This window comes from Pseudomonas pseudonitroreducens (genome assembly GCF_021603645.1).
GTDB lineage: Bacteria > Pseudomonadota > Gammaproteobacteria > Pseudomonadales > Pseudomonadaceae > Pseudomonas > Pseudomonas pseudonitroreducens.
Genome location: NZ_BQHJ01000008.1, coordinates 57,672 through 113,891, shown reverse-complemented (window position 1 = coordinate 113,891; position 56,220 = coordinate 57,672). Strand labels below are relative to the sequence as shown.

Sequence of the window (56,220 nt, the reverse complement as noted above, 5' to 3'; positions counted from 1 at the left end):
AAACCCTGTCGCCCAAGGATGCCCGCGCGGTGCTGACCGGCGCCCAGGCCTCGGTGAAAGTCGACCTCTCCGGCACCCAGGTCAGCGAGAAGACCATCCAGACCGAGGTCGGCCCGGTGAAACTGACCATCGTTCGCCCGGCTGGGGTGAAGGGCACGCTGCCGGCATTCATGTACTTCCACGGCGGTGGCTGGGTGCTCGGTGACTACCCGACCCACGCCCGCCTGATCCGCGACCTGGTGGTGAACTCCGGCGCGGTGGCGGTCTACGTCGACTACACCCCATCCCCCGAGGCGCATTACCCGGTGGCGATCAACCAGGCCTACGCCGCGACGCAGTGGGTCGCCGAGCACGGCAAGGAAATCTACGTCGACGGCAAGCGCCTGGCCGTGGCCGGCAACAGCGTCGGCGGCAACATGGCGGCGGTGGTCGCCCTGATGGCCAAGGACAAGGGCACGCCCAAGCTGCGCTTCCAGGCGCTGCTGTGGCCGGTGACCGATGCCAGCTTCGAGACCGGCTCGTACAACCAGTTCGCCCAGGGGCACTTCCTCACCAAGCCGATGATGCAGTGGTTCTGGGACAGCTACACCACCGACCCGAAGCAGCGCGCCGAGATCTACGCTTCCCCGTTGCGTGCCAGCACCGACCAGCTCAAGGGCCTGCCGCCGACGTTGATCCAGACCGCCGAGTCCGACGTGCTGCGTGACGAAGGCGAAGCCTACGCTCGCAAGCTGGATGCCGCCGGTGTGGCTGTCACGTCTGTGCGCTACAACGGAATGATCCATGACTACGGCCTGCTCAACGTGGTCAGCCAGGTGCCGGCGGTACAGGCCGCCATGCGCCAGGCCGGCGAAGAGCTGAAGGTCCATCTGAAATAAGCCGTCTGTCGCATCAGCCGCTTGCCTCCCTCGCCACAGGGGGAGGCCACTTTTCCGGAGGGAACCTCAATGAGCCAGAGCACCCAGCAAGAATCCGTCACCCTGATCATCCGCCACCGCGCGCGGCCCGAGAGCGTCGCCGCCTACGAAGCCATCCTGCGCGAACTGACCCGCGCCGCCAGCGAGTTCCCCGGCCACCTGGGCGTCGACGTGATGCGCCAGGGCGACCATTTCACCTCGGTCCTGCGCTTCGCCAGCGCCAATGAACTGCAGGCCTGGCTCGACTCGCCGCAACGCCGCGAACTGATCGAGCGTGCCGACCCGCACCTGATCGACGGTGAGCAGAAGGAGCTGCACCGTGCCCACGAGTTCTGGTTCACCGCCCCGGACAACCCGCAGAAGCAGCCGCCGCGCTGGAAGCAGGCGGCCGTCTCCTACCTGGTGATCCTGCCGCTGGTCATGCTGGTGCCGCAGCTCTGGCGCCCGCTGTTCACGCAAGTCCCGCTGCTGGGCGGCTTCGTGCCGGCCAACATGCTCATCGTCGCCACCATCGTCCTGCTGGTGGTCTACGTTTTCATGCCACGGGCCACGCGCCTGTTCTCCGCCTGGCTCAACGCCCGCTGATCGAAAGAGGAACATAGCCATGTACGCCGACCTGATCCTGACCAACGGCCACTTCCACACCGTCGACCGCGAGAAACCCGAGGCCACCGCCGTGGCCATCGCCGACGGCAAGTTCATCGCCGTGGGCACCGAGGCGGAGGCCATGGCCTTGCGCGCCGGCGCCACCCGCGTCATCGACCTCAAGGGACGCACCGCGATCCCCGGCCTCAACGACTCGCACCTGCACCTGATCCGCGGCGGGCTGAACTACAACCTCGAACTGCGCTGGGAGGGCGTGCCGTCCCTGGCTGACGCCCTGCGCCTGCTCAAGGAGCAGGCCCTGCGCACGCCATCGCCGCAGTGGGTGCGCGTGGTCGGCGGCTGGAACGAGTTCCAGTTCGCCGAGAAGCGCATGCCGACCATCGAAGAGCTGAACCAGGCGGCGCCGGACACCCCGGTATTCGTCCTGCACCTGTACGACCGCGCGCTGCTCAACCGCGCCGCGCTGCGCGTCGTCGGCTACACCAAGGACACCCCGAACCCGCCCGGCGGCGAGATCGTCCGCGATAGCAAGGGCGAGCCCACCGGCATGCTGGTGGCCCGGCCGAACGCGATGATCCTCTACGCGACCCTGGCGAAGGGGCCGAAGCTGCCCTTCGAGTACCAGGTCAACTCCACCCGCCAGTTCATGCGCGAACTGAACCGCCTGGGCGTGACCAGCGCCATCGATGCCGGCGGCGGCTTCCAGAACTACCCGGACGACTACCAGGTGATCGAACAGCTGGAGAAGGAAAACCAGCTCACCGTGCGCATCGCCTACAACCTGTTCACCCAGAAACCCAAGGAAGAGCTGGCCGATTTCAAGAACTGGACCAGCAGTGTGAAGTACGGGCAGGGCAGCGACTTCCTGCGGCACAACGGCGCCGGCGAGATGCTGGTGTTCTCCGCCGCCGACTTCGAGGACTTCCTTGAACCGCGTCCGGACCTGCCCGGCAGCATGGAAGCCGAGCTGGAACCGGTGGTACGCCACCTGGTCGAGCAGCGCTGGCCATTCCGCCTGCATGCCACCTACGACGAATCCATCTCGCGGATGCTCGACGTGTTCGAGAAGGTCAACCTGGACATCCCGTTCAACGGCCTGCACTGGTTCTTCGACCACTGCGAGACCATCTCGCCGAAGAACATCGAGCGGGTGAGGGCGCTGGGCGGCGGCATCGCCATCCAGGACCGCATGGCCTTCCAGGGTGAATACTTCGTCGACCGCTACGGCAAGCAGGCCGCCGAAGCGACCCCGCCGATCCAGCGCATGCTGGCCGAGGGCGTCCCCGTCGGCGCTGGCACCGATGCCACCCGTGTGTCCAGCTACAACCCCTGGACCTCGCTGTACTGGATGGTCAGCGGCAAGACCGTCGGCGGCATGGAGCTGTATCCCGAGGGGCTGTCTCGCGCCACCGCGCTGCAGCTGTACACCCACGGCAGCGCCTGGTTCTCCAATGAGCAGGGCAAGAAAGGCATGATCAAGGTCGGGCAGATGGCCGACGTGGCCGTGCTCTCGGCGGATTACTTCAGCGTGCCGGAGGAAGAGATCAAGGCCATCGAATCCGTACTCACCGTGGTGGACGGCCGCGTGGTATTCGGCAGTGGCGACTTCGAGCGCCAGGCGCCGACGGCGATCCCGGTACTGCCGGACTGGTCGCCGGTGGCCAAGGTCCCCGGCCACTGGCGCCCGCAGGGCCCGCTACAGCAGGCCGTGCACCAGTGCGCCGGCTCCTGCGGCGTGCATGGCCACAGCCACGAGCGCGCCCGCCAGTCGAGCGTGCCGGTGAGTGACTTCCAGGGCTTCTGGGGTGCCTTCGGCTGTTCGTGCTTCGCGTTCTGATGAGCTAACGGTCCGGTCCGCAAGGGCCGGATGCCGATCGCGGACGGAGTCCGCTCCTACGTAACGGGAAACACCGACATTGATCCCGCGCGTAGGAGCGGACTCCGTCCGCGATGTCTTCGAGCTTGCTCCATTCCCGCTAGAACCCCACCAACTGCCCCACCGCCTGCGCCTGCGGATCATCGCTGCGGCTGACCAGCGCATAGTTGTAGCCACCCTGGCTCCAGTAACGTGCCAGCAGGTCGCCATCGGTACGCTGCCCCTGCGGCAACATCTCGTGGCGCGGGCCCGGCGGGCGGATGAAGAAGGTCAGCCGGCGGCCCTGGCCATCCTCGTAGATCACCAGCGCTGCCGCTCCCTGTTCGGTGGCGAGCAGTCGCGCGCCCACTGTCTTCAAGCCAACCTGTTCCAGCGCAGGCGGTGGCGGGGCGTCTTTCAGGTAGCGTGCCAGCCAGCCGTGCAGGTCGCCGCCATCGCGCAGGTCCAGGCCATTCTGGCCGGCGTCGGCAAACAGCCGGTAAGCCTGCACCGCGTCCTGCATCGGCAGCATGCCACGCAGCATCGCGTCGCCACGCATCTGCCAGCCGCCCATGCCGCCGACACCCAGCGCAACCAGCAAGGCCGCCGCCGTAGCAAGGCGCGAACGCCGCCGCTGCTGGAGCTGCCGGCGAATCCGCGCCGGGTCCAGTTGCTCGGGCAGCGCCCCGCGCGCCTGGCCGGCAAAGGCTGCGCGCAGCTGCTGGGCATCCTGCCGCCAGCCTTCAACGCGGCGAGCGTCTTCCGGGTGCGCAGCCAGCCAGGCTTCCACCCACTGGCGGTGCGCCGGATCGAGCTGGTCGTCGAGGTAGGCGTGCAGGTCCTGTTCCTGGGGCGTGCCGTCGGGAATGCGTTCGTTCATTTGAGTACCCGCAAAGAAGGAGTCGCCGGCTGTCCTTCGCTCAGTGCGCGCAGCGCCGTGCGGGCGCGCGACAGGCGGGACATGACGGTGCCCATGGGAATGTCCAGTGCCTCGGCTACTTCGCGGTAGCTCAGGCCTTCCACGCTGACCAGCGTCAGCAGCGCGCGCTGCTCGGCGGGCAGGCGTTCGAAAGCCTCCAGCGTCGAGCGTGCGCTGACGATGTCCTCGGGTGATGCGCTGACCGCGCTGTCCGCGCCGAACAGGCTGAGCAGGCGCGCATAGCGTTTCGCCCGGCGCTGCCCGTCGATGAAGTGCCGGTAGAGGATCGAGAACAGCCAGGCGCGCAGGTCGCCGTCGTCGCGGCGGCCGGTCCAGGCTGACAGCGCCTTTTCCAGGGTGGCCTGGACCAGGTCGTCGGCACTGCTCGCGCTGCGCGTCAGCGACAGGGCGAAGCGCCGCAAGCGGGGCAACAGTTCGCGCAGTGAATGGTCGTCCAGTGAGTGCATCGGGGCGCCGGAAGTGGGTGGGTTCGAGCGAGAAAGACGACTGTGACGGCGATCTATTCCCGCCCTGCGAAAAAATAATTCTTTCGCCGATGACGGGAATAACCCGGTGCACGGTGCGTCGTACCGGCTCAACGCATTCAGCCTAAGCCCGAGGAGCTGGAAATGACAGAAACACCCACACCCAACGTGCCCCTGCGCCTGGCCGCCATCGGCGCCGTGGTGCTCGGCGTGGCCGCCGTCTTCGCCTACGTCGCCGGCTGGCTCGACCCGCAGCGCCTCACCCCGGACAAGGTCATCAACACCCTGGAGCACAACGGCGGCGTCTACCCCGGTTACCGACGCAACCACGCCAAGGGCCTGTGCGTGATCGGCCACTTCGACAGCAACGGCGGGCTGGCCGATCTGTCCCGCGCCAGCCTGTTCTCGGTCGGCCGCGTGCCGGTGGTGGGGCGCCTGGCGATTCCCGGCGGCAACCCCAAGGCCAGCGACGGTGCGGCCCCGATCCGCAGCCTGGCGCTGCGCTTCCTGCCCAAGGATGGCCAGGAATGGCGCACCGGCATGAACGCCATGCCGGTCTTCGTTGTCCGCGACGTCGCCAGCTTCTTTGCCCTGCAGCAGGCCACCGCGCCGCAACCGGGTACCGGCAAGCCCGACCCGGAAAAGGCCGGCGCCTTTTTCAAGGCTCACCCGGAAACCCAGCCGTTCCTGCAATGGGTGAAATCCTCCACGCCATCCTCCAGCTACGCCAACAGCGCCTACTACGGCCTCAACGCCTTCTTCCTGGTGAACAAGGACGGCAAGCAGCAGCCCGTGCGCTGGTCCGTGCAGCCTGAAGCGCCGGTCGAACCGCTGGCCGCCGACAAGCGCGGCGACGCCGACTTCCTCGCCGCCGAACTGGCCCAGCGCATCGCCGCCGGCCCGCTGCGCTGGCGCCTGCAGTTCACCCTCGGCGAACCGGGCGACAGCACCAGCGACGCCACCCAGGCCTGGCCTGCCGGCCGCCGCACGGTGGATGCCGGCGAACTGGTGATCGAACGCCTGCAGCCGGAAATCGGCGGCGACTGCCGCGACGTCAACTACGACCCGCTGATCCTCCCCGACGGCATCCGCGCCTCCGACGACCCGCTGCTCAGCGCGCGCTCGGCCGCCTACTCGGAATCCTTCAACCGCCGCACCCGTGAGCAGGCCCAGGAGACCCACTGATGAAACCGACCTACTTCCCGCTCTCCCTGCGCGTGCTGCACTGGCTCATGGCCGTGCTGGTGCTCGCCATGCTGCTGATCGGCCTGGGCATGGTCGCCAGCGTTTCGCCGCGCCACGCTGCCCTGGTCGCCATCCACAAACCCCTGGGTGCTGCGCTGCTGGTACTGGTGCTGCTACGCATCCTGGTGCGCCTGACCCAGCGCATCCCCGCGCTGCCCAGCGACATGCCCGGCTGGCAACGCAGCGCCGCCCATCTCTCGCACCTCGTGCTGTACGGCCTGCTGCTGGCCCAGCCACTGGTGGGCTGGACCATGCAATCGGCCGGCGGCTACCCCGTCGTACTCTGGGGCGGCTTTGAACTACCGGCGCTGGTCGCGCCCTCGGTGCAGCTCCACGCCATCCTGCGCAGCGCTCACAGCGTTATCGCCTACGCCTTGCTGGCGACCATCCTCCTGCACCTCGCCGCCGCGCTGTTCCACGGACTCATCCGCCGCGACGAAGTACTCCCGAGCATGACTGGCGCTCCCATGCCGCGTACCACTTCCTCGGGAGAACGACCATGAAGCGATTGCTCGCCGTGGCTTGCCTCTTCACCTCCTGCGCGGCCCTCGCCGCGCAGGACGCACCACCCGTTGAGGACTATCACTTCGGCCAGAAGCTCGATATCAAACACGTGGTGCAGGCACCGGACCTGGGTTTCTGCGGGATTCGCGAGGTGGAGATGACCTACGAGGACAGCGCCGGCCAGCGGCATACGCTGCGCTATCCGGTGTGGGGGCAGGGGTGTGGGAATGAGAATTGAATTAGGCAGATATCAATGAGATTTTTGACGGGAGCTAAGGTGGGGGAATTTGATAGCGTAGTTTCTTTGGTTGATTGTGGATCAGAAATAAGAAGGTGAGGATTAAGTTTGAAAATTATAGATATTGTTCATGATTATCCTAAGGGTGATGCTGGACTACGGAGTGGGTTGTGCCGAGTTAGATCTTTTTTAGGCGAGGGTGGGCTTGTTGTTTTGCTCACTGAGTTGGATGGTAAGAATGATGGATTCTCAATTACCAACGCTGTTGAAAGAATCATTGTCTCTCTGCAAAGGCTAGGATTGGTTCTCGGTGATGCGGTTTATTTGGAACATTACGAGAGAGATAGTCCGGAAAAAGATACGTACCATGTGGTTAATATTTCCTCATCCGGTGCTCCTGGTTGGGAGGAGATTGATAGAAGCAAAGTTTTGTCTCTTATTGGTTGTCACGAGGATGATCTTGATGAGAGAAGTTTAGATAATCTGCGGGTCATTGCTCAAGCAGATAGAATTCGTTATTCGAGGAATCCATTCGCAGATTCCTATCATCAGGATCGGCCAAGTGTAATCAAGAGGAAGTTAGAGATAGCTGATGTGGCGGTGTCTAGGTCAGAGATGAGCTGTTTGATTGAAGCCGGTGCAGGGGAACGTGAGATACAATCGGTTTTGAAGCGCGATCTCTCCTTGTTTGGAGAGATTTATGCGCAGCCAAATGATGAGTACATCTGCTTCTCAGAGTTTCCCTTGGGGGACGGATTTGTAGATTTTGCTGTGTTCACTGGAAGATCGCGTCTAGATGTGATTCTTATTGAAATAAAGTCGGCAGAGTTCAAGTTGGTCAACTCTGATGGTTATGGTGAGTTTAATCACAAAATAAATCAGGCGGCTGGACAGCTTCGGGCCCGTTTGGGGGCTGTATATCGAGATTATGCAGGTTTTCGGCATAAGGTTCACTCTGTTCGGCAGCGTGCTGAGTGTGGTGAGAGTATTCATGGTTCGTTTTTAGGGCCGCGCTACGAGCTCCATGTGGATCCAGAAAAAGACGTAAATATTCGAGCTGTGCTAATTGGCGGTCGAACAAACAGTGATCGGGAGGAAAGTGCGAAGAGGCATGATTTCGAGCAGAGTTTTACCCCCTCTATTAGGGTCGAGTCTTGGGACACTTGGCTGCGTAGGCTACAGCGGCAGTGACGTCTGTTGGATCAGGACGCTTGATGAACCATGGGCGAGTCTTGCTAGCGAACTATTTCTATTTCCACCGATCATGGGCTGGTAGTTCGGTGGTAGTTCTCTTTCTTGGCCTCGCGTTCCTCATCGTGTCCCCAAACGGCGTGACGATCAGGCTCCACAGCGACGAATACTTCGCATCGTCATGCTCCCCGGCGCCGAACTGGATTGGTTCCGGCGCGCGCTGGGTGACGTAGAGCGTGCCGAACAGCCAGTCCCACAGCGACAGGTTGATGCCGAAGTTCCTGTTGAAGTGCCGAGGCGCGTCGCTGTGGTGGATCTGGTGCTGGGCGGGGCTGTTGATCACGTGCTCGACCAGCGGCCCGAACGACAGCCATACATGGCTGTGGCGCAGGTTGGTCGCCAGCACGTTGAACAGCAGGATCAGGTAGGTCACGCCGAACAGCGTATAGGCGCTGATCTCTCCGCCGCAGAGGTACCAGAAAGCGCCAGCATAGGCGCCCAGGGCGAAGGCTCCGGCCAACTGCGCTGCGAGCTTCTCGACGAAGTGCACGCGGCTCGCCGTGATCGGCGTCAGCACCGCCGCCGAGTGATGCACCTTGTGGAACGCCCACAGCCAGCGCGAGTGGAAGGCGCGGTGCACCCAGTAGTTCTTGAAGTCGCTGACCAGGAACACGCCCAGCCCGCAGAGCAGCGAGAGGCCGAGGTTCTCGCCCACCTGTGGCCGCGCGCCCCACAGGTTGGTGAAGAAGGCGATGTAGTCGCCCGAGCGCAGGATGTAGGGATCGACCAGCCCGATGATGGGCAGCAGCAACACCACATTGAGGATGCCGCGCACCAGGTAGTAGCGGTAATCCAGCAGCGCCGAACGATGGAAATTAACCCGCGCGCCGCCGATGAACTGCCAGAACGACGTCGATTGCGTCAGCCCGCGCTGCCGGCGGAAGCGGAACAGGGCGTAGGCGATGGCGTACGAGCACAGCAGGAACACCACGCCGACGCGGCCACTGAGGTCGAAGAGGCCGGCGACCTGGTTGGTAACGGGATCGACCACCAGCTCGGTGAGGTGACGATGGATATGAGAGAGGTCAGGCATGGGCGCTGGCGCCGGAAGTCAGGTGAACAGACTTGAACGTCGAGTGACCGGCCATGGCGCTGAGGAGCTGGCGACTCATGGGGCGTCACGTGTTCGCTCAGCATGGGACCTGGGGGAGGACGCTGTCAAAGTTCAGCGGCGCCGGGGCAGGGCAATTCGACAGGGGGTCGTCAGCAGCCCGATGTGCGGAGGCGATCGGACTGGCCTGAAGTGGCCTGCTGAACGGGAGAGCCCATCGATAAGCTGGGCAGGCGCTCGCATGGCGCACCAAGCCAGGGCGTAACCTTGAGGGCGTCGGCCAAGGGCCGACATCCGCGAAGCTGCAGGTTCCGCGCGACGGGCAGGGTGCAGAGGTTTGCCGGTCAGCAATGAGCGGCGTGGTTGATGGCTCAGGCTGCTGTGGCCAATGGCTGCTGTTGTCGATCCAGCATTTCCTGGAGTTCAGCCACTGAGTCCAGGACTCTCTGCGCCCAGCGCTCATCGTCCGGACGCACGACAACGACGCGGAAACCGTGGTCATGGCCTTCGCTCTTCACGCCTTCGGAATCATCGACATGCAGGTCGATATCGAATGCCGGCGGAAGTTTCGAGGGGGAGTTCGCCAGCCCGCGCTCGGTCAGGGCCTGGTTGTGCCGAACGCTGTTGACCACGCCGTCGACGTGGATGCCGTACAGCAACAGCCAGCGCCTGATATAGGACGGTGTGCGGCCGGAGGACGTGTAGACCCAGATGCTGCAGCCCTGGCGGCGTAGTTCCCGGGTCAGGGAGCGGGTGCCGATACGCAGCGGTTCGCCAAGCCAGCGATGAATGAACAGCGGGAGCCTGCTGGGTTCGACGTCGCTGTGGTGGGGGAGGCAGGCCAGGGTGTCATCGATATCGAACGAAATCCGTATGCGCGGGCGTCCGAACCGGTAAGGCGCAAGGGAACCCTTCATGGCGTCCCACAGCTGATCCTTGATGGCCAGGCAGGTTGCGAGCATGGGCTGGGTGGTCATCAGGCACCTCCCTGATGGGCGGAGGCGTGTTTTTCGCCAAGGAAGAATCGCTGCGAATCCGCTGCCTGATCTTCGAGGAAGGCTGCGTACTTTTTCTTGATCTTGGGCAATTCGAAAAGCGCCTTTACGCCATGCTTGGCAGAGTTGCGGATGACCGATGACGGGTTGTAGTAACCCTTGGCGTTGTCCAGGGTCAGCACGAACGGCGGCAGCCCGGCACGTAGCAGCAGATAGCTGACGATGAGCGAGCCGCTGCGATGGTTACCTTCGATGAACAACTGCGGTTTGCTCAGAATCCGCACATAGACCCCGGCCGCGCGCTTCCACACTGATTCGCTGTGATACGCGCAGTACCAGTTGAACAGGTCCTTGATGCCGCCTTCGACGTTGTTGAAGAAGTGCGCCTCGGTGGCCGCCAGGTGCGGCGCGAACTCCAGCCGACGGGCAGGGTCCCGGCCGCACAGCACGGTGGCGTTGATCTCCAGCATCAGGTTGACCTGCTGCAGATCGAACAGGTCGACGCCCCGTGCGACGTAGTCGTCGATCAGGGCGTAACCCTCCAGCACGTTGTGCAGCACTTCATCGGTGAACGGATCACGCGGCTCGGTAAAGCACTGGCTGAGCTCGCCGAAACGGCCTTGCACCTCACGCAGCGCACGTTCAATCGCTCGCAGATCAAGACGGCGCGTGGCAGGCATGGGCGACCCTGAAGAGGAGGTGAGAGGCTTCATACGACTGCTGACTCGACTCAGCTGAACTTGCCGCTGATGTAGTCCTCGGTCATTTTTTCCCGTGGGCTTTCGAAGATCTGCTTCGTCGCGCCCATTTCGACCAGGTAGCCCGTGCGCGTGCCCTGGGAAATGTCCACCGAGAAGAACGCCGTGGTGTCAGCGACACGGATGGCCTGCTGCATGTTGTGGGTGACCAGCGCGATGGTGTAGTCCTTCTTCAGCTCGACCATCAGCTCCTCGACACGGCGGGTAGCGATCGGGTCGAGTGCCGAGCACGGCTCGTCCAGCAACAGGACTTCCGGTTCGGTGGCAATGGCGCGAGCGATGCACAGGCGTTGCTGCTGGCCACCGGAGAGCGACAGGCCGCTCACCTTCAGCTTGTCCTTCACTTCATCCCACAGCGCGGCGCCCTGCAGGGCATGCTTGACCCGGTCGCCGATGTCGCCCTTGTAGCGATTGAGGCGCAGGCCAAACGCGACGTTGTCGAAGATGCTCATCGAAAACGGGTTCGGCTGCTGGAACACCATGCCGATGTAGCGGCGCACCACGACAGGGTCCACACCCTTGCCGTAGACGTCCTGCCCGAGGAAATGCACATGGCCCTCGAAGCGGAAGCCGCGCACCAGATCGTTCATCCGGTTCAGGCTGCGCAGCACGGTGCTCTTGCCGCAGCCGGAAGGGCCGATGAAACCGGTGATCTTGTTCTTTTCGATCGGCACGTGGCTGTCACGTACCGCCATGAAGTTGCCGTAGAAAATCTTGTCCAGTTTGCAGTCCATGACCACCTGGGTCTCGGCGCCAACCGGGGCGACTTTCTGTGCAGTAGCTGTGTTCACGATTCGGATGCTCCGTATCTCAAAACTTGGGCTTGCCAAAAATGCGACTGATGACGTTCACGATCAGCACGATCATCACCAGCACCAGCGATGCGGCCCACGCGAGCTCGAGCTGGTTGTCGAAGGGCATGCCGGAGAAGTTGTAGATCAGTACGGAAAGCGAGGCCGTGGGGTTCATCACTGCCAGGCTGCCGTCGTGGTAGATCCAGTAGTTGCTGAACAACGCGGTGAACAGCAACGGCGCGGTCTCGCCAGCGGCGCGCGCCACGGCCAGCATGACGCCGGTGAGGATTGCCGGCAGGCCGGTAGGCAGCACGATCTTCCAGATCACCTGGGCGCGGGTGCAGCCCATGCCGTAGGCGGCATCCTTCATGATCTTGGGCACCATCTTCATCGACTCTTCGGCCGTGAGCACGACGATCGGCAGCATCAGCACGGCCAGTGCCACGCCTCCCGCCGGTGCCGAGTAGGTGCCGGTGGTCATCACGACCAGGGCGTAGGCGAAGACCCCGGCCAGGATGGAGGGCAGGCCGGTGAGCGTCTTGGCGGCAAAGCGCGCGGCGCTCGCCAGTTTGCTGTCCGGGCCCAGTTCAGCCAGGAAGACGGCTGCCATGATGCCAATCGGAACGGCAATGGCAGCGGCGATACCGACCATGACGAAGGTGCCGGCCAGCGCGTTGCCGAAGCCGCCGCCCGTCTCGAAGCCGGTCGGTGGCAGTTCGGTGAAGACCTCCAGGCTCAGGCGCGCACCACCGCGGGTGATCAGCATGTAGAGCACGGAGATCAGCGGCACGCTGGCCAGCAGGGCGCCCAGCCACACCAGCGTGGTCAGCACCAGGCTGCGCAGGGCACGGCCCTCGAGCTTGCGCTGCAGGCTCGGCAGGGCGGATGCGGTGGGAGTGAGGCTGGTCATTACTTGGTCCCCCGCTGGGCGTAAAGCATGATCATGGAGCCGAGTACGTTGACGATCAGGGTGATGAACATCAGCACCAGTGCGGCGTACATCAGCACTTCAACCTCGTTCGGCCCGGCTTCGGGGAAGTTCAGCGCCAGCAAGGCTGCCAGCGTGTTGGCCGGTGCAAACAGCGACAGGGAAATGGTGTTCGCGTTGCCGACCAGCATGGCCAGGGCCATGGTTTCACCCAGTGCGCGGCCCAGGCCCAGGACCAGGGAGCCGAAGATGCCGGTGGCAGCAGAGGGCACCATCACCTTGAGGATCGCTTCCCAATGGGTGGTCCCCATGCCGTAGGCGGCCTGCTTGGTCTTCATCGGCACGCTGGCAAGAGCGTCCTGCGAGACCGCGGCAATGGTGGGCAGAATCATGATGGCAAGCACCAGAGAGGCGGGCAGCAACCCCGGCCCGCTCAACGATGTGCCGAAAAAGGGTATCCAGCCGAGCTCGCTGTTCAACCACGCCGTCAGCGGGCGAATGGCCGGGATCACCACGTAGATTCCCCACAGGCCATAAACGACGCTGGGGATGGCGGCGAGCAGTTCGACGATGGTACGGAACACCGCCGCCAGCCTGGCGGGGAGGAAATCCTGGGTCAGGAAGATCGCCATGCTGACGCCGAACAGGCCTGCGATCAGCAGCGCGATCAGTGCGCTGTAGAGCGTGCCCCAGATGGCCGGCAAAATGCCGTACTTGCCCTGGTTGACGTCCCAGACCGAACCCAGGAGAACGTCCAGGCCATGTTTCTCCATGCCCGGAAAGGCCTTGCGGCCGACTTCGAACACGAGGGCAACGACCAGCACCAGAATCAGGACCACACCCAGGCGTGCAATGGCACGGAAGGTCCGGTCAACCAGGAAATCCTTCGCGGATGGCGGTTGGCAGGCAGAGTCCGGATTTACCGGTACGACAAAAGGTTGGGTCATGGGGGAGTTCCGGAACAGGTGGAAATCTCATCCGGCGCGGCTGACAGCCCACGCCGGATGAAGACTCGCAGGCGTTACTGGATGTTGGCGGAAGCTTTGCGAACCTGATCGACGACTGCTTGCGGCAGCGGGATGTAGCCCATCGAATCAGCGATCTTCTGCCCTTCGGTCAGGCCGTACTCGACCATTTCACGCATGGCCTTGGCCTTGGCCGGGCTCTCGTTGTGCTTGCGGAAGATCATCCAGGTGTAGGAGGTGATCGGGTAGGACTGGGCACCGTCCGGATCGGGCAGCCAGGCCACCAGGTTCTCCGGGAACTTCACGGCAGCCAGCGCCGCAGCACCGCTTTCTGCGTTCGGTACGACGTACTGACCGGCCTTGTTCTGCAGCTCGGCGAAGTCGACCTTGGCCAGCTTGGCGAAGCCGTACTCGATGTAGCCGATGGCGCCAGGGGTCTGGCGAACGGTAGCGGTCACGCCATCGTTCTTCGGCGACTTGATGAATTTGTCGCTGGCCGGCCAGTTGACGGTGTTGCCTTCACCCAGGGCAGTCTTGAACTCCGGGTTGATGGTCGACATATGCTTGGTGAACACAGCGGTGGTGCCGCTGGAATCCGCACGCACGACAACGGTGATCGGCAGGGCCGGCAGCTTCAGCTCAGGGTTGGCCGCGACGATCTGCGGGTCGTTCCACTGAGTGATCTTGCCCAGGAAGATGTTGGAGTAAACGTCGCGCGGCAGTTTCAGCCCTTTGGGGCTGCCCGGCAGGTTGTACGCCAGGACGATTTCGCCGGCGGTCATCGGCAGCAGTTGCACGCCTTCGGCAACCTTGGCGATGTCTTCGTCCTTCATGGCCGAGTCACTGGCCGCGAAATCCACGGTCTTGTTGAGGAAATCCTGTACGCCCGCACCGCTGCCCTTGGACTGGTAATCCACGGTGACGCCAGCGGTTTTCTTGCTGAAGTCCTTGAACCAGGTCAGGTAGATCGGAGCGGGGAAGCTGGCGCCCGAGCCGGTCAGGCGGACGCTTTCGTCGGCAAAGGCGACGGAAGTGGCACACATGGACAGCGTAACGGCGATCGCAGCAGATTTCACAAAGCTTTTCATCGAGGGCAATCCTTTTGATATCGGGCTGCCATACTGTGATCGGGTCCTGTGAAATTTTTATGACAGCGCGGTGGCAAACGCTCTGGCTCGCCGGCTTGACTGGCCTGTCTCCGGGCTTCTGTGACGCGCGTCAGGCGGAATTGCAGCTGCTGCCCACCGTGGCTGGCGGCCATTTCAGGGCAGGGGCGGAGGTTCAGGGCGGGGGATCGCGCCCTTATTCGATGAGCGCGCTGAGCAATAAATAGTTACGGTCACTTGGCAGTGCCAGGGGATGCAGATGCGTCGGTTGCCGCCAATGAACGGTCAGGGTGAGGCCATTCGCCAGGGGCCGCTATCGGCCATTAGCGGACATTGAGCAGCCCTGCCCGATTCAGCCCAAGGCCCCACGCTTTTCCACGAGGAAGTCGATCAGCGCCCGAACCTTGGCCGGCATCTGGGCGCGCGTTGGGGCATAAAGGTAGAAGCCGGGGAAGGACTGGCACCAGGGCTGCAACACGCGCACCAGTTCTCCGGATGCGAGTTGCTTGCGGACGCAGACGTCCAGGTACTTGATCAGCCCGACGCCCTGGACGGCGGCCTTGAGCATGCTCTCGTCGTCGTTGAAGACGACGCTGCCCCTTGGCTCGAACACCTGAGTGATTGTCTCATCCTCCGGCGACGTGAAAGCCCAGCGATCCAGCGTCCCACTGCTGGTGAAGCGGTAGGCGAGGCAATTGTGCTGGACCAGATCGGCCGGTGTCTGCGGGATGCCATGGCGCTTGAAATACGCCGGTGATCCGACGATCGCCATCTCGATTCGCGGTGTGATCGGCACGGCCACCATGTGCTCGTCCAGGCTCTCGCCCAGCCGAATCCCGACATCGGCTCCGTCGGCAATGATGTTGGCGAAGCCATCGTTGAGCACTAGTTCCAGCCGCAATCCGGGATAGCGGGAAAGGAATTCCCCCAGGTGAGGCTCCAGCAGTGTTCGTGCGGCGATGCGAGAGGAGTTGACTCGAATCAGACCCGTTGGCGCAGACGTCACCTCACTGAGCTCGGCAACGGCTGTGTCGATCATCTTCAACGCGGGCGCTACCGCCTCGAACAGGCGCCGCCCCTCCTCAGTCAGCGACATGTCCCGTGTCGTGCGATGCAACAACCGGACGTTGAGCTGCTGCTCAAGGCCTTTGAGGTGCTGTGAGAGTGCCGCCCGGGAAATTTCCATCTCCGTCGCGGCCTTGGTGAAACTGCGATGGCGGGCGATGTGGACAAACCAGGCCAGGCCGGGAAGCAGCGCAGGATTGATCGACATATTGTTTAGCCTTGCTTACGAGTCATGTCGATTTTGGCACGTTTTTCCAAAACAAAACTGGGCCTAGCATGAATCCATCGAGCAACGCCTTGTTGCTCACTCCCAGGAGCCAGGCTCATGCAACACATCCGCATTCAAACCCTCGATGGTCATGGCATCACACTCGCCGCTGATCTCCATCTGCCTGCCGGTTTCGACCAGAACAAACAGTACCCCACCATCGTCGTTGCCCACCCGGGCGGTGGCGTCAAGGAGCAGGCTTCCGGCCTGTATGCCCGCAAGCTGGCCGAACAAGGCTTCCTGGCAATCGCCTTCGATGCATCCTTCCAGGGTGAAAGCACCGGCTTGCCGCGCCAGCTGGAGAACCCCTACATCCGCACCGAAGACATCAGCGCCGTAATCGACTACCTGACGACTCTTGCGTACGTCGACGCCAACCGAATCGGCGCGATGGGTATCTGCGCAGGCGCCGGCTACACCGCCAATGCCGCGATCAATGACCGCCGCATCAAGGCTGTCGGTACGGTCAGCGCCGTGAACATCGGCCAGATGTTCCGCAACGGCTGGGAGAACACCGTCAAGGATGCCGAGGCCCTGCCGTACATCGAGCACGGCTCCCAGGCCCGCACCCAGGATGCACAAGGCAAGGAGCTGGCCACCCTGCCCCTGGCTCCGATGCGTGAAGAAGATGCCCCCAACGAAGAACTGCGCGAAGCCTGGGAGTACTACCACACCCCGCGCTGCGAACACCCCAATGCACCGGGCTTCATGACCGCCCGCAGCCTGCCGCAGATCATCACCTACGACGCCTACCACAAGGCCGAAGCCTTCCTGACCCAACCGTTGCAGATCGTCGCGGGCACCCGGGCCGGCAGCAAATGGATGAGCGATGACCTGCTCGCCCGCGCGGCCTCCGGCGACAAGCACCTGCACCTGATTGAGGGCGCCAACCACATGTCGCTCTATGACAAGCAACCCTATGTCGACGAAGCCGTGTCGGTGTTGGCCGGATTCTTCCAGAGCCGCCTATAAGCCATTCCCTTGTTCGGAGCACGCAGCATGACCTCCATCAAGCAAGTCACCTACCGCAACCTGGGCTGGGACTCGGCCGCCGACCTGTACCTGCCGCCGGGTTTCGATGAGAGCAGGAAATACCCCGCGATTGTCAGCACCCATCCCATTGGCAGCTGCAAGGAGCAGACATCAGGCAACATCTACGGCCAGCAACTGGCCGAACAGGGCTTCGTCGTACTCGCCTTCGACGCCAGCTTCCAGGGCGCCAGCGGTGGCGAACCGCGCTTCATCGAAGACCCGGCCATCCGCGTTTCCGACATCCGCTTGGCTATCGATTTCCTGGTCGCCCAGCCCTACGTGGATGCGCAACGCATCGGCGCCATCGGCATCTGCGGTGGCGGTGCCTACACCATCAACGCAGCGATCACTGACCACCGCATCAAAGCTCTCGTCTCGATTACCGGCGTCAACTTCGGACGGCTGATCCGCGAGGGTTTCAGCCAGTTCGATCCCCTCGGCGCCCTGAAAGCGATGGCGGCCCAGCGCACCGCAGAAGCCCAGGGTGCGGCACGCCATGTGATCGACTACCTCCCGGAGTCGGTGGAAGCCGGGAAACAGGCCGGCCTGACCGACATCGACGTGCTGGAGGCCACCGAGTACTACAAATCCGCACGCGGCCAGCAACCCAATGGTGCCACCAGTGGCCTGTTCTCCTTCAACAGTGCAGCGATGGCCTGGGATGCATTCGCCCATGCCGAAACGCTGCTGACCCAACCGCTGCTGGTGGTGATCGGCGACAAGCCCGGCGCCTTTGGCGCCTACCGCGACGGCTGGGAGATTTATGGCCGGGCGGCGTCCGCAGCCAAGCAGATTTTCGTCGCCGAAGGCTGGTCGCACTACGACCTCTACGACAAGCCGGAGCCGGTGGCCCTGGCCATGGCTCAGGTCGCGCCCTTCTTCAAGGAATACCTGTAGCCCGCACAAATCGCAGACACGGAGCGCCTCATGAAAAATGTACTCATCCTCGGCGCTACTGGGCAGATCGCCTCGTGGGTCGTACGAGGGCTTGGGCAACTGAGCGGAGTGCAGCAGACCTTACTGCTGCGCGACCCCAGGAAGCTTTCCGGAGCGGAGCCTGATAATGCTCGAGTGGTTATCGGCAACGTTCTGGATCAGGAACTGCTGCGCGAGGTCATGGATGGCCAGGACATCGTCTACGCGAACCTCAGCGGCGACGATCTGGAAGAGCAGGCACGCAGCGTGATCGATGCCATGCAGACCAGTAAGGTCAAGCGCCTGATCTTTGTCCTTTCACTGGGCATCTACGACGAAATCCCCGGCAAGTTTGGCCAGTGGAATCACGAAGTCATCGGCGAGCCGCTCAAGTACTACCGGCGCGCCGCCGATGCCATCGAAGCCTCAGGGCTGGATTTCACCATCCTGCGCCCAGCGTGGCTGACCGACGAGGACGAAGTGGACTACGAAACCACCGGCAAGGGTGAGCCATTCAAGGGCACGGTGGTGTCGCGCAGGAGCGTGGGTGACCTGATCATTCATCTGATCCGAAACCCCGGCCTGCATATTGGCGCGAATCTGGGCGTGAATAAACCCGGGAGCGATGGCGACAAGCCCTACTTCATGTAGTCCCTGACGGGAGCGTTCCCGCCAGCCAAGTGGTGGGGACGACATGGAGCCCGGATGGCGTCCTACCTGAACGTCCGATTTGGGTCGGTAGCTGCCTCTTAGCAACATGCCGGATGGATGGCCTGGCTTGACCTCTTCCAGCCTTCCCCATAACCTCCCGTCGCCCCTGTGAAAGCGACAGGGGTACGGGTTTGGCGACCCGAAATCCACAGCGCGACCGCGCCTACAGCGCTGCGACGTATTCCTACGTTCGTAGTGTCTTGCTATGGCAGGCCGCGCAGGGAGACCTTCGGGTCTGCCGGTCCTGTGGTTCCGGTTCGCCAACCTTGCGCGGTTCTGCCACCCCTACCGTTTGGCGACGGGGGAGTGGCCTTTCTGGATTAACCACAAAGGTCTCAACTCCATGGACGACATCTACGTTCCCACCGTTTTCCACCGCTACAACCGCTCCCTGCGCGGCGTATTGATCGACAACCAGCCCTGGTTGGTCGCCCGCGAGCTGGGCTATCTGATCCGCGAGCGGGTCGAGTCTTATGTTCTTCGTCTGGATGAGGATCTGTTTCGCGAAGCGCGTCTGGTGACGGGCGGCGGCGAGGAGGTCGTGTGGCTGGTGAATGACTTTGGTGCCTTCCATGTGCTGCAGCGGTTTCGCGATCCGGAGCATCGGGAGCTACGCATGTGGCTAACCGGCCATGTGCTGCCGACTCTTAGAGATCAGGGCAGCGTGGCTGCGGGGCTGCCAACTCGGATGCAGGCGAAGGGTGAGGGGCGCCCGTTGGCGGTGCTGGATTGGCAGGGGGAGTTGTGGGTGCCGATGGGGGAGGTGCCGCGGTTGATGCGCGGGGAAAGGCGCGGGAGATGGTGGCGGAGGGAGTAGGGAGCGGGGATGTTGGAAAGCGCCTGTCGGCGCTGTTCGCGGGCATGGCACGCTCCTACAAGAGCAAGAGCCCCTCACCCTAACCCTCTCCCGCAAGCGGGAGAGGGGACCGTTCAGCGTCAGGGCAAGCCTTGGCGTTAGCCGGTGGGCATGTCCCAGCTAGCCGTCACGCAGCCGGCGGGGTGCCTTCGGCGTTGGCGACCACGGCGTCGATCTGGATCGCCGCGCCCTTGGGCAGGGCCGAGACGCCGACGGTACGGCGCGCGGGAGTGCCACCCGGGAAGAAGGTCGCGTACACCTCGTCCACCGCCGCGATGTCGTCGAGGTTGGTGAGGAAGAGGTTGACCTTCACTACGTCGGCCAGCGCATGGTCGATGCTTTCGACGATGGCCTTGAGGTGCCTGAAGCACTGCGCGGCCTGTTCCTTCACGCCACCGGCCACCAGCTCACCGGTCTTCACATCCAGCGGCAGCTGGGCGGAGATGTGGTTGTAGTGGGAGAAGGCGACGGTCTGGGTGGAGTAGGGGCAGCGCGGTGCGGCGTCGGTGTTGTGCGCCTTGATGACGATGCCGTGGCGGTCTTCCACCGCTTGCGGCGGAGTGCCGTCGCCATGGGAGACCACGGCTTCGATCTGCACCAGGGCATCCAGCGGCAGGGCTTTCGCCGCTACCACGGTGCGCGCCGGGAAGTAGCCGACGGCGCGGGCGATGGCGGAGTCGGGGAAGAAGGTGGTGTAGACCTGGTTCACCGCTTCCATGTCGGCGAGGTTCTTGACGAAGACGGTGATGCGCACGATGTCGTCGAAGGGCACGTCGATGCCTTCGAGGATGTTCTTGATGTTGCGCAGACACTGCGCGGTCTGTTCCTTGACGCCGCCGGCGACCAGTTTGCCGGTGCGCGGGTCGATGGGCAGTTGCGCGGAGAGGTTGTTGTAGTGGGAGAAGGCGACCGACTGGGTGGACAGCGGGCTCAGCGGCGCGCTCTCGGTGCTGCCCTCGACCTTGATCAGGTCGCCAGCCTGCGGTGCGTTGGGGATGGTGCCCTCGCCGCAGGTGATGAGGGCCTCGATCTGCACCTGGGCGCCCAGCGGCAGCGCTGCCACGCCGACGGTGGTGAGGGTCGGGAGGTAGTTGGGGAAGAAGCCTGCGTGGACTTTACCGACGGTTTCGGCGTCGGCGATGTTGGTCAGGAAGACCGAGATGCGCACGCTGTCATCGAGCGTGTGGCCGATGCTTTCCACCACGGCCTTGAGGTTCCTGTAGCACTGCTCGGCCTGCTCCTTGACGCCGCCGGCGACCAGTTTGCCGCTGGCCGGGTCGATGGGCAGTTGTGCCGACAGGTTGTTGTAGTGGGAGAAAGCGACGGTTTGCGAATAAGGGCCGGTGCCCTGGGGGGCCTTGTCGGTATTTCTCGCCAGTACTGCGTTGTAGCCACTCATGAGGGTGCTCCCTGGTTTGCTGGGAATCCGTGGGTTTCGTGGCAAAGGCTCAGTCTGGTTCGTTATCGGTCGTTGCCACTGTTGATTCAGACGACGGACATCGAACTCGTCGAGAGGCGCGCAGACTATCGAGTCTCCAGGGTGGACCCCTTTGACTTAAGGCAAGCGTAGTGGGGTCTTCTTACCGGGTTGTTTCAATTGGCGATGGACGTTAGTCGGGATTGTTTGCACGCGGGGTGCGATGGGCAGGAGTGAGTACTTCCGTGGAAGCCCGGTGTCAGAGCTTTTCCCTCACCCCAGCCCTCTCCCATGGGGAGAGGGGGAGGCTGTGCCGGCTGACGATGCGTTTTCATCCTGCACGAGCAGGGCGCGGAGCCAGGTTCAGGGTGACGGACTCTTGGCGCTCAACTCAGAAGATGTAGTCGGTGGTCAGGAAGCTCGAGTCGCGGTCGCGGATGATCTGGCTGATCAGTTCCTTGTTGGCGTCGGTGAAGCGCGTGGCCACCAGCGTGCGGATGGAGAAGGTGCGCAGGGCGTCGTGGACGGAGAGGGTGCCTTCGGCGGAGTTCTTGCGGCCGTTGAAGGGGTAGCTGTCCGGGCCGCGCTGGCACTGGGCGTTGATGTTGATACGGCCGACCTGGTTGACGAAGGCATCCACCAGCGGGCCGACCTGCGCCGGGTCGTTGCCGAACAGGCTGAGTTGCTGGCCATAGTCGGACTGCAGGACGTAGTCGATCACTTGCTTCAGGTCGCGGTAGGGCACCACGGGCACCAGCGGGCCGAACTGTTCCTCGTTGTACAGGCGCATGTCGGCACGCACCGGGCTGAGCAGGGCGGGGTAGAAGAAGCTTTCGCGGCTCTCGCCGCCGCCTTGGTTGATGACCTTGGCGCCCTTGGCCAGGGCGTCTTCCAGCAAACCCTTGAGGTAATCGACCTTGCCTGGTTCGGGCAGCGGCGTCAGTGCCACGCCGGGCTCCCAGGGCATGCCGGGCTTGAGTTCGGCGAGCTTGGCGCTGAACTTGTCGAGGAAGCTGTCCAGCACGTCTTCGTGGACGAAGAGGATCTTCAGTGCGGTGCAGCGCTGGCCGTTGAAGGAGAGGGCGCCGGTGATGGCTTCGCTGACGGCGTTGTCGAGGTCGACACTGGGCAGGACGATGCCGGGGTTCTTCGCATCCAGCCCCAGTGCGGCGCGCAGGCGGTGCGGGCGTGGATGCAGTTTCTTCAGGTCGGCGGCGCCGGAGTGGGTGCCGATGAAGGCGAAGACGTCGACCTTGCCGCTGGCCATCAGCGCGCTGACGGTCTCGCGGCCGCGCCCGTAGATAACGTTGATCACCCCCGGCGGGAAGCTGTCGCGGAAGGCTTCGAGTAGCGGGCGGATCAGCAGAACGCCGAACTTGGCGGGCTTGAAGACCACGGTGTTGCCCATGATCAGCGCCGGGATCAGGGTGGTGAAGGTCTCGTTCAGCGGGTAGTTGTACGGGCCCATGCACAACGCCACGCCCAGCGGTACGCGGCGAATCTGCCCGAGGGTGCCCTGTTCCAGTTCGAAGCGGCTGGAACGGCGGTCCAGCGCCTTGAGCGCCTCGATGGTGTCGACGATGTAGTCGCAGGTGCGGTCGAATTCCTTTTCCGAATCCTTGAGGTTCTTGCCGATCTCCCACATCAGCAACTTGATCACGGCGCTGCGCTGCTCGCGCATGCGGGCGAGGAAGCGCTCGACATGGGCGATGCGCTCGGCCACGCGCAGGTTGGGCCATTCGCCCTGGCCGTTGTCGTAGGCGGCCACGGCGGCATCCAGCGCGGCGAGGGCGGCGTCGGCGTCGAGCAGCGGCGTACTGCCGAGGATGACCTGTTCGTCACCCTGGTCGGTGGCGAGGAACACCGGGCTGCGCACCGGGGCGAGCGGACCGTCCCAGCGGCGCATCTCGCCGTTGACCAGGTATTCGCGTTGCTCGACGGGCGCGTCGGGGCGCCAGGTGTCGGGGATGTCCGTGAGGCGGGGGAACAGATGGTCGAGCTTGTGGGTAGCGGGCATGACTCATCCCTCGGGGAAAGGTGGGCGACTGGTCTGTTTTAGAGCGTAGCTACGGATTAGTAAATCGATTCAGCTCCGAGAGTACAGGCGGCGCCTGTGTAGGGCGAATAGCCGCTCGCGGTTATCCGCCTTCGGGCTCGGCGCAGGGGATTGGCGGATAACGCGTGCCGCGTTATGCGCCCTACGGGTGTTTAGCCGGTTGCGGGGGCTGCAGGAGTTCCTGCTGCTCGGCGTAGCGGGCGCGGATGTCGAAATCGCGGGGCCAGGTGGGTTGGGCGGGGGCTTTCGGAGTTGCGGAGGAAGTCACGGGCGATACCTCGTTGCAGGAATCCGGTTGGCGGGCGATTCGGGGCTCGCTGGGTGTTTTGGCGTGGGGGTTGATGGGTATCGCTGCGCTCCACGCCATCCTACGGGTGCCCGAGTGGGCCTCGTGCGTAGGATGGGTGGAGCGCAGCGATACCCATCGATCAATGCCTCAGACAAACAACGACAGCAGCAGGATGAAGCCCAGGCCGACCACCGAGAGGATGGTTTCCATGGCGGTCCAGGTCTTGAAGGTCTCCATCACGCTCATGTTGAAGTACTGCTTCACCAGCCAGAAGCCGGCGTCGTTGACGTGGGACAGGATCAGCGAGCCGGCGCCGGTGGCCAGTACCAGCAGTTCGCGGTTGACGCCGGGGATCAGGTCGATCACCGGCACCACGATGCCTGCGCCGGTGATGGTGGCGACGGTGGCGGAGCCGGTGGCGATGCGGATTACCGCGGCGACCAGCCAGGCCAGGAGGATCGGCGAAATCTGCGCGTGCACTGCCATGTGGCCGATCACGTCGCCTACGCCGCTGGCCACCAGCATCTGTTTGAAGCCGCCGCCGGCACCGATGATCATGACGATGGCGGCGGTGGGCGCGAGGCTCTGGTCGAGCAGCTTGAGGATCTTCTTCGAGTCGAAGCCGCGGGCATGGCCGAAGGTGTAGAGCGACAGCAGCAGGGCCAGCAGCAGGGCGGTGATCGGGTGGCCGATCATGTCCAGCCAGGCACGCACCACGTGGCCGTCGGCGAGCATCACGTCGGCGAAGGTTTTCAGCAGCATCAGGAACACCGGCAGCAGCACGGTGAACAGGGTGACGCCGAAGCTGGGCAGGTTGCTGGTGTCCGGCTCGTGGGCAATCTGTGCGACCAGTTCTTCATTGGGCTGGCCGGGGATCATCTTCGAAATCCACGCGCCGAAGATCGGGCCGGCGATGGCGGCGGTAGGCAGGGCGACCAGCAGGCCATAGAAGATGGTCTTGCCGATATCGGCGCCGAACACGCCGATGGCCAGCAGCGGGCCCGGGTGCGGCGGCACCAGGCCATGCACCGCGGAGAGGCCGGCGAGCAGCGGGATGCCGATCTTGATCAGCGACACGCCGCTGCGCCGGGCGACGATGAACACTAGCGGCACCAGCAGGATGAAGCCGATCTCGAAGAACAGCGGGATGCCCACCAGGAAGGCGGCGAACATCATCGCCCAGTGCACGCGCTGCTTGCCGAAGGCCTGGATCAGCGTGCGGGCGATCTGATCGGCGCCGCCGGATTCGGCCATCATCTTGCCGAGCATGGTGCCCAACGCGAGGATGATGCCGACGAAGCCGAGCACGCCGCCGAAGCCGTCCTGGAAGGATTTGACGATGGTCGCCACGGGCATGCCGGAGGTCAGGCCGAGGAAGCCGGCAGCGATGATCAGGGCGACGAAGGGATGGATCTTGAAGCGGGTGATCAGCAGGATCAGGCCGATGATGGTGACCACCGCATCCAGCAGCAGATAAGTCTCGTGGGACATGCCGAGCATGGGGCTCTCCTGTTGTTGTCGTTGTGTGCCGGAGCGGCTCTTCTCTTTGATGCAGAGAGTTTGGTGAATTGAGATAGCGCTATCTTTGGCGGGCAGGCGCTATCAAGGTCGGTCGCTGGAATGCTGTCGCCACCACAGGTGCGCGGCTTCGGCCAGGTCGTCGACCGGGCGGGTGGCATCCAGGTGCAGGGTCAGCGGTTCGCTCAGCGGCGGTTCGAGGGCGGCGAACTGGCTGTCGATCAGGCTGGCCGGCATGAAGTGCCCGGGACGCGTGGCGACGCGCTCGGCGGCGGCGTCACGGGTCAGCTCCAGGAACACCACGCCCAGGCCGGGCACCGCGCGGCGCAGGCGTTCGCGGTAGATCAGCTTGAGCGCGGAGCAGGTCAGCACCGGGCGCTGGCCGGCAGCGATAGCCTTCTGCAGCTCGGCGGCGAGGGTGTCGAGCCAACCGGCGCGGTCCTCGTCGGTGAGCGGGATGCCGGCGCTCATCTTCTCGATGTTGGCAGCGGGGTGGAAGGAATCGCCTTCGATGGCGAACGCGCCGTTGCGCAGGCAGAGCGCCTCGCCGACGCTGGATTTGCCGCATCCGGAGACGCCCATGATGAGGACGGCATCGATGGAGGGGGTCATGGAGAGCCTCATTGCTGAGACAGCGCTATCTTTGTTGGGCGTAACGAAAAGCATCGGGCTGCCTCCGTATTCTTGTCATTCTAGTCGGTCTGTCTCGGCGCTCTCGACAGGGGTGATCTGTCGGCGGGCAAGGGACCGGTTGAGCCGGCCTCAGGCAATTGCCCTGGTCGCGAGACAGCGCTACCTTAGTGCCTCGATTTTTGTTTGGCAATACGCCCGATGACCGTCAAGAAGAACGACAAGAAGAACGACAAAAGCTCCCGAACCACCGGCCGACCGACACTGGATGAAGTGGCGCGCCGCGCCGGAGTAAGCCCGATTACCGCTTCGCGGGCCCTGCGTGGGGTGAGCACGGTGGCCGAGGAGCTGGCGGAAAAGGTCCGACAGGCGGCCAGCGAACTGGGCTACGTGGCCAACCCGGCCGCTCGCGCGCTGGCCTCCAAGCAGAGCCACAACATCGTGGTGCTGGTGCCGTCGCTGGCGAACCAGTTGTTCATCGAAACCCTCGAAGCCATTCACGCGGTGATGCACCCGCGCGGGCTCGAAGTGCTGATCGGCAACTACCACTATTCCCGTGACGAAGAAGAGAACCTGCTGCGCAACTACCTTGCCTATCAACCGCGCGGCCTGTTGCTGACCGGCTTCGACCGCACCGAGAGCGCACGGCGGATGATCGAGGCGAGCGGCGTGCCGAGCGTCTACATGATGGACCTCGACCCTGGCGCCGGGCTGCACTGCGTGGGCTTTTCGCAGATTCGTGCGGGGGAGGCGGCGGCGCAGCACCTGCTCAAGAGCGGTCGCAAACGCCTGGCCTACATCGGCGCGCAACTGGACCAGCGCACCCTCCTGCGCGGCGAAGGTTACCGCCGCGCGTTGCAGCAGGCCGGCTGCTACGACCCTGCGCTGGAAATCCTCACGCCGCGCCCGTCTTCGGTGGGCCTGGGCGGGGAGTTGTTCCGCCAGTTGCTGGCCAGCCAGCCGCAGGTGGAGGGCATCTTCTTCGGCAACGATGACCTGGCTCACGGCGCCTTGCTGGAAGCCATGCGCCACGGCATCCGCATCCCCGAACAGGTGGCGGTGCTGGGCTTCAACGACCTGCCCAGCTCGGAATTCATGGTGCCGCGCCTGTCCAGCATCCGCACCCCGCGCAAGGCCATCGGCACCCACGCAGCGGAACGCCTGCTCGACCTGATCAACGACAAGCCAGTGAGCGAGCCGGTGATGGACCTGGGCTTCGAGTTGATGGTGCGGGAGAGTAGTTGAACCAGAGATTCACCCTGGCTATTGGGTAGAATCGGCGCAAGATCACGTCCGTATATCAAGGAAAGATAATGGAGGCGGGTAACTCTCTGGCGAAGGTGGTACTTCTAGTTCTGCTGCCCGCAGTGGTTCACTTCGTGGGCATTGGCCTGCAGAACAACGTGAACCAGGGCTATGTGGACCAGTGGTTCATTGGAAACTACTTTTTCATGGCCGCTCCGCACCTTCTGATGGCGGTCCTCGCCGCGGTATCGGTATTGCGCAGGAACACGCTGGTTCAGATCCTGATTGGTCTGAACGTCGTCCTCATTGCATTTACTTGCTACATCCACGGCTTCGTTTCCCCTCGGGAGACGGGGCTGGCCTGGGTGCTGTATTACCCGCTTTGCGCCCTGTTCCTTCTGGCATACGGGGCAATCAGATATGTGGTTGGCCGCCGCAAGGCATAGCGCAGGTTCTTTGTAGGAGCGAGCTTGCTCGCGAACAGACTCCCCGGCGGCACAGGCGTCCAGCGGTTCGCGAGCAAGCTCGCTCCTACAATAAGCAGGTTCCCGCAGATATCTCGCGCATAAAAAAGCCCGCTGGAGCGGCGGGCTGAATGCGGAGGCAAAACAAGTCGGCGGGCAAGCCGCCGGAGCAATCACTCAATACGCATCGCTCATTCCATCGGTGATGGTGATGCCCTGCTTGCGCATTTCCTGGATCAACCCGGCGCGGGTGCCGGGCAGGTTCATCAGGGCCTGGTAGCGCGTGGCCTTGACCTCTTCGGCGGTGTACGGCTTGAACTCGGCGGGCATGCTGTCGCCAGCCATGCCGTCCTTGCGCAGCAGCCAGTTGAGCAGGTCGGCCAGTTGCGCGTCGTTCAACGCAGACTGCGACATGCCCGGCACGCGCACGAGGAATTGCCGGCCACCGTCCACCTTCAGGAAGTTGCCGACGAAGCCGTGCAGGCGCGGCGTGTCGTTGGCCTTGCTGCCGCTGCCTTCGGTGAGATGGCAGCCGGCGCACTGCAACTGGTAGTTGGTGGCCGGGGTGTAGCTGAGCTGGGAGATCGGCTTCTGCACCGCCTCGTTGCCGGGCGCCGGGCGCTGGTGCGGATCGGGGATCGCGCGGGCCTGGGCCAGCGGAGCGACCAGGCTGCAGAGCAGGGCGCCGACAACGAGACTACGCATGGGACTTCTCCGGACTCAGACCGCGACGCCGCGGATGATGGTGACGGTGCAGTTGTAGATGCGCGATTCCGCGCCCAGGCACCAGTTGACGTCGTTGTTGTTGAACGGACGGTACAGCGGTTCCTCGCTCTCGTTGCGGGTACAGGCGCACTGGGAGCAGCTGTGCTTACCGCAGCAGTCGTTATAGGAAATGATGTAGTCCTTGCCGTCTGCCGGGTTGCGGCAGGTGCCGATCCAGGTCACCTGGGATGCATCGGTACCGGGCGGGCAGGAGGTGGTGGTGCCGCCGCAGCAGGAGCAGAGGAAGCCGTCGATGGAGCAATAGCGCCAGTAGTCGCAGCTGTTCGGATCACCCGGATCGCCAGCCTTCGGCGCCTCGGCGGCGAGGGCCTTGGAGGTGCGGTCGATCGGCAGGATGATCGGCAGCGCCGCGCCGGCTACCAGCAGCGAGCCGAAGCGGCCCAGCAGCTTGCGCCGCGAGGTGACGTTGGCCACCTGGCGGGAGGAGCGCTCGAACAGGTTGTCGAGGAATTTCATTCTTGTTCTCTCCGTGATCAGTGGCTGTGGCCGTGGCTGGCGTCGTGGGTGTGCACGCCGTTGTGGCTGTGGCCATTCATGTACTGCTGCAGGGTGGCGCTGCCCAGGTGCTCGACCTCGAACAGGCTGTCCAGGTGCTCGCGGGAGTTCACCAGGCCCTTGGCGCGCAGCACGCCCTTGCTGTCGATCAGCGCGGCGTAGGGCAGCTTGCCGATCTGGTAGGTCATGCCGACTTCCGGGCCGACCACGTAGGCGGCTTTTTCCAGGCCGTGCTCGGCGATCAGCGCCTGCTGGGCGGCCATGTCGCCGTCGCTGACGTAGATCACTTCCAGTTCGCCGGCCTTGTCCTTGGCGATGGATTTGATCGCTGGCAGCAGCGATTTGCAGATCGGGCAGGTCGGCGAGAGGAAGAACAGCAGCTGGCCGCGCTCGCCTTCATAGCCGAAGTTGACCGGGCGACCGTGGCGGTCGGCGGCGGTGACTTTCGGCGCGGGCTCGTTGACGGCCACGCCCTTGTCGACCATCAGCGCGCCGGCCGGTGCGATGCGGCCATGCAGGACGCCGATCTGGCGCACCAGCGCCATCACGGTGAAGGCGAGGGCGATGAGCAGCACCCAGAGAAGAATGTTGGAAACGATCAGGCCTTCCATTTGTTCACCTTCCGATGAGTTTGAGCAGACGGGGATGGTTCGCCAGCAGGCTGTCGGCCGCGGCGTACAGGAGCAGGGTGACGGCGCTGGCCGCGAGGATCACGAAGGCGTCGAACACGCCCAGTTCGCGAGCTTGCGGAGCGCTGGCGGCGAGCAGGGCGAGCGCGGCGATGATCGCGTTGCGCAGCAGCAGCACCGGGCGCAGCGGTTGCATCTGGCCGGGGCCGGAGCAGCCGCAGTCGATGTCGCGGCGGCCGCGCCAGAGGTTGATGCCGATGGCGCCGGCGTAGAACAGGATCAGCGCCGTAGCGGCCAGGGCCGCCACATGACGGCTCGCCGGCACCAGCAGGGCGAAGGCGATGACGCCCTCGACCACCGGCAGCGCGCGGGCCGCCGGGCCGACCAGCGCGGCCGGCAGCAGGCCGTAGTCTTCGACCTGGCGGGCGAAGCGCATCGGCGCGCGCAGCTTGTGGCTGGCGGCGCTGGCGAGCAGCACCGCAACGGCCACGGCACTGGCGATGATCAGGATCGGATCGGAAAACATATCCGTACCTCTCGGGGATGACTTGCTAAAAAGGCTTAGTGGCTCAGGACCAGGATCGGCGTCTTGGCGATCTTGTCCATGGCGCCGTTGTACTTGCCGGTCTTCAGGTCGAAGATCTGCAGGCCGCCTTCGATGTCGGTGCCCAGCAGCAGCGGCTTGTCGTCGGTGGTGGCGTGCAGGCTCCACACCGGCTTGGGCGCTTCCAGGGTGCCGATCTTCTTCTGCGTCTTCAGGTCGTAGACCCAGATGAACGGGCTCGGGTCTTCCCATTTGCCGGCGCTGTGCTCTTCATGCATCAGCACGTACATGCGGTTCAGCTTGGGTGCCACGGCCATCAGCTGCCAGCCGCCGGTGCCCCAGCCTTTCTTGCGTTCTTCATCGGTGGTCAGCGACCAGCTCGGCAGCATCTTCGGCTTGTCGCCGGAAACGTCGACCGGCTTGACCATGCCGTCGGTGGTCACGAAGAAGTAGGTCTCGCCCACGGCCAGGCCGCGTTCGTTGAGCTTTTCCTTGTTCGGGTCGAAGAACGGCGTCTGGCTGCGGCCGGTTTCCTTGCCGTCGTCGCCGATCCTGGTGATCTGCAGCTGGCCGTCACCGCACAGCGAGGCGAAGGCGCGCTTGCCCACCGGGTAGTTGAGCACGCAGCCGCTGATGGCGATTTCGCTGGCGACCTTTTTCTCCTGCGTGTCGACCACGGTGACCGAGGTGGACGGAGTGAAGTTGTAGATGTAGACGAAGCGGTCGTCGGAGCTGGTGCCCAGGGCGTACTTCTGGGTCAGGATCGAGGCGCGCTTGGCCGGGATTTCCACTTCCCACTTCGGACGCAGGTTCGAGGTGTCCCAGGCGGTCAGCACATCGGTGCGCACGCCGCGGGTGCCGCGGGAGTAGAAGGTGTCGGCGGAGTACAGGGTCTTCTCGTCGTGGCTCAGGGTGGACGGAGCGACGAAGCCGGTGCTGACCATGCCGAGCATCTTCTTCTGCTCGGGGTCGACCACGGTGACGCGGCCGGCGATGAAGTTCTCGAACTCCACGTCGACGATGTAGGCGCGGTGCGGCGAGGGCGGGAACGGCAAGACGGTCTCACCGATGCTCTCGGTCGGCAGCTCGGCCTGGGCTGCGCCCATCGCGAGGCACGTGCTCAGCGCGAGGACCGATGGAGCGAGGAACCTGGCGACGCTCATTGGCGGGTACTCCCTTTTTCTTGTTGGCGGGCAATCTGTTGTTATCAGGCCGTCTGCGTGAGGCGGACAGCGGACGGAACATTGATGAGAGTCTGCCTGCGTCGGTGCTCGCCGGACTTGTTGTCCGTGCCATTTCCTTGTCTGGGGGTGACAGGGTGTCGCAGGGAGAAAGTGCAGCCCGCAAGCGGCGAACACGGCGGGAATTCTGCCGAACGGCAGTGATCGATGTCAGGCGTTTCGTCTTTTTTGGTGCGAAAAAGCTGCATCGTGCCCCGAAAATCCGCACAATGCACATTTGAGCTATCTTGAAACGCCGTTACACCCACCGGAAGTGTGCATTGTGAACAGTTCACAATGTTCGACATGCTCAAAATTTCCGCGTCGTTCCTGATTGGCTTTTCCGGCCCGCTATTTGCGTTGGCCGGGAGTCCTCAACCAATCCTCGCGGAGACCCCCCTCGATGAGTTCCCCCAGTGAGTTCCCCCTGAGCGCGACGCCCAGGGAAGGGCGCAAAGGCCTGCTGCCCATCGCCATGGTCCTGTTCAGCTTCACCTTCTTCACCGGCACCATGTTCGCCGGCGGCAAGATCGGCATGGCCTTCGACTTCGTAGACATGCTCTGGGTCGCCTTCATCGGCAACGTGCTGCTCGCCATCTACGCTGCCGCCCTGGGCCTGATCGCCTCGCGCAGCGGCCTTAACACCGTGCTGATGGGCCGGTTCTGCTTCGGTGAACGCGGCAGCAAGCTCTCCGACTTCCTCCTCGGCTTCGCCGAACTGGGCTGGTACGCCTGGGGCACCGCCACCGTGGCCATCGTGCTGGTGAAGATGCTGAGCCTGCCCGAGTGGCTGAATATTCCGCTGATGGTGGTATTCGGCCTGCTGTTCTCGATCACCGCGATCATCGGCTTCAAGGGCCTGGACATCATGTCCCGCGTGTCGGTGCCGCTGATGTTCATCCTGCTGGTGGCCTCGATGGTCATCGCCACCAACCACGCCGGCGGCTGGAGCGGCCTGCTGGCGAAGGAACCGAGCCAGACGCTGACCTTCTCCGCTGCCGTGACCATGGTCTTTGGCACCTTCGCCAGCGGCGCGACCCAGGCCACCAACTGGACGCGCATGGCCCGCAGCGGGCGCATCGCGGTGATCGCCAGCGTGGTTGCGTTCCTCATCGGCAACGGCCTGATGATCGTCGCCGGCGCCTGGTGCGCCATCGTCTACCAGAACGCCGACATCGTCGAAGTGATGGTGCTGCAGGGCCTGTCCTTCGCCGCGGTGATCATGCTCTGCCTGAACCTGTGGACCATCCAGGGCCCGACCATCTACAACGTCTCCGCCGCCGCCTGCCACCTGGTACGCAGCGAGCGTCGCCGCAGCATGACCCTGCTGGCTGCCGGTATCGGCATCATCCTCGCCATTGGCGGCATGTACGAATGGCTGATCCCGTTCCTGGTGCTGCTGGGCTCGATCATCCCGCCGCTGGGCGGCGTGATCATGGCCGACTACTGGTACCGCAACCGCGGCGAATACCCGGCGCTGGTGGGCACTCATATCCCGGCGTTCAACGTTTCCGGCCTGGTGTCCTACGCGGTCGGCGCCGGTCTGGCCTACGCCTCGCCGTGGATCGCGCCGCTGGTGGGCATCGCCGCCTCGGCCATCTGCTACATCGTCCTCACCGAAGTCACCCGCGCCCGCGCGCCGGTGGCCGAGCCGCGCGCTTGAGCCTGAGCGTCGAGGAAATCCTCCGCCTGCCGGGGCTGGAAAGCCTCGCGCTGCGGGCCGGCGCACGCAATGTGCATCGCAGCGTGCGCTGGTCCTATGTGGCGGAGAACGTCGGCATCGCCGACTGGGTGATGGGCGGTGAGCTGGTGTTCGTCACCGGCATCAACCACAGCCGTGACGAAGCCAACCTGCTGCAACTGGTGCGCGAAGGCGTCGCCAGCGGCATCGCCGGCATCGTCATCCTGACCGGTGACGAGTTCATCCAGCGCATTCCCGAGTCCGTGGTGCATCTGGCCGAGGTGGAAGGGCTGCCGCTGATCGAGCAGCCCTACGCGCTGAAGATGGTCATCGTCACCCACCTGATCGGCACGGCGCTGGTGCAGATGACCCAGGTGAAGACCTCGCGCCGGGACATCCTCGGCCAGCTGCTGAGCGGCGACTTCCCCAGCCTGGAAATCGTCCGCCGCCGTGCGCAACACCTGGATTTGCCGCTGGAAGTGCCGCGCCGACTGGTAGCGCTGCGGCTTTCCGGCGTCGACACGCTGTTCCAGCAGCATGAACCCGAGGAGGCCGAGCGCGCGTTGCAGCTGACCCGCCAGCGCCTGCTCGACCATCTGGAAAGCTGGCAGCAGGAACGCCCCGAGCGGTTGCCGGTGGTGATCCAGGGCGACCTGTTCGTCCTGCTGCTGGACGATTCCGAAACTGCCGAGCGCGCCGAGCTGCACGCCCTGGCCGCCGAGCTGCAACAGGAACTGGCGCCGCTGCGTGCTTATCTTGGACTTTCCGCCCGCGCCGACAGCTGCGCCGAATTCCCCCGCGCACTGCTTGAGGCGCGCCAGGCGCTGGATGTCGCCGAAGGCATGCAGGCGCCCGGTGGCGTCTGCGACTACCGTGAGCTGGGCGTGCTGCGCCTGCTGCGGGCGATTCCCGAGCGCGCGGTGATCGAGCAGTTCATGAAGGACACCCTCGGCCCGCTCAACGATACGGGCCGCAAACAGCCGCACCTGCTGATCGAGACGCTCGACGCGCTGGTCCAGGAAGGCGGCAACGCGCTCAAGGCGGCACAGCGCCTGGGCATCCATCGCAATACCCTGAACCAGCGGATCGCGCGCATCGAGGCCCTCAGCGGCCAGTCCCTGGACGACGCACAATTCCGCCTGAATACCTCCGTGGCGCTGCTCATCTGGCGTATGTCCAGCGCGCCGCGCCACGAATAGCCTGAAGAGGACCTAAGAGCCCATGAAAATCATCAACGCCTCGCTGCGCAAGCAGACCGGCCTGTTCACCATCCGCTGCGAAGGCGACGTCATCGCCGAAGTGGTGCAGCAAGCCGGCACCGTGGTCGCCAGCGGCGACGACATCGACGCCCGTGGCAACCTGGCCATCGCCCCGCTGGTGGAGCCGCACATCCACCTCGACGCCACCCTGACCGCCGGCGAGCCGGAATGGAACATGAGCGGCACGCTGTTCGAGGGCATCGAGCGCTGGGCCCAGCGCAAGGAAACCATCACGCACGAGGACACCAAGTCCCGCGCCCACACCACCATCCGCATGCTGGCTGCCCATGGCATCCAGCACGTGCGCACCCACGTCGACGTGACCGACCCGACCCTGGCCGCGCTCAAGGCCATGGTGGAGGTCCGCGAAGAGGCGCGGCATCTGGTGGACCTGCAGATCGTCGCCTTCCCGCAGGAGGGCATCGAGTCCTACGAGGGCGGCCGCGAGCTGATGGAAGAGGCGATCCGCCTGGGCGCCGACGTGGTCGGTGGCATCCCGCACTTCGAAAACACCCGCGAGCAGGGCGTCAGCTCGATCAAGTTCCTCATGGACCTGGCCGAGCGCACCGGTTGCCTGGTGGACGTGCATTGCGACGAGACCGACGACCCGAACTCGCGCTTCCTCGAAGTGCTCGCCGAGGAAGCCCGCGTGCGCGGCATGGGCGGCCGCGTCACCGCCAGCCACACCACGGCCATGGGTTCCTACGACAACGCCTACTGCTCCAAGCTGTTCCGCCTGCTCAAGCGTTCGGGCATCAACTTCGTCTCCTGCCCGACCGAGAGCATCCACCTGCAGGGCCGCTTCGACACCTTCCCGAAACGCCGTGGCGTGACCCGCGTGGCCGAGATCGACCGCGCCGGCATGAACGTCTGCTTCGGCCAGGACTCGATCAAGGACCCGTGGTACCCGCTGGGCAACGGCAACATCCTGCGCGTGCTGGATGCCGGGCTGCACATCTGCCACATGATGGGCTTCGATGACCTGCAGCGCGCGCTCGATCTGGTCACCGACAACAGCGCCCGCGCGCTGAACCTGGGCGCGCGCTACGGCATCGCCGCTGGCCGCCCGGCGAACCTGCTGGTGCTGGGCGTGGACAGCGACTACGAAGCGGTGCGCCAGCAGACCAAGGCGCTGTACTCGATCCGCAATGGCCGCGTGCTGATGAAGCGCGAGCCGGAGCAGGTGGCGCTGGTCGAGGGCTGATCGGCCTCCTGTAGGAGCGAGCTTGCTCGCGAACCTTGGCCTCGCTGCGGGGCCGTTCGCGAGCAAGGCCTGGGAGTCCCCCCCTCGGCCCTACGAGATCAAAACCCCTCTCCCTAGCCCTGTAGGGCGCATAACGCCGCAGGCGTTATCCGCCATCTGGCGGATAACCCGTTCCGGGTTATGCGCCCTACGTGTGCCACAGATGCAATTCGTAGGATGGCGTGGAGCGCAGCGATGCCCATCAGTTCCGTGCACCGACCGCATGGGTATCGCTGCGCTCCACCCATCCTACGGGTGTCAGAGCTCTCTGCTCAGGGCACCATCACCATGCCGACGCCAAAGCGGTTCCAGCCCTGTAGGGCGCATGACGCCGCAGGCGTTATCCGCCATCTGGCGGAAAACCCGTTCCGAGTTATGCGTCCCACGTGAGCCACAGATGCAATTCGTAGGATGGCGTGGAGCGAAGCGATACCCATCAATTTCGTGCACCGACCGCATGGGTATCGCTGCGCTCCACCCATCCTACGGGTGTCAGAGCTCTCTGCTCAGGGCACCATCGCCATGCCGACGCCAAAGCGGTTCCAGCCCTGTAGGGCGCATAACGCCGCAGGCGTTATCCGCCATCTGGCGGAAAACCCGTTCCGGGTTATGCGCCCTACGTGTGCCACAGATGCAATTCGTAGGATGGCGTGGAGCGCAGCGATACCCATCAGTTCCATGCACCGACCGCATGGGTATCGCTGCGCTCCACCCATCCTACGGGTGTCAGAGCTCTCTGCTCAGGGCCCCATCGCCATGCCGACGCCAAAGCGGTTCCAGCCCTGTAGGGCGTATAACGCCGCAGGTGTTATACGCCATCTGGCGGATAACCCGTTCCGGGTTATGCGCCCTACGTGAGCCACAGATGCAATTCGTAGGATGGCGTGGAGCGAAGCGATACCCATCAGTTCCGTGCACCGACCGCATGGGTATCGCTGCGCTCCACCCATCCCACGGGTGTCAGAGCTCTCTGCTCAGGGCACCATCGCCATGCCCACGCCGAAGCGGTTCCAGGCGTTGATGGTGGCGATGGCCAGGGTCAGGTTGGCGATCTCGGCGTCGCTGAAGTGCTCGCGCAGGGCGTCGAACTGGTGCTGCGGGGCGTGCTTTTCCGGCAGGCGGGTGAGGCTTTCCACCCAGGCCAGCGCGGCGCGTTCGCGTTCGGTGAAGAAACGGGTTTCCTCCCACACGCTCAGGGTCTGCAGCCGTGCCTCGGTTTCGCCGGCCTTGCGCGCGTCATTGGCGTGCATGTTCACGCAGTAGGCGCAGCCGTTGATCTGCGAGGCGCGCAGGCGGATCAGTTCCAGCAGCGAGGTTTCCAGGCCGGATTTGGCCAGGGCCTGTTCCAGGCCGAGCATGGCCTTGTAGGCGTCGGGGGCGGCCTTGGCCCATTCGATACGTGCGCTCATGGTGGTCTCCAGTGGGGCCCGCGGTAGTGCGGGAATGGGGCTAAGGTAACGCCGACTCCCCGGCGTTCGAATAGCCAATTCCCGGCAATACCGGCAGACCAATGGGACCAATCCCGGCTGTGCGCCGGGCGCTCAGTCCCAACCGCCCGGGCAGCCCTTGCAGCCGGCCATGTTGCTGCCCTGGAAGTTACCGAAGCGCTGGCGGCTGCCACGCAGGTCGGCGTCTTCCAGGTTGGCCTCGGCCAGCTTCACTTCCTGCAGGTTGGCGTCGCGCAGGTCGGCGCCCTTGAGGTCGGCGCGGGACAGCCAGGTCATTTCCAGGTCGGCCGCGCGGAGGTTGGCCTGGTGTAGCTTGCCGCCGCTCAGGCGGGCGAACTCCAGGTAGGCGGCGGTCAGGTCTGCGCCTTGCCATTGCGCGCCCTGGGCGAACAGGCCCCAGGCCTGGATGGCGACCAGCTTGGCGCCACTCAGGTCGGCGCCGCGCAGGTTGGACTGCTGCAGGCTGGCGCGGGTCAGGTCGGCACCATTCAGTTTTGCCTTTTGCAGATCCGCCAGATCCAGCTTGGCGTGGCGCAGGTCGGCTCCGGCGAGGTTGGCGCCGGACAGGTTCATCCGCGTCAGGTCCTGGTTGCGCAGGTCGGCACCGCGCAGGTCGGCGTTCGGGCATTGGCTGTCCGGCTCGATACGGCAGCCAGCGATGACGGTAACCGCGTCGTCCTCGGCTACTTCAGCCGGCTGGCTGGTGGCGAAGGCGAGGGCGGAGAAGGGGAAGAGCAGGCAGGCAAGCAGGCGCATGGCGATCTCCTGGGTAAATGAGAAAGGCCCGCTCCGGAGTCGGCGCGGGCCTGCGGATCAACGGCTGGCGGTCTTGTTGTCCCAGCTCGGCAGCTTGAACACCCAGAAGGAACCGCCCTGGGCCACCGGCTTGGTCAGCTCGGCCATGTCGCCGCCCCACAGCGGCACCGCGCCGCCGTAGCCGACGGTCACGCCGATGTACTGCTCGCCATCCTGTTCCCAGGTGATGGGCGGGGAGACGATGCCGCTGCCGGTCTGGAACTGCCACAGCTCCTTGCCGGTCTTGGCGTCGAAGGCCTTGAGGAAGCCCTCGCCGGTGCCGGTGAACACCAGGTTGCCGGCGGTGGCCAGCACGCCGGCCCAGAGCGGCAGGTGGTCCTTGTATTCCCACTCGACCTTGCCAGTGGTGGGGTTCATGGCGCGCAGCGTGCCGACGTGGTCGTCATACATGCGCTTGATGCGGAAGCCCATGCCCAGGTAGGCGCTGCCCTTGGCGTAATTCACTTCCTCGGTCCAGTAGTCTTCCTTCCAGTGGTTGGCGGGGACGTAGAACAGCCCGGTGTCCTGGCTGTAGGCCATGGGGTTCCAGTTCTTGCCGCCGAGGAACGGCGGTGAGACTTCCACCGCCTTGCCGTGCTTCTGCCCAGGCTCCGGCAGCGGCGGGCGCTGGCCTTCGTTCTCCACCGGGCGGCCGGTCTTCAGGTCGATGTGGCTGGCCCAGGTGATGTTGTCGACGAAGGGGAAGGCGTTCTGCAGCTTGCCGTTGGTCCGGTCGACCACATAGAAGAAGCCGTTGCGGTCGGCGTGGGCGGTGGCCTTGACGATCTTGCCGTCCTGGGCCTTGTAGTCGAACAGCACCAGTTCGTTGTTGCCGGAGAAATCCCAGGCGTCGTTGGGCGTGTGCTGGTAGAACCACTTCACCTCGCCGGTGCTCGGGTCGACGCCAACCTGGCCGGAGGTGTAGAGGCTGTCGTAGTCGTGCGGGTTGCCGCCCTTGGCGGTGCGCGCCCAGGTATTCCACGGGCCGGGGTTGCCGGCGCCGACGATGATGGTGTTGGTCTCGGCGTCGAAACTCGCGCTCTGCCAGGGGGCGCCGCCGCCATGGCTCCAGGCCTCGACCTTGCCGGTGGGGGAGTTCTTGTCTTCCGGCCAGGAAGGCGCTTTCACGTCACCGGTGACGGTGCTGTCCTTGCCGTTCAGGCGGCCCATGTGGCCCTCGACGAACGGGCGCATCCACACCTCTTCGCCGGTGTCCGGATCGCGGGCGAACAGGCGGCCGACCACGCCGAACTCGTCGCCCGAGCTGCCGTGGATCAGCAGCACCTTGCCGGTCTTGCCGTCCTTCACGATGGTCGGCGCGCCGGTCATGGTGTAACCGGCGCCGTGGTCGCCGAACTTCTTCTTCCAGACCACTTTGCCGGTCTTCTTGTTCAGCGCCACGACCGAGGCGTCGAGGGTGCCGAAGTAGATCTTGTCGCCATAGATGGCAGCGCCGCGGTTGACCACGTCGCAGCACGGGCGGATGTCGTCGGGCAGGCGATGGTTGTAGGTCCACAGACGTTTGCCGGTCTTCGCGTCGAGGGCGAATAGGCGCGAATAGGAGGCGGTGACGTAGACCACGCCGTCGCTGACGATGGCCTGGGATTCCTGGCCGCGCTGCTTCTCGTCGCCGAAGGAGTAGGACCAGGCCGGGGTCAGCTTGAACACGTTGCCGGCATTGACCTGCTTGAGCGGGCTCCAGCGTTGGGCGTTGGTGCCCATGCCGTACTGCAGCACGTCGCCGGTGGTCTTGTGGTCGTTGGCGATATCGTCCCAGGTCACGTCTTTCGCCAGGGCGGAGCCGGCGGCGGTGAGGGCGATGGTGCAGGCGAGGCTGCTGAGGACCAGGTGCAGGGGGGCTGTTGTTGTTCTCATGGTGGTTTCCCGTGATGGATGGCGGCAGGCCGCTGCACGTGCCGCGGCGAATCCATGGTGGGAGGAGGGCGTGGTGGCGGGGAACGGAAAAGCTCCCGGTGATGCCGGGACTATTTCCCGGTCCGGGCATGACTTGGGCTTGCTGCCAAAGCGCCGGCAGTGGCCGACCGCCGTTCTAGTACGAAGGGAGTAGACGGGAGCATCCAAAGCAGGATTCGGCGCTCAGCTGCGCGTTCTTACCATCGTCATCACTGGCGTCGTTCCGGGCGCCGTGCCTTGCCAAGCATCTCGATGAGAGGATGAAGTGATGAACAACAAGAACGTGCTGTGCGGCCTGCTGTTGCTGGCCGGCCTGGGTGTTTCGGGCCTGGCCCTGTCCCACGGCAATGTGACGCCCCAGGCAGTGGATACCACGGGGCTGGAACCATTGGGCAAGGAATGGCGCGACACCAACCCCTACCGCGAGCCCTATGCCAACCACGCCAAGGCGGTGGAGATCGGCGCTTCGGCCTACAACCAGAACTGCGCACGCTGCCACGGGCTGGAAGCCAAGTCCGGCGGCATCGCCCCTGACCTGCGCATGCTTGACGTGGGCGCCGAGGGGGACGAGTGGTTCAAGGAGCGGGTGATCAACGGTGCGGTGCGCGACGGTGCGGTGTACATGCCGAAGATGGCTGACTTCATCAGCCAGGAAGGCCTCTGGGCAATCCGCACCTACCTGGACAGCGTGCACGTGGACGAGTGATCGCCATGCGCCTGCCCGTTCTGCTGCTTGGCCTGCTCCTGAGTCTGCTGCTGGGGCAGGCGCAGGCCGGAGTCCGCCCCTACGAGGACATGGTCACCAGCGGCGTACTGCGGGTCGCCGTCTACGAGAACTTCCCGCCCTACAGCTTCCTGCAGGGTGGGCAGCCGCGCGGGGTCGACGTCGATCTTGCGCAGCGCCTGGCCAGCGGGCTGGGCCTGCGGGCGGAGTTCCTCTGGGTCACCCCCGGCGAGCGCCTGGACGACGACCTGCGCAACTTCATCTGGAAGGGCCACTACCTGCGCCCCGGCGTGGTTGCCGACGTGATGCTGCGCGTGCCCTACGACCGCCAGTATGCCAACCGGCGCAACGACGTCGGCGAGTTCGCCAACGAGCAGGTGGTGATGTTCGGCCCCTACCAGCGCGAGCGCTGGCAGGTAGTCAGCGATGACCGTCGGCTGGCGGAAGTGGACACCATCGCGGCGTTCCGCGAACACCCCATCGGCGTCGAACTGGACAGCGTGCCGTCGTTCTACCTGACCTCGGTGCTGGGCGGCCAGCTCAGCCGCATGACCATCCACTTCCCCAGCACCCAGGCGGCCTTCGACGGTATGCGTGCGGGCAAGGTGGACGCGGTGATGGCCCTGCGCGGCGAGCTGGACTGGATGCGCGCGCAAGCCGCCGACGAGCACCTGAAGAATGCCGAGAACACCTACCCGAACCTCGGCCAGCCCGAGTGGGACATCGGCATGGCGGTGCATGAGAGCAACCGCCAGCTCTCCAACGCGCTGGACGGCGAGCTGGAGGAGCTGGTGCGCAGCGGCGAGATGGCAAAGCTCTACGCGGTCTACGGCATGCGCTACGAATTGCCGGGGCTTTATCAGGATGTGCCATGAGGGATAGATGATGCACAGGCGCCAGGTGTTGCTCGGACTCTGCGGTTTGCCGCTGCTGGCCGCGGCGGTGGAGGGTGATCCGATGCCCTCGGTGATGTGGGAATACCACCACAAGCGCTTGCTCAACGGCGAGCCTTACGTGTTCGACGAGCGGGTGAGGCTCGGGGTGCCGCCGTTCGCCGAAGATTCCCGCCAGGTTCCGGTGGAGGTCGACGCCCGCGCCTTGCCGGGGCGCTTCGACCGCCTGCTGCTGTGGGCCGAACTGAACCCGATTCCCCATGTGCTGACGCTTTACCCCGGCGAGCACCTGGAGCCGCTGCTGGCGGTGCGCATCCGTATCGAACAGGCCACGCCGATCCGCGCTGCGTTGCGTGATGAGAAGGGCGTCTGGCACGTCGGCTCGGCCTGGATCGACGCGGCCGGCGGCGGCTGCACGGCGCCCAGCGTGGTGCGTGCGCAACCAGGTTGGGAGGATCGGCTCGGCCAGGTCCACGGCGAGTCCTACCCCAAAGGCGAGTACAGCCGCGTACGCCTGTCGGTCTCGCACCCGATGGACAACGGCCTGGTCGGCGGCATTCCCGAGTTCTACCTGGATCATGCCGAACTGCGCGGGCCGGACGGCGAAGTCTTCGCGACGCTGGACCTGTTCCCGGCGGTCAGCGAGAACCCGACCTTCACCTTCGAAGTGCGCGGCCAGCCACATACCGAGCTCTGGCTGCACGACAACAACGGCAACGAATTCCAGGCCGCTCTGCGCTGACGTCGCACTGCGCCGACATCGCACAGCAATATCGAGGTACCCATGCGTTTCCTCCTGATCGCCCTCGCGTGCCTGTGCCTGCCGGCATGGGCCGACCTGCAATACCACCTTCAGCCCCGGCAGATCGCCGAGGGTACCTGGGTGGTGCAAGGCAGCACCGACAACTTTGCCAAGGACAACGGCGGCGCCATCGTCAACGTCGCCTTCATTGACACCGGCGACGGCGTGCTGGTGATCGATAGCGGTCCGTCAAAGCGCTATGGCGAAGCCCTGCGTGCGCTGATCCAGCAGACCACCGGCAAGCCGGTGAAGCGCGTGCTGCTGACCCACCACCACCCCGACCATGTGCTGGGCAACCAGGCCTTCACCGACGTGCCCATCGGCGCGCTGGCCGGCACCAGCAAGCTGCTGAAAGAGCAGGGCAATGCCATGGCGGAGAACATGTACCGCCTGGTCGGCGACTGGATGCGCGGCACGGAAGTGGTGCTGCCCACCGAGACGGTGGAGCCGGGCGAACTGCAGATGGGCAGCCACCGTTTCCGCCTGCTGGGCTTGCGCGGGCACACTGGCGCGGACCTGGCGATACTCGACGAGACCACCGGCGTGCTGTTCGCCGGGGATATCGTCTTCTACCAGCGTGCGCTGACCACGCCGAACAGTCCCGGCCTGGATGTCTGGCTGGGTGATCTGGATACCCTGCAACAGTTGCCTTGGAAGCAGATCGTCCCCGGCCATGGTCCCATCGCCAGCGATGCCGCGCCCTTTACGCAGATGCGCGATTACCTCGGCTGGCTCGATAGCGTGATGCGCGACGGCATCGCCCAGGGTGCCGACATGAACGACCTGCTGCGCACGCCCATCCCCGAGCGTTTCGCCGGCGTCAGCCTGACGCGCTACGAGCTGATCCGCAGCGTCAGCCACCTGTATCCGCGCTATGAGCAGAAGGCTCTGCCGCGCGTCGACGAGCAGTGACACCGCTCTCGTAGGATGGCGTGGAGCGAAGCGATACCCATCAGTTCGTTGCACCAACCGCATGGGTATCGCTGCGCTCCACCCATCCTACCTTTCTAACTGTCGGAGCGAGCTTGCTCGCGAACCTTCCGGCAGGATGAACGCCTGTGTCCGCCTCTCCCGCCGAACGGCTCCCTCTGGGAGTGGGCTGTCTGGTGCGGCTTTGCCGCTCGCCGCTCCAATTTGCTCTTCCTGTAGGAGCGAGCTTGCTCGCGAACCTCCCTGCAGGATGAATTCCTGCTTTCGCCCCTCGCGCCGAACGGCTCCCTCTCCCTCTGGGAGAGGGCTGGGGTGAGGGGCTTGGAACCCCACTCAGGCAACGCAGTTGCCGGGGAAATCCGCTTCGCGAGCAAGCTCGCTCCTACAGGGACAAGGCTCGCCCATCCAGCCTGAACAAGCCCGAATTTCGCGCCTCGGCAGCCCGGTATTGCTACCAAGGAACTAGGGAATTCGGCACTGCGTTCAATTGTTGGCCTGCCGTGCCAAACCAAGAATCTGCGACAGACCGGGAAATTTTCCCGGGTACAACAACAATCGCAGAGGCGCACCGCCATGAGACAGCTTCAACCTTTCGCCCGCACCGTGCTGTTCACCGCCATTGGCCTGGCCAGCCTGGGCGCCCACGCCGGGGTCACCGACCAGGACATCAGTGATGCCGCCAAGCGCACCGACCAGATCGTGGTCAACGGCATCAACCAGCAGGGCCAGCGTTTCAGCCCGCTGAACACCCTGAACAGCGATAACGTGAAGGAGCTGCGGCCGGTGTGGGCGCTGTCCTTCGGCGGCGAGAAGCAACGTGGCCAGCAGGCGCAGCCGCTGATCAAGGACGGCGTGATGTATGTCACCGCCTCCTACTCGCGGGTATTCGCCGCCGACGCGCGCACCGGGCGCAAGCTCTGGCAGTACGACGCACGCCTGCCCGACGGCATCATGCCGTGCTGCGACGTGATCAACCGTGGCGTGGCGCTGTACGGTGACCTGGTGATCTTCGGCACCCTCGACGCCAAGCTGGTCGCCCTGAACAAGGACACCGGCAAGGTGGTATGGAAGAAGACCGTGGCCGACTACAAGGCCGGCTACTCCATCTCCGCCGCGCCGCTGATCGCCAAGGGCAAGCTGATCACCGGCGTGGCCGGCGGCGAGTTCGGCGTGGTCGGCAAGATCGAGGCCTACAACCCCACCAACGGTGAGCTGCTGTGGAGCCGGCCGACCGTGGAAGGCCACATGGGCTACGTCTACAAGGACGGCAAGCCGGTGGAGAACGGCATCTCCGGCGGCGAGGCGGGCAAGACCTGGCCGGGCGACCTGTGGAAGACCGGCGGCGCGGCGCCGTGGCTGGGCGGCTACTACGACCCGAGCACCGACTCGCTGTTCATCGGCACCGGCAACCCGTCGCCGTGGAACTCGCACCTGCGTCCGGGCGACAACCTGTTCTCCTCCTCGCGCCTGGCGCTGAACCCGGAAGATGGCTCGATCAAGTGGCACTTCCAGACCACCCCGCACGACGGCTGGGACTTCGACGGCGTCAACGAGCTGGTGTCCTTCGACTACAAGGACGGCGGCAAGACCGTACAGGCCGCGGCCACCGCGGACCGCAACGGCTTCTTCTACGTGCTCGACCGCACCAACGGCAAGTTCATCCGCGGCTTCCCCTTCGTCGACAAGGTGACCTGGGCCAAGGGCCTGGACGAGAACGGCCGGCCGATCTACGACGATGCCCACCGTCCGGGCGCGCCGGGCGAGGGCGGCGAGAAGGGCACGTCGGTGTTCGTCGCACCGTCCTTCCTCGGCGGCAAGAACTGGATGCCCATGGCCTACAGCCAGGACACCGGGCTGTTCTACGTGCCGTCCAACGAGTGGGGCATGGACATGTGGAACGAGAACATCGCCTACAAGAAAGGCGCGGCGTACCTCGGCGCGGGCTTCACCATCAAGCCACTGAACGAGAAGTACATCGGCGTGCTGCGCGCCATCGATCCGAAGACCGGCAAGCAGGTCTGGCGCTACGAGAACTACGCGCCGCTGTGGGGCGGCGTGCTGGCAACCCACGGCAACCTGGTGTTCACCGGCAACCCCGAGGGCTACCTGATGGCCTTCGACGCCAAGACCGGCAAGAAGCTCTACCAGTTCAACACCGGCTCCGGCGTGATCGCCTCGCCGATCACCTGGGAAATGGACGGCGAGCAGTACGTGACCGTGCTCTCCGGCTGGGGCGGCGCGGTGCCGCTGTGGGGCGGCGAGGTGGCCAAGCGCATCAAGGACCTGGACCAGGGCGGGATGATCTGGACCTTCAAGCTGCCGAAGGATCTCGTCGCCAAGAAGTGATGGTGCTGTGAGGTGATCAGAGGGCCGGCCGTTGAGCCGGCCCTTTGTTTTGGTGCTCTTAGCGCGTGGATTTTTTCCTCAGGTACATCGGTTTTATCCAGCAGCGTAGGAGCGGACTCTGTCCGCGATGTGTCTGCCTCGCGCCTAGGCTTCCCGCGTCGCATCGATGTGCGCGTGGGCTCCTTGTTTCGCCCCCTCGGGCGAGTCCCTTTTGTCAATCGCCACAAAAGGAACCAAAAGGTCTTGCCCCGGACATCCGGTTTTTCGCTTAGGCGAAAAATACCCTCGTTGAACCGAAGTTTCAGGGGCACGCGGCGAAGGGCCGTCCCTGGCCCATCGCCGCTCTCGCGACATCCATGTCGCTCAACCCCTGAAACTCCGCTTCAACGAGGCCTCCTGAACGGGGCATTCGGCGTGTGCGGAAGTCTCTCTGGAAACCTTCAAAATCCAGAGCCAGAGCCAGAGCCAGAGCCGTGTTGTGGAGTTCCCGTAGGAGCGGACCTTGTCCGCGAAATCCTTCGCGGCGGACCTTGCGCTGATAAGCAACATCAGATGCTCGCCGCCACCTGTAGGAGCGAGCTTGCTCGCGAACCACCCGGCACCGTAGGGCGCATAACGCGACAGCGTTATCCGCCGTGGTGGCGTCGGCGGATAATCCGTTCCGGGTTATGCGCCCTACAACCTGCGACGCTCGCCGCATCTACTACCAAATGAGGAACCCATCCCTCCCATGGGTGCATTCCGGGCCGGGAAGGGCGTTGCCTAAGATCGCTCCATGACCTGGCCGATGGAGGCCGGGAACCGACAGGAGAGCACCCCCATGATCTACGCCGCACCCGGAACCCCAGGCGCCGTCGTCACCCTCAAGCCGCGCTACGGCAACTACATCGGCGGCGAGTTCGTCGCGCCGGTGCTGGGCCAGTACTTCAGCAATACCTCGCCGGTGAATGGCGAAGTCATCGCCGAATTCCCGCGCTCCACCGCCGAAGACATCGACAAGGCGCTGGACGCCGCCCACGCCGCTGCCGGCAGCTGGGGTCGCACCTCGGTGCAGGACCGCGCGCTGATCCTGCTGAAGATCGCCGACCGCATCGAACAGAACCTGGAACAGCTCGCCGTCGCCGAAACCTGGGACAACGGCAAGGCCGTGCGCGAGACCCTCAACGCCGACGTACCGTTGGCCGCCGACCACTTCCGCTACTACGCCGGTTGCATCCGCGCGCAGGAAGGCGGCGCCGCCGAGATCAACGAGAACACAGTCGCCTACCACATCCACGAGCCGCTGGGCGTGGTCGGGCAGATCATCCCGTGGAACTTCCCGCTGCTGATGGCCGCGTGGAAGCTCGCTCCGGCGCTGGCCGCCGGCAACTGCGTGGTGATCAAGCCGGCCGAGCAGACCCCGCTGTCGATCATGCTGCTGGCCGAGATCATCGGCGACCTGCTGCCGCCGGGTGTGCTGAACATCGTCCAGGGCTTCGGCAAGGAAGCCGGCCAGGCGCTGGCCACCAGCAAGCGCATCGCCAAGATCGCCTTCACCGGCTCCACGCCGGTGGGCTCGCACATCCTCCACTGCGCGGCGGAGAACATCATCCCGTCCACCGTGGAACTGGGCGGCAAGAGCCCGAACATCTTCTTCGAGGACATCATGAACGCCGAGCCGGCGTTCATCGAGAAAGCCGCCGAGGGCCTGGTGCTGGCCTTCTTCAACCAGGGCGAAGTCTGCACCTGCCCGTCGCGGGCGCTGGTGCAGGAGTCGATCTTCGAGCCGTTCATGGTCGAGGTGATGAAGAAGATCAAGGCGATCAAGCGCGGCAACCCGCTGGACACCGAGACCATGGTCGGCGCCCAGGCCTCGCAGCAGCAGTACGAGAAGATCCTCTCCTACCTCGATATCGCCCAGGGCGAAGGTGCCGAACTGCTCACCGGCGGCTCCAGCGAGCGCCTGGAGGGTGACCTGGCCAGCGGTTACTACATCCAGCCGACCCTGCTCAAAGGGCACAACGGCATGCGCGTGTTCCAGGAAGAAATCTTCGGGCCGGTGGTCGGCGTGACCACCTTCAAGGACGAAGCCGAAGCGCTGGCGATTGCCAACGACACCGAGTTCGGCCTTGGCGCCGGCGTCTGGACCCGCGACATCAACCGTGCCTGGCGCATGGGCCGTGGCATCCAGTCCGGCCGCGTGTGGACCAACTGCTACCACCTGTACCCGGCCCACGCCGCGTTCGGTGGCTACAAGAAGTCCGGCGTCGGCCGCGAAACCCACAAGATGATGCTCGACCACTACCAGCAGACCAAGAACCTGCTGGTGAGCTACGACATCAATCCGCTGGGCTTCTTCTAACCCTTGCAGTAACCCGGCGGACCGTCCCCCATCAGGTTCGCCGGCCCTTTCCGCTGTACCCCGCCTGGCACTCCACCAGGCATCCCTTGTGTCGACGCGCCCGTTCGGGCGGCCGTCCGCTTCCGTACCCATTCCACGGGTGACGGCCTTCGTCGAACGCGGCTGCGGCCGCGTTTTCTTTTTTCCGGATGAATCGTTATTCGCGAGCAAGCTCGCTCCTACGAAGAGCCGCCTGCAGGAGCGAGCTTGCTCGCGAACCCGCCCCTGCGCCGAATTATCCGGACAAGCACGTTCCGTAGGATGGGTGGAGCGCAGCGATACCCATCAATCGGGTGCAACGACCGCATGGGTATCGCTGCGCTCCACCCATCCTACAAGGGCTTTCGCAGCGTCCCGCGCGCGCAACACCTGCCGCTGGTGAGCGCAACACCTGTAGCGCCCGCAACACCCGTACAACCTTCGGCAGAAAACGCCAGGGGCCCCGAACCGCAAGCCCTCCAGCCCAATTCGCAAAGCCTGGCACAGCGGTTGCTCTGAGCCTTGCAAGCCGCGGCGAACGATCCGCGGCACCAACAAGAATCGGAGAACCTCCATGAGATCGATTGGCCTGTCTGTGCCTTCCGTTCGCCTGCAACCCGCCCTGCGTCATTCCCTGCTGACCGCCTCGCTGCTGATGGCCGGTTTGTCCGCCAACCTGCAAGCTGCCGAGACTCCGGCCAACGTCGATGGCCAGCGCATCGCTGCTGCCGACAAGGAACCGGGCAACTGGATGACCACCGGTCGCACTTACGACGAGCAGCGCTACAGCCCGCTCAAGCAGATCGACCAGAGCAACGTCGGCAACCTCGGCCTGGCCTGGAGCCATAAGCTGGATATCGACCGCGGCGTCGAAGCCACACCCATCGTGGTCGATGGCGTGATGTACACCACCGGGCCGTTTTCCATCGTCTACGCGCTGGACGCCCGCAGCGGCGAGCTGCTGTGGAAGTACGACCCGCAGTCCGACCGCAGCCGCGCCGGTGAGGCCTGCTGCGATGCGGTGAACCGTGGCGTGGCGGTGTGGAAGGGCAAGGTCTACGTCGGCGTGCTCGACGGCCGGCTGGAGGCCATCGACGCCAAGACCGGCAAGCGCGTGTGGAGCGTCGACACCCGTACCGATCCGTCGCGCAGCATCACCATCACCGGTGCGCCGCGCATCGTGAAGGGCAAGGTGATCATCGGCAACGGCGGCGCCGAATTCGGCGTGCGCGGCTACATCACCGCGTACGACGCCGAGACCGGCAAGCAGGACTGGCGCTTCTTCACCGTGCCCGGCGACCCCAAGGAAATGCCCAAGGGCAAGGGCATGGAAATCGCCGCCAAGACCTGGTTCGGCGACAACTTCCACAAGCAGGGCGGTGGCGGCACCGTGTGGGACTCCATGTCCTACGACCCGGAGCTGAACCTGCTGTACATCGGCGTCGGCAACGGCTCCTCGTGGAACCCGCGCATCCGCAGCGAGGGCAAGGGCGACAACCTGTTCCTCTCGTCCATCGTCGCGATCAACCCGGATAACGGCGAATACGTCTGGCACTACCAGACCACGCCGGGCGACGCCTGGGACTTCACCGCCACCGCGCACATCATGCTGGTGGACATGGAGATCGACGGCAAGCAGCGCAAGGTGCTGATGCAGGCGCCGAAGAACGGCTTCTTCTACGTCATCGACCGCGAGACCGGCAAGCTGCTCTCGGCCAACAACATCGTGCCGATCAACTGGGCCAAGGGCGTCGACCTGAAGACCGGCCGGCCGATCCGCAATGAGGCGGTGTCCGACTACTGGAAGGACCCGCAGAAGAAGGCGCGGCTGATCCAGCCGGCGTTCTGGGGCGCCCACGACTGGCAACCGATGTCGTACAACCCCAACACCGGACTGGTGTACATCCCGGCGCACATCATGTCGGCGATGTACCAGGACGTCGACGGCGCGCCGCCGCGCTCCAAGTTCAAGAGCATCTACCAGCTCGACGTCAACACCGGGATGATGCCCGAGGACCCGGAGGGTCTGCGCAAGATCGCCGATACCTGGACCGGCAAGCTGATCGCCTGGGACCCGGTGAAGCAGGAACAACGCTGGGAAGTGCCCTACAGCACCATCTTCAACGGCGGCACCCTGAGCACCGCCGGCAACCTGGTGTTCGAAGGCACCGCCGACGGCCGCGTGGTGGCCTACGCCGCCGAGAACGGCAAGAAGCTCTGGGAGTCCCCGGCCAACACCGGCGTGATGGCCGCACCGATCACCTATGAGGTGGACGGCGAACAGTACGTGACCTTCATGGCCGGCTGGGGCGGCGCCTTCTCCACCTTCGCCGGCGCCCTGTCGCTGCGCGCCGGGGTCAAGCCCAACGCCCAGGTGCTGACCTACAAGCTCGGCGGCGCCGCCAAGCTGCCGGACATCAACTACAAGTGGGCCGACCGCAAGCCCGAGCCACCGGCGCTGACCGGCACCACCGCGCAGATCGACCAGGGCCGCGAGCTGTTCAACTCCAGTTGCTCGCAATGCCACGGCATCAACGCCATCAGCGGCGGCGTGGTGCCCGACCTGCGCACCCTCAGCGCGGAAAACCACCAGCGCTTCCTCGGCATCATCTACGGCGGACGCATCCCCGACGGCATGCCCTCGTTCCAGGGCCACCTCGACCTGCAGCAGGCCGAGGCCGTGCACCAGTACCTGATCAAGCGTGCCTACGACCTCAAGGAACAACTGGCCGGCGCGCAGAAGACCGCCGCCAAGTGATGGCTCCCCAAGAAACAGCCCAGCAGGAGACTGATTCATGACCGAAGTAACGACCTACCAGCACTACATCGACAACCGCTTCGTCGCCGGCGAGCCGTTGATCGAGGTGCACAACCCGGCCAATGGCGAGCTGCTGGCGCGCATCCCCGAGGCCAGCGCGGCCCAGGTGGACAGCGCCATCGGCGCTGCCCGTGCGGCGCAGAAGGGCTGGGCGGCCAAGCCGGCCATCGAGCGTGCCGGCTACCTGCGGCGGATTGCCGAGAAGGTCCGCGCCAACGCGCCGCGCCTGGCCAGGATCATCACCGCCGAGCAGGGCAAGGTGCCGGCACTGGCGGAAGTGGAAGTGAACTTCACCGCCGATTACCTCGACTACATGGCCGAGTGGGCGCGCCGCCTGGAAGGCGAGGTGCTGACCAGCGACCGCGCCGGCGAGCACATCTTCCTGCTGCGCAAACCGCTAGGCGTGGTGGCCGGCATCCTGCCGTGGAACTTCCCGTTCTTCCTCATCGCGCGGAAGATGGCGCCGGCGCTGCTGACCGGCAACACCATCGTCATCAAGCCCAGTGAAGAAACCCCGATCAACTGCTTCGAATTCGCCCGCCTGGTGGCGGAAACCGACCTGCCCACCGGCGTGTTCAACGTCGTCGGCGGAACCGGGGCCAGCGCCGGCAGTGCGCTGACCAGCCATGCCGGGGTGGACCTGATCAGCTTCACCGGCAGCGTCCCCACCGGTTCGCGGATCATGGCCGCGTCAGCGCCGAACATCACCAAGCTGAACCTGGAGCTGGGCGGCAAGGCGCCGGCCATCGTCCTCGCCGATGCCGACCTGGAGCTGGCGGTGAACGCCATCAAGGCCTCGCGGGTGATCAACACCGGGCAGGTGTGCAACTGCGCCGAGCGTGTCTACGTGCAGCGCCAGGTAGCCGACCAGTTCATCGAGAAGATCGCCGCCGCCATGGCTGCCACCCGCTTCGGCGACCCGAACGTGCAGGCCGACCTGGACATGGGCCCGCTGGTCAACCGCATCGGCCTGGACAAGGTCGCGCAGATGGTCCGCACGGCAACCGGGCAGGGCGCCCAGGTCATTACCGGCGGCGCGGTGGCCGACCTCGGCAAGGGATTCCACTACCAACCCACCGTGCTGGCCGGCTGCACGGCCGACATGGAAATCATGCGCAAGGAAATCTTCGGCCCGGTGCTGCCGATCCAGGTGGTGGACGATCTCGACGAAGCCATCGCCCTGGCCAACGACAGCGACTACGGCCTGACCTCGTCGATCTACACGCGCAACCTCAGCGCCGCGCTGAAGGCCAGCCGCGAACTGGACTTCGGCGAGACCTACATCAACCGCGAGAACTTCGAGGCGATGCAGGGCTTCCACGCCGGCACGCGCAAGTCCGGCATCGGCGGCGCGGACGGCAAGCATGGGTTGTACGAGTACACGCATACCCATGTGGTGTATGCGCAGGAGTGAGCGGTAGGGGCTCCAGGAGCCCCTCTGCCTGGCCCTGGCCTCAAGCAGGAGAGGCGACTGTTCGGTACAGGTTGAAGGCACAGTCTCAGCCGGCACGGACGGCCCCCTCTCCCTGTGAGAGAGGGCTGGGGTGAGGGCCACGGGGCGGCACGGACTCTCCGCCGACCAGGCCGAAGACAAATCACCGTTTTGACTGGGCGGGCCGTCCTTGCCAGGTGCGGTCCGCTCCTTTTTCCCTGCGCCTGCAGGTGGCCTTTGCGGAGGAGCGGACTCTGTCCGCGATGGCTTCCGGCGCGATGCGGACCTGTCGCGGACAGAGTCCGCTCCTACAACACGGGTCAGCACTCCACCTGATCAACGGACGCAGCGAAAAAGGAAACGATCAATACAACGCATTGGGCTGCACGATGCCGTGCTTCTTCATCTTCCGATACAGGGTCGACCGGGCAATGCCGAACTGTTCCGCCACCGCACTGATGTTCCACTGCCGCTCGCGCAACGCCGCCAACAGGTGGCGCGCCTCATCGTCGTCCAGGCGGGCGGCGAGGGCGGTCGTGTCGGCTGTCTGCGGTATATCGGCAGCGACGGCGGGAGCCGCCTGATGCAGTTCCAGCGGCAGGCAGTCCAGGTCGATGCGACCGTCCTCCGCGAGGGCGGCGGCATAGCGCAGGCAGTTCAGCAACTGGCGGATGTTGCCCGGCCAGGGATGGCCGCGCAGCCGCTCGCGCACCGTCGCGTCGAGCCGCAGCTTGCCACCCAGGCCCGCCAGCAGACTGTCGATCAGCGCTTCGCGGTCAGTGCGCTCGCGCAGGGCCGGCAATTGCAGGGTCATGCCGGCGAGGCGGTAGAACAGGTCCTCGCGAAAGCCCTTGGCGCGGATCATCTCGGCCAGGTTCTGGTGAGTCGCGGAGACCACCTGCACGTCCAGCGCCACCGGCGTCTCAGCGCCCAGCGGGAGGATTTCGCGCTCGGCCAGCACGCGCAGCAGGCGCGTTTGCAGGTGCGCCGGCATGTCGCCGATCTCGTCGAGGAACAGGGTGCCGCCGTTGGCCAGCTCCAGCTTGCCCTTCATGCCCTTCTTGCTGGCGCCGGTGAAGCTGCCGCCGCGGTAGCCGAACAGTTCGCTCTCGATCAGGCTCTCCGGAATCGCCGCGCAGTTCAGCGCCACGAAGGGCCCGGCGTGGCGCGCGCTGGCCTGGTGGATGGCACGGGCGAAGGCCTCCTTGCCGGTGCCGGTCTCGCCGGTGACCAGGATGGAAATGCCCTTGTCGAGCACCTTGCGCAGCTTGCGCACGCCGTCCTGCAGGCGCGGGTCGGTGCCGGCGAGGCGGGTGAGGTCGGGATGCTCCGGGCTGTTCGCGCCGCTGCGAGTCGGCGATTGACGACGTGGCGGGCTGGCCGGCGTGCGCAGGCCCACGTCCACCAGCGCGTGGTCGGCCAGGGTGCGCAGGCGAATACCGCGCGCGCCGCCCTTGCTCAGGTCGAGAAGCTGGTCGACGTCCGCCTCCAGCAACTGCTCGATGCGACTGCCCAGCAGCTCGCCACGGCTGGCGGTGAACGCGGCGTGGTTGGCGCCGATCACCCGGCCCTGTTCGTCGAGGGCAATCAGTTGCTCGTTGGCCAGGTCCGATACTTCGTCACGGGCCTTCACCGACAGCGTCAGGCGGTCGCGGTAGCGCTGGCGGAAACTGGCGTTCTCGATCAGCCGGGCATACAGGATCACCAGTTGCAGCGTCAGGTACTGGGCGTCCTTGGGCCCGTCGTTGTACAGGCAGGTGGCATTCAGGCAGCCGCGCAACTGGTGCTGGGCATCGAAGATCGGCGCCACCGAGCAGCTCAGGCGGAAGTTGCTCACCAGGAAGTGTTCCTGGCGGTGGATGGTCAGCGCCTCGCCGGCGGCCAGCGCGGTGCCGATGCCGTTGGTGCCGGCGATGGATTCGTCCCAGCGCGCGCCGACGATCAGCCCGGCCTGGGTGTAGCGGTCGCGCTCGCTGGGCAGGCGTGCATCGAGGGTGATGCCGCGCTCGTCGCTGAGCAGCACCGCGAAGCCCGCCGGCAGCACGCGCCGGGCCAGGCCGGTGACGCCCTGGCTGGCGATGGCCAGGTAGTCCTGGTGCAGGCTCTGGTGCTCGCGGATTTCCCCGGCGGTAAGGATGTGTTTTTCCGCCCGCGCACGCGGGTCGAGATGGTGCTCCATCACGCTGCGGTACCAGGAACGGGCGATGGCGCCCTCGGGCTGGATATCACGCTCGCCGAAGTGATCGGCGATGAAGGCGGCAAGGTCGTTCGGGCAGTTTTCCAGGGATGGCGGGTGCATGGTCACTCCCGGCGGCCGTCAGTCGGACTGCGGCGCATTGTTTTTGTAGGGGATCGGCTCCGTGTAGGACCGTTCCTAGGATTGCTCAGTCTAGACCGGTCGGTCACGGGCGACGAGAGCCCGAGCAAGGGCTGTGCCGGAACACGCCGCGCGGGGCACCGAGCCCCGCGCCAGGCCGCCCGCCGCCCAGGGGCGCGGGCGCTATCGGGCAACGGCTGTCGCAGCAATGGGACAGTTGTAGCGGTGGGGCGCGACAGCTGTCGCGGGCCCGCTACCAAATCAGGGGGGAATCTCCTTCGAAAGTATCATTCGGAGTGCCCGACCCTGGTGTTTAACTCGACCTTGCCGGTTCTGCCGGTGCCTTCCAACAAGAAAGAGGACAGACCCATGTGGACCAAGCCTAGCTTTACCGACCTGCGCCTTGGCTTCGAAGTGACCCTGTACTTCGCCAACCGCTGATCCACTCGGCCCCGGTCCGCCGGGGCCCCTGCCCACGGGGCACTGTCATGCACATCCGAATTCTCGGGTCGGCCGCCGGCGGCGGCTTTCCCCAGTGGAACTGCAACTGTCGCAACTGCCGTGGCGTGCGCGACGGCAGCGTGATCGCGCAGCCACGCACGCAATCGTCCATCGCGCTGTCCGACGACGGCGAAAACTGGATTCTCTGCAATGCCTCGCCGGATATCCGCGCCCAGCTGGCGTCCTTCCCGGCCCTGCAGCCGGCGCGGCGTCTGCGCGACTCGGCGATTGCCGCGATCGTCCTGCTGGACAGCCAGATCGACCACACCACCGGCCTGCTCAGCCTGCGCGAAGGCTGCCCGCACGAGGTGTGGTGCACGCAGATGGTCCATCAGGACCTGTCCACCGGCTTTCCGCTGTTCCCCATGCTGTCGCACTGGAACGGCGGGCTGAAGCACCGGCTCATCGAACTGGACGCCGAGCCTTTCGTCATCCCCGCCTGCCCGGGCCTGCGCCTCACCGCCATCGCCCTGCGCAGCAGCGCACCGCCGTACTCGCCGCACCGGGGCAACCCGCATCCGGGCGACAACATCGGCCTGTTCGTCGAAGACACCGCCACTGGCGGCAAGCTGTTCTATGCGCCGGGCCTGGGCCAGGTGGATGACGGCCTGTTGCAGTGGATGCGCCGCGCCGACTGCCTGCTGGTGGACGGCACGCTCTGGCGCGATGACGAGATGCGCGTCTGCGAGGTGGGCGACAAGCTTGGCAGCGAGATGGGCCACCTGGCCCAGAGCGGCCCCGGCGGCATGCTCGAGGTGCTCGACGGCATCGACGGGCCGCGCAAGGTGCTCATCCACATCAACAACACCAATCCCATTCTCGACATCGCCTCGCCCGAACGCGCCGAACTCGACGCGCGCGGCATCGAGGTGGCGTTCGACGGCATGGGCATCTTCCTGTGACGGCCCTTTCAGAAGGAGCCTCGCGATGACCCGCGAAGCCATGAGCCCCGCCGAGTTCGAGCAGGCACTGCGCGCCAGGGGCGCCTGCTACCACATCTTCCACCCGTACCACGTGGCCATGTACGAAGGCCGTGCGAGCCGCGAGCAGATACAGGGCTGGGTGGCCAACCGCTTCTACTACCAGTTGAACATCCCGCTGAAGGACGCGGCGATCCTCGCCAACTGTCCGGATCGCGAGGTGCGCCGCGAATGGCTGCAGCGCATCCTTGACCACGATGGCGCGCCGGGCGAGGAGGGCGGCATCGAGGCCTGGTTGCGCCTGGCCGAATCCGTGGGGCTGGAGCGCGAGCAGGTGCTGTCCCAGGAGCTGGTGCTGCCCGGTGTGCGCTTTGCCGTCGACGCCTACGTCAACTTCGCCCGCCGCGCCAGCTGGCAGGAAGCGGCGAGCAGCTCGCTGACCGAGCTGTTCGCCCCGCAGATCCACCAGTCGCGCCTGGACAGCTGGCCGCAGCACTACCCGTGGATCGACGCCAGCGGCTACGACTACTTCCGCAAGCGCCTGTCGCAGGCGCGCCGCGATGTCGAGCATGGCCTGCGCATCACCCTGGAGCACTACCGCACCCGCGAGGCCCAGGAGCGCATGCTGGAAATCCTGCAATTCAAGCTCGACGTGCTCTGGAGCATGCTCGACGCGATGAGCATGGCCTATGAACTGCAGCGCCCGCCGTACCACACGGTGACGAGCGAGCGCGTATGGCACAGGGGGGTGCTGTGATGAGTCTGCCGTCGCTGGACAGCGTGCCGGCGCTGCGCCGGGGCTTCCGCCTGCAATTCGAACCGGCCCAGGGCTGCCACGTGCTGCTCTATCCTGAAGGGATGGTGAAGCTCAACGACAGCGCCGGGGCGATTCTCGGTCGCGTCGACGGGCAGGCCGACGTCGCCGGCATCATCGACGGCCTGCGCGCGGATTTCCCCGGTGTGCCGGGTATCGACGAAGACATCCTGGCATTCCTCGAGGTGGCCCATGCGCAATTCTGGATCGAGCTGCGCTGAAGCGCCGGTAGGGCCACCGCTCTGGCTGCTGGCCGAGCTGACCTAC

The 56,220-nt window shown here is 64.9% G+C and carries 52 protein-coding genes (2 of these 52 running past the window's edge); 29 read left to right on the top strand and 23 right to left on the bottom strand.

The window, feature by feature from the left end:
• The 3 genes from L6D89_RS20030 to L6D89_RS20020 all read left to right on the top strand — a co-directional run.
• Positions 1–878 carry the 3' portion of an alpha/beta hydrolase gene (locus L6D89_RS20030; RefSeq protein WP_236200914.1) on the top strand. Its footprint begins 139 nt before the window's first position, so the window shows 878 of its 1,017 coding nt (coding positions 140–1,017); its start codon lies off the left edge, out of view; the stop codon is at positions 876–878.
• A gap of 69 nt (positions 879–947) precedes the next feature.
• Complete coding sequence (locus L6D89_RS20025) at positions 948–1,502, top strand: antibiotic biosynthesis monooxygenase (protein WP_236200913.1); 555 nt, start codon at positions 948–950, stop codon at positions 1,500–1,502.
• 19 nt (positions 1,503–1,521) lie between these two features.
• Complete coding sequence (locus tag L6D89_RS20020) at positions 1,522–3,360, top strand: amidohydrolase (RefSeq protein ID WP_236200912.1); 1,839 nt, start codon at positions 1,522–1,524, stop codon at positions 3,358–3,360.
• A gap of 139 nt (positions 3,361–3,499) precedes the next feature.
• Here the strand turns inward: L6D89_RS20020 and L6D89_RS20015 are convergent, their stop codons facing one another.
• On the bottom strand, positions 3,500–4,258 hold the full coding sequence (locus L6D89_RS20015) for an anti-sigma factor family protein (RefSeq protein WP_236174040.1): 759 nt from the start codon (positions 4,256–4,258) through the stop codon (positions 3,500–3,502).
• Entirely contained in the window at positions 4,255–4,764 is a 510-nt protein-coding gene (locus L6D89_RS20010; protein ID WP_236174039.1) for a sigma-70 family RNA polymerase sigma factor, read from the bottom strand. The genes L6D89_RS20015 and L6D89_RS20010 overlap by 4 nt, the downstream gene beginning before the upstream one ends.
• 162 nt (positions 4,765–4,926) lie before the next feature.
• On the opposite strand from L6D89_RS20010, the gene L6D89_RS20005 reads away from it, so the two are divergent.
• The 4 genes from L6D89_RS20005 (at position 4,927) to L6D89_RS19990 (ending at position 7,960) form a co-directional block, all read left to right on the top strand.
• Positions 4,927–5,967 (top strand): catalase family peroxidase, encoded by a 1,041-nt coding sequence (locus tag L6D89_RS20005; protein ID WP_236200911.1) that lies wholly within the window; start codon positions 4,927–4,929, stop codon positions 5,965–5,967.
• Complete coding sequence (locus L6D89_RS20000; RefSeq protein WP_236200910.1) at positions 5,967–6,530, top strand: cytochrome b; 564 nt, start codon at positions 5,967–5,969, stop codon at positions 6,528–6,530. Before L6D89_RS20005 ends, L6D89_RS20000 begins: the two co-directional genes overlap by 1 nt.
• On the top strand, positions 6,527–6,769 hold the full coding sequence (locus tag L6D89_RS19995) for a DUF2790 domain-containing protein (protein ID WP_236200909.1): 243 nt from the start codon (positions 6,527–6,529) through the stop codon (positions 6,767–6,769). Before L6D89_RS20000 ends, L6D89_RS19995 begins: the two co-directional genes overlap by 4 nt.
• Before the next feature lie 108 nt (positions 6,770–6,877).
• Entirely contained in the window at positions 6,878–7,960 is a 1,083-nt protein-coding gene (locus tag L6D89_RS19990; protein ID WP_236200908.1) for a Shedu immune nuclease family protein, read from the top strand.
• Between the two features lie 58 nt (positions 7,961–8,018).
• Here the strand turns inward: L6D89_RS19990 and L6D89_RS19985 are convergent, their stop codons facing one another.
• The 8 genes from L6D89_RS19985 to L6D89_RS19950 all read right to left on the bottom strand — a co-directional run bounded on the left by L6D89_RS19985 (position 8,019) and on the right by L6D89_RS19950 (position 15,890).
• Positions 8,019–9,053, bottom strand: coding sequence for a sterol desaturase family protein (locus L6D89_RS19985; RefSeq protein WP_236200907.1), 1,035 nt, complete (start codon positions 9,051–9,053; stop codon positions 8,019–8,021).
• Between the two features lie 389 nt (positions 9,054–9,442).
• A complete protein-coding gene (locus L6D89_RS19980) occupies positions 9,443–9,988 on the bottom strand; it encodes a hypothetical protein (RefSeq protein ID WP_236174140.1) in 546 nt (181 codons plus the stop codon).
• Positions 9,989–10,047: 59 nt separating this feature from the next.
• Positions 10,048–10,746, bottom strand: coding sequence for a hypothetical protein (locus L6D89_RS19975; RefSeq protein ID WP_236174033.1), 699 nt, complete (start codon positions 10,744–10,746; stop codon positions 10,048–10,050).
• A gap of 50 nt (positions 10,747–10,796) precedes the next feature.
• Positions 10,797–11,558 carry a phosphate ABC transporter ATP-binding protein PstB gene (gene pstB / locus L6D89_RS19970; RefSeq protein ID WP_054911197.1) on the bottom strand — a complete coding sequence of 254 codons (762 nt, stop codon included), beginning with the start codon at positions 11,556–11,558 and terminating at the stop codon, positions 10,797–10,799.
• 76 nt (positions 11,559–11,634) lie between these two features.
• The gene (gene pstA, locus L6D89_RS19965) at positions 11,635–12,528 is read right to left on the bottom strand and encodes a phosphate ABC transporter permease PstA (RefSeq protein ID WP_236200906.1); all 894 of its coding nucleotides are present in this window, start codon (positions 12,526–12,528) and stop codon (positions 11,635–11,637) included.
• Positions 12,528–13,493, bottom strand: coding sequence for a phosphate ABC transporter permease subunit PstC (pstC, locus tag L6D89_RS19960; RefSeq protein WP_081519724.1), 966 nt, complete (start codon positions 13,491–13,493; stop codon positions 12,528–12,530). The genes pstA and pstC overlap by 1 nt, the downstream gene beginning before the upstream one ends.
• Before the next feature lie 74 nt (positions 13,494–13,567).
• Entirely contained in the window at positions 13,568–14,599 is a 1,032-nt protein-coding gene (gene pstS, locus L6D89_RS19955; protein WP_236200905.1) for a phosphate ABC transporter substrate-binding protein PstS, read from the bottom strand.
• Between the two features lie 370 nt (positions 14,600–14,969).
• Positions 14,970–15,890: a LysR family transcriptional regulator gene (locus tag L6D89_RS19950; protein ID WP_236200904.1), complete on the bottom strand. Its 921-nt coding sequence runs from the start codon at positions 15,888–15,890 to the stop codon at positions 14,970–14,972.
• A 117-nt stretch (positions 15,891–16,007) separates the two neighbouring features.
• Here L6D89_RS19950 and L6D89_RS19945 point away from each other — a divergent pair, with 117 nt between their 5' ends.
• The 4 genes from L6D89_RS19945 (at position 16,008) to L6D89_RS19930 (ending at position 19,425) form a co-directional block, all read left to right on the top strand.
• Positions 16,008–16,922, top strand: a complete 915-nt coding sequence (locus L6D89_RS19945; RefSeq protein WP_236200903.1) for an alpha/beta hydrolase — start codon at positions 16,008–16,010, stop codon at positions 16,920–16,922.
• A 27-nt stretch (positions 16,923–16,949) separates the two neighbouring features.
• A complete protein-coding gene (locus L6D89_RS19940; protein ID WP_236200902.1) occupies positions 16,950–17,879 on the top strand; it encodes an alpha/beta hydrolase in 930 nt (309 codons plus the stop codon).
• Between the two features lie 30 nt (positions 17,880–17,909).
• The gene (locus L6D89_RS19935) at positions 17,910–18,548 is read left to right on the top strand and encodes an SDR family oxidoreductase (RefSeq protein WP_236200901.1); all 639 of its coding nucleotides are present in this window, start codon (positions 17,910–17,912) and stop codon (positions 18,546–18,548) included.
• 403 nt (positions 18,549–18,951) lie between these two features.
• The gene (locus L6D89_RS19930) at positions 18,952–19,425 is read left to right on the top strand and encodes a BRO-N domain-containing protein (protein WP_236200900.1); all 474 of its coding nucleotides are present in this window, start codon (positions 18,952–18,954) and stop codon (positions 19,423–19,425) included.
• Between the two features lie 166 nt (positions 19,426–19,591).
• Here the strand turns inward: L6D89_RS19930 and L6D89_RS19925 are convergent, their stop codons facing one another.
• From L6D89_RS19925 to L6D89_RS19910, 4 genes are all read right to left on the bottom strand, one after another.
• Complete coding sequence (locus L6D89_RS19925) at positions 19,592–20,863, bottom strand: RidA family protein (protein ID WP_236200899.1); 1,272 nt, start codon at positions 20,861–20,863, stop codon at positions 19,592–19,594.
• Between the two features lie 409 nt (positions 20,864–21,272).
• The gene (locus tag L6D89_RS19920; RefSeq protein WP_236200898.1) at positions 21,273–22,898 is read right to left on the bottom strand and encodes an NADP-dependent glyceraldehyde-3-phosphate dehydrogenase; all 1,626 of its coding nucleotides are present in this window, start codon (positions 22,896–22,898) and stop codon (positions 21,273–21,275) included.
• Between the two features lie 475 nt (positions 22,899–23,373).
• Positions 23,374–24,726: a GntP family permease gene (locus tag L6D89_RS19915; protein WP_024762473.1), complete on the bottom strand. Its 1,353-nt coding sequence runs from the start codon at positions 24,724–24,726 to the stop codon at positions 23,374–23,376.
• Between the two features lie 102 nt (positions 24,727–24,828).
• Complete coding sequence (locus L6D89_RS19910; protein ID WP_236200897.1) at positions 24,829–25,356, bottom strand: gluconokinase; 528 nt, start codon at positions 25,354–25,356, stop codon at positions 24,829–24,831.
• Between the two features lie 219 nt (positions 25,357–25,575).
• Here L6D89_RS19910 and gntR point away from each other — a divergent pair, with 219 nt between their 5' ends.
• On the top strand, positions 25,576–26,619 hold the full coding sequence (gene gntR, locus L6D89_RS19905; RefSeq protein ID WP_236200896.1) for an HTH-type transcriptional regulator GntR: 1,044 nt from the start codon (positions 25,576–25,578) through the stop codon (positions 26,617–26,619).
• A gap of 68 nt (positions 26,620–26,687) precedes the next feature.
• The gene (locus L6D89_RS19900) at positions 26,688–27,065 is read left to right on the top strand and encodes a hypothetical protein (protein WP_236200895.1); all 378 of its coding nucleotides are present in this window, start codon (positions 26,688–26,690) and stop codon (positions 27,063–27,065) included.
• A gap of 195 nt (positions 27,066–27,260) precedes the next feature.
• Here the strand turns inward: L6D89_RS19900 and L6D89_RS19895 are convergent, their stop codons facing one another.
• The 5 genes from L6D89_RS19895 to L6D89_RS19875 are packed head-to-tail and all read right to left on the bottom strand — an operon-like array spanning position 27,261 to position 30,700.
• A complete protein-coding gene (locus L6D89_RS19895; RefSeq protein WP_024762476.1) occupies positions 27,261–27,788 on the bottom strand; it encodes a c-type cytochrome in 528 nt (175 codons plus the stop codon).
• 15 nt (positions 27,789–27,803) lie between these two features.
• A complete protein-coding gene (locus L6D89_RS19890; protein WP_017518360.1) occupies positions 27,804–28,325 on the bottom strand; it encodes a methylamine dehydrogenase light chain in 522 nt (173 codons plus the stop codon).
• A 17-nt stretch (positions 28,326–28,342) separates the two neighbouring features.
• Positions 28,343–28,975: a methylamine dehydrogenase accessory protein MauD gene (mauD, locus tag L6D89_RS19885; RefSeq protein ID WP_054910258.1), complete on the bottom strand. Its 633-nt coding sequence runs from the start codon at positions 28,973–28,975 to the stop codon at positions 28,343–28,345.
• 4 nt (positions 28,976–28,979) lie between these two features.
• Complete coding sequence (locus L6D89_RS19880; protein WP_236174023.1) at positions 28,980–29,519, bottom strand: MauE/DoxX family redox-associated membrane protein; 540 nt, start codon at positions 29,517–29,519, stop codon at positions 28,980–28,982.
• A 35-nt stretch (positions 29,520–29,554) separates the two neighbouring features.
• Positions 29,555–30,700, bottom strand: a complete 1,146-nt coding sequence (locus L6D89_RS19875) for an amine dehydrogenase large subunit (protein WP_373873601.1) — start codon at positions 30,698–30,700, stop codon at positions 29,555–29,557.
• Between the two features lie 460 nt (positions 30,701–31,160).
• Here L6D89_RS19875 and codB point away from each other — a divergent pair, with 460 nt between their 5' ends.
• From codB to codA, 3 genes are read left to right on the top strand one after another with little or no spacing between them, the layout of a single operon-like run.
• Positions 31,161–32,420: a cytosine permease gene (gene codB / locus L6D89_RS19870; protein ID WP_236174021.1), complete on the top strand. Its 1,260-nt coding sequence runs from the start codon at positions 31,161–31,163 to the stop codon at positions 32,418–32,420.
• Positions 32,417–33,637 carry a PucR family transcriptional regulator gene (locus L6D89_RS19865; RefSeq protein WP_236200894.1) on the top strand — a complete coding sequence of 407 codons (1,221 nt, stop codon included), beginning with the start codon at positions 32,417–32,419 and terminating at the stop codon, positions 33,635–33,637. The genes codB and L6D89_RS19865 overlap by 4 nt, the downstream gene beginning before the upstream one ends.
• A gap of 22 nt (positions 33,638–33,659) precedes the next feature.
• The gene (gene codA / locus L6D89_RS19860) at positions 33,660–34,901 is read left to right on the top strand and encodes a cytosine deaminase (protein ID WP_236174019.1); all 1,242 of its coding nucleotides are present in this window, start codon (positions 33,660–33,662) and stop codon (positions 34,899–34,901) included.
• A 1,013-nt stretch (positions 34,902–35,914) separates the two neighbouring features.
• Here the strand turns inward: codA and L6D89_RS19855 are convergent.
• From L6D89_RS19855 to exaA, 3 genes are all read right to left on the bottom strand, one after another.
• Positions 35,915–36,349 carry a carboxymuconolactone decarboxylase family protein gene (locus L6D89_RS19855; RefSeq protein WP_236173325.1) on the bottom strand — a complete coding sequence of 145 codons (435 nt, stop codon included), beginning with the start codon at positions 36,347–36,349 and terminating at the stop codon, positions 35,915–35,917.
• 132 nt (positions 36,350–36,481) lie between these two features.
• On the bottom strand, positions 36,482–37,144 hold the full coding sequence (locus tag L6D89_RS19850; RefSeq protein ID WP_236200893.1) for a pentapeptide repeat-containing protein: 663 nt from the start codon (positions 37,142–37,144) through the stop codon (positions 36,482–36,484).
• Positions 37,145–37,201: 57 nt separating this feature from the next.
• Positions 37,202–39,058: a quinoprotein ethanol dehydrogenase gene (gene exaA, locus L6D89_RS19845; protein WP_236200892.1), complete on the bottom strand. Its 1,857-nt coding sequence runs from the start codon at positions 39,056–39,058 to the stop codon at positions 37,202–37,204.
• A 307-nt stretch (positions 39,059–39,365) separates the two neighbouring features.
• On the opposite strand from exaA, the gene pedF reads away from it, so the two are divergent.
• The 8 genes from pedF to aldA all read left to right on the top strand — a co-directional run bounded on the left by pedF (position 39,366) and on the right by aldA (position 51,383).
• Positions 39,366–39,803 (top strand): cytochrome c-550 PedF, encoded by a 438-nt coding sequence (pedF, locus tag L6D89_RS19840; RefSeq protein ID WP_037013308.1) that lies wholly within the window; start codon positions 39,366–39,368, stop codon positions 39,801–39,803.
• 5 nt (positions 39,804–39,808) lie between these two features.
• Positions 39,809–40,696: a substrate-binding periplasmic protein gene (locus L6D89_RS19835; RefSeq protein WP_236173322.1), complete on the top strand. Its 888-nt coding sequence runs from the start codon at positions 39,809–39,811 to the stop codon at positions 40,694–40,696.
• 7 nt (positions 40,697–40,703) lie between these two features.
• On the top strand, positions 40,704–41,456 hold the full coding sequence (locus tag L6D89_RS19830; protein WP_373874974.1) for a quinoprotein dehydrogenase-associated SoxYZ-like carrier: 753 nt from the start codon (positions 40,704–40,706) through the stop codon (positions 41,454–41,456).
• Positions 41,457–41,498: 42 nt separating this feature from the next.
• Positions 41,499–42,428 carry a quinoprotein relay system zinc metallohydrolase 1 gene (locus L6D89_RS19825; RefSeq protein WP_236173320.1) on the top strand — a complete coding sequence of 310 codons (930 nt, stop codon included), beginning with the start codon at positions 41,499–41,501 and terminating at the stop codon, positions 42,426–42,428.
• A 591-nt stretch (positions 42,429–43,019) separates the two neighbouring features.
• Complete coding sequence (locus tag L6D89_RS19820; protein ID WP_045217984.1) at positions 43,020–44,792, top strand: methanol/ethanol family PQQ-dependent dehydrogenase; 1,773 nt, start codon at positions 43,020–43,022, stop codon at positions 44,790–44,792.
• Positions 44,793–45,612: 820 nt separating this feature from the next.
• On the top strand, positions 45,613–47,133 hold the full coding sequence (exaC, locus tag L6D89_RS19815; RefSeq protein ID WP_236200890.1) for an acetaldehyde dehydrogenase ExaC: 1,521 nt from the start codon (positions 45,613–45,615) through the stop codon (positions 47,131–47,133).
• A gap of 592 nt (positions 47,134–47,725) precedes the next feature.
• Positions 47,726–49,909 carry a PQQ-dependent dehydrogenase, methanol/ethanol family gene (locus L6D89_RS19810; protein WP_236200889.1) on the top strand — a complete coding sequence of 728 codons (2,184 nt, stop codon included), beginning with the start codon at positions 47,726–47,728 and terminating at the stop codon, positions 49,907–49,909.
• A 37-nt stretch (positions 49,910–49,946) separates the two neighbouring features.
• On the top strand, positions 49,947–51,383 hold the full coding sequence (aldA, locus tag L6D89_RS19805; RefSeq protein WP_236200888.1) for an aldehyde dehydrogenase: 1,437 nt from the start codon (positions 49,947–49,949) through the stop codon (positions 51,381–51,383).
• A gap of 382 nt (positions 51,384–51,765) precedes the next feature.
• On the opposite strand, the gene L6D89_RS19800 is transcribed toward aldA, so the two are convergent.
• On the bottom strand, positions 51,766–53,700 hold the full coding sequence (locus L6D89_RS19800; protein ID WP_236200887.1) for a sigma-54-dependent Fis family transcriptional regulator: 1,935 nt from the start codon (positions 53,698–53,700) through the stop codon (positions 51,766–51,768).
• A 387-nt stretch (positions 53,701–54,087) separates the two neighbouring features.
• Between L6D89_RS19800 and pqqA the strand changes: the two genes are divergently transcribed.
• The 5 genes in view from pqqA to pqqE are tightly spaced (at most 47 nt apart) and all read left to right on the top strand, a layout consistent with a single transcriptional unit that may run on beyond the window.
• On the top strand, positions 54,088–54,159 hold the full coding sequence (pqqA, locus tag L6D89_RS19795) for a pyrroloquinoline quinone precursor peptide PqqA (RefSeq protein WP_003106462.1): 72 nt from the start codon (positions 54,088–54,090) through the stop codon (positions 54,157–54,159).
• 47 nt (positions 54,160–54,206) lie between these two features.
• Positions 54,207–55,121, top strand: a complete 915-nt coding sequence (gene pqqB, locus L6D89_RS19790; protein WP_236200886.1) for a pyrroloquinoline quinone biosynthesis protein PqqB — start codon at positions 54,207–54,209, stop codon at positions 55,119–55,121.
• Positions 55,122–55,146: 25 nt separating this feature from the next.
• Positions 55,147–55,896: a pyrroloquinoline-quinone synthase PqqC gene (gene pqqC / locus L6D89_RS19785; RefSeq protein ID WP_236200885.1), complete on the top strand. Its 750-nt coding sequence runs from the start codon at positions 55,147–55,149 to the stop codon at positions 55,894–55,896.
• Complete coding sequence (gene pqqD, locus L6D89_RS19780; protein ID WP_017518379.1) at positions 55,896–56,174, top strand: pyrroloquinoline quinone biosynthesis peptide chaperone PqqD; 279 nt, start codon at positions 55,896–55,898, stop codon at positions 56,172–56,174. The genes pqqC and pqqD overlap by 1 nt, the downstream gene beginning before the upstream one ends.
• Positions 56,146–56,220, top strand: the beginning of a protein-coding gene (gene pqqE / locus L6D89_RS19775) for a pyrroloquinoline quinone biosynthesis protein PqqE (protein WP_236200884.1). Its footprint extends 1,074 nt past the window's final position; 75 of the gene's 1,149 nt are visible here — the first part of the coding sequence; its start codon is at positions 56,146–56,148; its stop codon lies off the right edge, out of view. The genes pqqD and pqqE overlap by 29 nt, the downstream gene beginning before the upstream one ends.

Bases quoted from the DNA above. Each gene is read 5' to 3' on its own strand.
- exaA (WP_236200892.1), bottom strand. From the start codon at position 39,058: ATGAGAACAACAACAGCCCCCCTGCACCTGGTCCTCAGCAGCCTCGCC.
- L6D89_RS19975 (WP_236174033.1), bottom strand. From the start codon at position 10,746: ATGCCTGCCACGCGCCGTCTTGATCTGCGAGCGATTGAACGTGCGCTG.
- pqqB (WP_236200886.1), top strand. From the start codon at position 54,207: ATGCACATCCGAATTCTCGGGTCGGCCGCCGGCGGCGGCTTTCCCCAG.
- L6D89_RS20020 (WP_236200912.1), top strand. From the start codon at position 1,522: ATGTACGCCGACCTGATCCTGACCAACGGCCACTTCCACACCGTCGAC.
- pqqD (WP_017518379.1), top strand. From the start codon at position 55,896: ATGAGTCTGCCGTCGCTGGACAGCGTGCCGGCGCTGCGCCGGGGCTTC.
- L6D89_RS19925 (WP_236200899.1), bottom strand. From the start codon at position 20,863: ATGAGTGGCTACAACGCAGTACTGGCGAGAAATACCGACAAGGCCCCC.
- codA (WP_236174019.1), top strand. From the start codon at position 33,660: ATGAAAATCATCAACGCCTCGCTGCGCAAGCAGACCGGCCTGTTCACC.
- L6D89_RS19995 (WP_236200909.1), top strand. From the start codon at position 6,527: ATGAAGCGATTGCTCGCCGTGGCTTGCCTCTTCACCTCCTGCGCGGCC.
- L6D89_RS19825 (WP_236173320.1), top strand. From the start codon at position 41,499: ATGCGTTTCCTCCTGATCGCCCTCGCGTGCCTGTGCCTGCCGGCATGG.
- L6D89_RS19810 (WP_236200889.1), top strand. From the start codon at position 47,726: ATGAGATCGATTGGCCTGTCTGTGCCTTCCGTTCGCCTGCAACCCGCC.
- pstB (WP_054911197.1), bottom strand. From the start codon at position 11,558: ATGGACTGCAAACTGGACAAGATTTTCTACGGCAACTTCATGGCGGTA.
- L6D89_RS19935 (WP_236200901.1), top strand. From the start codon at position 17,910: ATGAAAAATGTACTCATCCTCGGCGCTACTGGGCAGATCGCCTCGTGG.
- L6D89_RS19835 (WP_236173322.1), top strand. From the start codon at position 39,809: ATGCGCCTGCCCGTTCTGCTGCTTGGCCTGCTCCTGAGTCTGCTGCTG.
- L6D89_RS19855 (WP_236173325.1), bottom strand. From the start codon at position 36,349: ATGAGCGCACGTATCGAATGGGCCAAGGCCGCCCCCGACGCCTACAAG.
- pedF (WP_037013308.1), top strand. From the start codon at position 39,366: ATGAACAACAAGAACGTGCTGTGCGGCCTGCTGTTGCTGGCCGGCCTG.
- L6D89_RS19915 (WP_024762473.1), bottom strand. From the start codon at position 24,726: ATGCTCGGCATGTCCCACGAGACTTATCTGCTGCTGGATGCGGTGGTC.
- codB (WP_236174021.1), top strand. From the start codon at position 31,161: ATGAGTTCCCCCAGTGAGTTCCCCCTGAGCGCGACGCCCAGGGAAGGG.
- pstC (WP_081519724.1), bottom strand. From the start codon at position 13,493: ATGACCCAACCTTTTGTCGTACCGGTAAATCCGGACTCTGCCTGCCAA.
- L6D89_RS19890 (WP_017518360.1), bottom strand. From the start codon at position 28,325: ATGAAATTCCTCGACAACCTGTTCGAGCGCTCCTCCCGCCAGGTGGCC.
- pqqC (WP_236200885.1), top strand. From the start codon at position 55,147: ATGACCCGCGAAGCCATGAGCCCCGCCGAGTTCGAGCAGGCACTGCGC.
- L6D89_RS19820 (WP_045217984.1), top strand. From the start codon at position 43,020: ATGAGACAGCTTCAACCTTTCGCCCGCACCGTGCTGTTCACCGCCATT.
- L6D89_RS20010 (WP_236174039.1), bottom strand. From the start codon at position 4,764: ATGCACTCACTGGACGACCATTCACTGCGCGAACTGTTGCCCCGCTTG.
- pstA (WP_236200906.1), bottom strand. From the start codon at position 12,528: ATGACCAGCCTCACTCCCACCGCATCCGCCCTGCCGAGCCTGCAGCGC.
- aldA (WP_236200888.1), top strand. From the start codon at position 49,947: ATGACCGAAGTAACGACCTACCAGCACTACATCGACAACCGCTTCGTC.
- mauD (WP_054910258.1), bottom strand. From the start codon at position 28,975: ATGGAAGGCCTGATCGTTTCCAACATTCTTCTCTGGGTGCTGCTCATC.
- pstS (WP_236200905.1), bottom strand. From the start codon at position 14,599: ATGAAAAGCTTTGTGAAATCTGCTGCGATCGCCGTTACGCTGTCCATG.
- L6D89_RS20025 (WP_236200913.1), top strand. From the start codon at position 948: ATGAGCCAGAGCACCCAGCAAGAATCCGTCACCCTGATCATCCGCCAC.
- L6D89_RS19800 (WP_236200887.1), bottom strand. From the start codon at position 53,700: ATGCACCCGCCATCCCTGGAAAACTGCCCGAACGACCTTGCCGCCTTC.
- L6D89_RS19945 (WP_236200903.1), top strand. From the start codon at position 16,008: ATGCAACACATCCGCATTCAAACCCTCGATGGTCATGGCATCACACTC.
- L6D89_RS19980 (WP_236174140.1), bottom strand. From the start codon at position 9,988: ATGAAGGGTTCCCTTGCGCCTTACCGGTTCGGACGCCCGCGCATACGG.
- exaC (WP_236200890.1), top strand. From the start codon at position 45,613: ATGATCTACGCCGCACCCGGAACCCCAGGCGCCGTCGTCACCCTCAAG.
- L6D89_RS19940 (WP_236200902.1), top strand. From the start codon at position 16,950: ATGACCTCCATCAAGCAAGTCACCTACCGCAACCTGGGCTGGGACTCG.
- L6D89_RS19930 (WP_236200900.1), top strand. From the start codon at position 18,952: ATGGACGACATCTACGTTCCCACCGTTTTCCACCGCTACAACCGCTCC.
- L6D89_RS20005 (WP_236200911.1), top strand. From the start codon at position 4,927: ATGACAGAAACACCCACACCCAACGTGCCCCTGCGCCTGGCCGCCATC.
- L6D89_RS19900 (WP_236200895.1), top strand. From the start codon at position 26,688: ATGGAGGCGGGTAACTCTCTGGCGAAGGTGGTACTTCTAGTTCTGCTG.
- L6D89_RS19895 (WP_024762476.1), bottom strand. From the start codon at position 27,788: ATGCGTAGTCTCGTTGTCGGCGCCCTGCTCTGCAGCCTGGTCGCTCCG.
- L6D89_RS20015 (WP_236174040.1), bottom strand. From the start codon at position 4,258: ATGAACGAACGCATTCCCGACGGCACGCCCCAGGAACAGGACCTGCAC.
- L6D89_RS19950 (WP_236200904.1), bottom strand. From the start codon at position 15,890: ATGTCGATCAATCCTGCGCTGCTTCCCGGCCTGGCCTGGTTTGTCCAC.
- L6D89_RS19830 (WP_373874974.1), top strand. From the start codon at position 40,704: ATGATGCACAGGCGCCAGGTGTTGCTCGGACTCTGCGGTTTGCCGCTG.
- gntR (WP_236200896.1), top strand. From the start codon at position 25,576: ATGACCGTCAAGAAGAACGACAAGAAGAACGACAAAAGCTCCCGAACC.
- L6D89_RS19985 (WP_236200907.1), bottom strand. From the start codon at position 9,053: ATGCCTGACCTCTCTCATATCCATCGTCACCTCACCGAGCTGGTGGTC.
- L6D89_RS19880 (WP_236174023.1), bottom strand. From the start codon at position 29,519: ATGTTTTCCGATCCGATCCTGATCATCGCCAGTGCCGTGGCCGTTGCG.
- L6D89_RS20000 (WP_236200910.1), top strand. From the start codon at position 5,967: ATGAAACCGACCTACTTCCCGCTCTCCCTGCGCGTGCTGCACTGGCTC.
- L6D89_RS19875 (WP_373873601.1), bottom strand. From the start codon at position 30,700: ATGAGCGTCGCCAGGTTCCTCGCTCCATCGGTCCTCGCGCTGAGCACG.
- L6D89_RS19920 (WP_236200898.1), bottom strand. From the start codon at position 22,898: ATGCCCGCTACCCACAAGCTCGACCATCTGTTCCCCCGCCTCACGGAC.
- L6D89_RS19850 (WP_236200893.1), bottom strand. From the start codon at position 37,144: ATGCGCCTGCTTGCCTGCCTGCTCTTCCCCTTCTCCGCCCTCGCCTTC.
- L6D89_RS19910 (WP_236200897.1), bottom strand. From the start codon at position 25,356: ATGACCCCCTCCATCGATGCCGTCCTCATCATGGGCGTCTCCGGATGC.